The 55,611-nt window shown below is 67.7% G+C and carries 58 protein-coding genes and 1 other annotated feature (2 of these 59 cut by a window edge); of the genes, 26 read left to right on the top strand and 32 right to left on the bottom strand.

The window, feature by feature from the left end:
* The 4 genes from V4U86_RS05890 to V4U86_RS05875 all read right to left on the bottom strand — a co-directional run.
* Positions 1–15: the start of an MCE family protein gene (locus V4U86_RS05890; protein WP_395310352.1), read on the bottom strand. It extends 1,452 nt beyond the left edge of the window; only the first 15 of its 1,467 coding nucleotides appear in the window; the start codon lies at positions 13–15; its stop codon lies off the left edge, out of view.
* Position 16: 1 nt separating this feature from the next.
* Positions 17–847 carry an ABC transporter permease gene (locus V4U86_RS05885; RefSeq protein WP_395311923.1) on the bottom strand — a complete coding sequence of 277 codons (831 nt, stop codon included), beginning with the start codon at positions 845–847 and terminating at the stop codon, positions 17–19.
* Positions 848–855: 8 nt separating this feature from the next.
* Complete coding sequence (locus V4U86_RS05880; RefSeq protein WP_395310351.1) at positions 856–1,635, bottom strand: MlaE family ABC transporter permease; 780 nt, start codon at positions 1,633–1,635, stop codon at positions 856–858.
* A gap of 166 nt (positions 1,636–1,801) precedes the next feature.
* Positions 1,802–2,452 (bottom strand): TetR/AcrR family transcriptional regulator, encoded by a 651-nt coding sequence (locus V4U86_RS05875; protein ID WP_395310350.1) that lies wholly within the window; start codon positions 2,450–2,452, stop codon positions 1,802–1,804.
* A 152-nt stretch (positions 2,453–2,604) separates the two neighbouring features.
* Here V4U86_RS05875 and V4U86_RS05870 point away from each other — a divergent pair, with 152 nt between their 5' ends.
* Entirely contained in the window at positions 2,605–3,405 is an 801-nt protein-coding gene (locus V4U86_RS05870; protein ID WP_395311922.1) for an alpha/beta fold hydrolase, read from the top strand.
* Complete coding sequence (locus V4U86_RS05865) at positions 3,402–6,260, top strand: aminotransferase (RefSeq protein WP_395310349.1); 2,859 nt, start codon at positions 3,402–3,404, stop codon at positions 6,258–6,260. The genes V4U86_RS05870 and V4U86_RS05865 overlap by 4 nt, the downstream gene beginning before the upstream one ends.
* A 70-nt stretch (positions 6,261–6,330) precedes the next feature.
* On the opposite strand, the gene V4U86_RS05860 is transcribed toward V4U86_RS05865, so the two are convergent.
* A complete protein-coding gene (locus V4U86_RS05860) occupies positions 6,331–6,492 on the bottom strand; it encodes a hypothetical protein (protein WP_395310348.1) in 162 nt (53 codons plus the stop codon).
* A 27-nt stretch (positions 6,493–6,519) separates the two neighbouring features.
* Between V4U86_RS05860 and V4U86_RS05855 the strand changes: the two genes are divergently transcribed.
* The 3 genes from V4U86_RS05855 to V4U86_RS05845 are packed head-to-tail and all read left to right on the top strand — an operon-like array spanning position 6,520 to position 8,657.
* A complete protein-coding gene (locus V4U86_RS05855) occupies positions 6,520–7,227 on the top strand; it encodes a guanylate cyclase (RefSeq protein ID WP_395310347.1) in 708 nt (235 codons plus the stop codon).
* Positions 7,228–7,254: 27 nt separating this feature from the next.
* Entirely contained in the window at positions 7,255–7,911 is a 657-nt protein-coding gene (locus V4U86_RS05850) for a UdgX family uracil-DNA binding protein (RefSeq protein ID WP_395310346.1), read from the top strand.
* Positions 7,911–8,657 carry a DUF72 domain-containing protein gene (locus V4U86_RS05845; RefSeq protein WP_395310345.1) on the top strand — a complete coding sequence of 249 codons (747 nt, stop codon included), beginning with the start codon at positions 7,911–7,913 and terminating at the stop codon, positions 8,655–8,657. The genes V4U86_RS05850 and V4U86_RS05845 overlap by 1 nt, the downstream gene beginning before the upstream one ends.
* Before the next feature lie 29 nt (positions 8,658–8,686).
* Here V4U86_RS05845 and V4U86_RS05840 read toward each other — a convergent pair whose 3' ends face one another.
* From V4U86_RS05840 to V4U86_RS05820, 5 genes are read right to left on the bottom strand one after another with little or no spacing between them, the layout of a single operon-like run.
* A complete protein-coding gene (locus V4U86_RS05840; RefSeq protein WP_395310344.1) occupies positions 8,687–9,028 on the bottom strand; it encodes a DUF1801 domain-containing protein in 342 nt (113 codons plus the stop codon).
* A 35-nt stretch (positions 9,029–9,063) separates the two neighbouring features.
* On the bottom strand, positions 9,064–9,618 hold the full coding sequence (locus V4U86_RS05835) for a GNAT family N-acetyltransferase (protein WP_395310343.1): 555 nt from the start codon (positions 9,616–9,618) through the stop codon (positions 9,064–9,066).
* Positions 9,619–9,642: 24 nt separating this feature from the next.
* Positions 9,643–10,167 carry a putative immunity protein gene (locus V4U86_RS05830; protein WP_395310342.1) on the bottom strand — a complete coding sequence of 175 codons (525 nt, stop codon included), beginning with the start codon at positions 10,165–10,167 and terminating at the stop codon, positions 9,643–9,645.
* Positions 10,168–10,174: 7 nt separating this feature from the next.
* On the bottom strand, positions 10,175–10,738 hold the full coding sequence (locus tag V4U86_RS05825) for a dihydrofolate reductase family protein (RefSeq protein ID WP_395310341.1): 564 nt from the start codon (positions 10,736–10,738) through the stop codon (positions 10,175–10,177).
* Between the two features lie 54 nt (positions 10,739–10,792).
* Positions 10,793–11,593 carry a tryptophan-rich sensory protein gene (locus V4U86_RS05820; protein ID WP_395310340.1) on the bottom strand — a complete coding sequence of 267 codons (801 nt, stop codon included), beginning with the start codon at positions 11,591–11,593 and terminating at the stop codon, positions 10,793–10,795.
* Positions 11,594–11,713: 120 nt separating this feature from the next.
* On the opposite strand from V4U86_RS05820, the gene V4U86_RS05815 reads away from it, so the two are divergent.
* From V4U86_RS05815 to arr, 3 genes are read left to right on the top strand one after another with little or no spacing between them, the layout of a single operon-like run.
* On the top strand, positions 11,714–12,340 hold the full coding sequence (locus tag V4U86_RS05815; protein ID WP_395310339.1) for a LysE family translocator: 627 nt from the start codon (positions 11,714–11,716) through the stop codon (positions 12,338–12,340).
* Between the two features lie 2 nt (positions 12,341–12,342).
* Positions 12,343–12,726 (top strand): VOC family protein, encoded by a 384-nt coding sequence (locus V4U86_RS05810; RefSeq protein WP_395310338.1) that lies wholly within the window; start codon positions 12,343–12,345, stop codon positions 12,724–12,726.
* 39 nt (positions 12,727–12,765) lie between these two features.
* Entirely contained in the window at positions 12,766–13,176 is a 411-nt protein-coding gene (arr, locus tag V4U86_RS05805; RefSeq protein WP_395310337.1) for an NAD(+)--rifampin ADP-ribosyltransferase, read from the top strand.
* Here the strand turns inward: arr and V4U86_RS05800 are convergent.
* From V4U86_RS05800 to ychF, 6 genes are all read right to left on the bottom strand, one after another.
* On the bottom strand, positions 13,060–13,704 hold the full coding sequence (locus tag V4U86_RS05800) for an AAA family ATPase (RefSeq protein ID WP_395310336.1): 645 nt from the start codon (positions 13,702–13,704) through the stop codon (positions 13,060–13,062). The two genes, arr and V4U86_RS05800, sit on opposite strands and share 117 nt — an antisense overlap.
* A gap of 89 nt (positions 13,705–13,793) precedes the next feature.
* Positions 13,794–14,660 carry an AraC family transcriptional regulator gene (locus V4U86_RS05795; protein ID WP_395310335.1) on the bottom strand — a complete coding sequence of 289 codons (867 nt, stop codon included), beginning with the start codon at positions 14,658–14,660 and terminating at the stop codon, positions 13,794–13,796.
* A gap of 394 nt (positions 14,661–15,054) precedes the next feature.
* Positions 15,055–15,468, bottom strand: coding sequence for a nuclear transport factor 2 family protein (locus tag V4U86_RS05790; protein WP_395310334.1), 414 nt, complete (start codon positions 15,466–15,468; stop codon positions 15,055–15,057).
* An 84-nt stretch (positions 15,469–15,552) separates the two neighbouring features.
* Positions 15,553–16,008, bottom strand: coding sequence for a DUF2834 domain-containing protein (locus V4U86_RS05785; RefSeq protein WP_395310333.1), 456 nt, complete (start codon positions 16,006–16,008; stop codon positions 15,553–15,555).
* A 138-nt stretch (positions 16,009–16,146) separates the two neighbouring features.
* The gene (locus V4U86_RS05780; RefSeq protein ID WP_395310332.1) at positions 16,147–16,575 is read right to left on the bottom strand and encodes a hypothetical protein; all 429 of its coding nucleotides are present in this window, start codon (positions 16,573–16,575) and stop codon (positions 16,147–16,149) included.
* An 86-nt stretch (positions 16,576–16,661) separates the two neighbouring features.
* Positions 16,662–17,735: a redox-regulated ATPase YchF gene (gene ychF / locus V4U86_RS05775; protein WP_395310331.1), complete on the bottom strand. Its 1,074-nt coding sequence runs from the start codon at positions 17,733–17,735 to the stop codon at positions 16,662–16,664.
* Positions 17,736–17,851: 116 nt separating this feature from the next.
* On the opposite strand from ychF, the gene V4U86_RS05770 reads away from it, so the two are divergent.
* The gene (locus V4U86_RS05770; protein ID WP_395310330.1) at positions 17,852–18,991 is read left to right on the top strand and encodes a DUF6542 domain-containing protein; all 1,140 of its coding nucleotides are present in this window, start codon (positions 17,852–17,854) and stop codon (positions 18,989–18,991) included.
* Positions 18,992–19,000: 9 nt separating this feature from the next.
* Here V4U86_RS05770 and V4U86_RS05765 read toward each other — a convergent pair whose 3' ends face one another.
* Both V4U86_RS05765 and V4U86_RS05760 read right to left on the bottom strand, forming a co-directional pair.
* Entirely contained in the window at positions 19,001–20,761 is a 1,761-nt protein-coding gene (locus tag V4U86_RS05765; protein ID WP_395310329.1) for a penicillin-binding transpeptidase domain-containing protein, read from the bottom strand.
* An 18-nt stretch (positions 20,762–20,779) separates the two neighbouring features.
* The gene (locus V4U86_RS05760; RefSeq protein WP_395310328.1) at positions 20,780–21,781 is read right to left on the bottom strand and encodes a 4-hydroxy-3-methylbut-2-enyl diphosphate reductase; all 1,002 of its coding nucleotides are present in this window, start codon (positions 21,779–21,781) and stop codon (positions 20,780–20,782) included.
* A gap of 52 nt (positions 21,782–21,833) precedes the next feature.
* Between V4U86_RS05760 and V4U86_RS05755 the strand changes: the two genes are divergently transcribed.
* The 5 genes from V4U86_RS05755 (at position 21,834) to V4U86_RS05735 (ending at position 25,774) form a co-directional block, all read left to right on the top strand.
* Positions 21,834–22,430: a lipid droplet-associated protein gene (locus tag V4U86_RS05755; protein ID WP_395310327.1), complete on the top strand. Its 597-nt coding sequence runs from the start codon at positions 21,834–21,836 to the stop codon at positions 22,428–22,430.
* Positions 22,427–23,674 carry an exodeoxyribonuclease VII large subunit gene (gene xseA / locus V4U86_RS05750; RefSeq protein WP_395310326.1) on the top strand — a complete coding sequence of 416 codons (1,248 nt, stop codon included), beginning with the start codon at positions 22,427–22,429 and terminating at the stop codon, positions 23,672–23,674. The genes V4U86_RS05755 and xseA overlap by 4 nt, the downstream gene beginning before the upstream one ends.
* The gene (locus V4U86_RS05745) at positions 23,661–23,873 is read left to right on the top strand and encodes an exodeoxyribonuclease VII small subunit (RefSeq protein ID WP_395310325.1); all 213 of its coding nucleotides are present in this window, start codon (positions 23,661–23,663) and stop codon (positions 23,871–23,873) included. The genes xseA and V4U86_RS05745 overlap by 14 nt, the downstream gene beginning before the upstream one ends.
* A gap of 70 nt (positions 23,874–23,943) precedes the next feature.
* Complete coding sequence (locus tag V4U86_RS05740; RefSeq protein ID WP_395310324.1) at positions 23,944–25,041, top strand: 3-beta-hydroxysteroid dehydrogenase; 1,098 nt, start codon at positions 23,944–23,946, stop codon at positions 25,039–25,041.
* A 10-nt stretch (positions 25,042–25,051) separates the two neighbouring features.
* The gene (locus V4U86_RS05735; protein WP_395310323.1) at positions 25,052–25,774 is read left to right on the top strand and encodes an alpha/beta fold hydrolase; all 723 of its coding nucleotides are present in this window, start codon (positions 25,052–25,054) and stop codon (positions 25,772–25,774) included.
* On the opposite strand, the gene V4U86_RS05730 is transcribed toward V4U86_RS05735, so the two are convergent.
* The 3 genes from V4U86_RS05730 to V4U86_RS05720 form a co-directional block, all read right to left on the bottom strand.
* Entirely contained in the window at positions 25,771–28,092 is a 2,322-nt protein-coding gene (locus V4U86_RS05730; RefSeq protein WP_395310322.1) for an arylsulfatase, read from the bottom strand. The genes V4U86_RS05735 and V4U86_RS05730 overlap by 4 nt on opposite strands.
* Positions 28,093–28,365: 273 nt before the next feature.
* Entirely contained in the window at positions 28,366–28,818 is a 453-nt protein-coding gene (locus tag V4U86_RS05725) for a DUF5994 family protein (protein ID WP_395310321.1), read from the bottom strand.
* A gap of 143 nt (positions 28,819–28,961) precedes the next feature.
* A complete protein-coding gene (locus tag V4U86_RS05720; protein ID WP_395310320.1) occupies positions 28,962–30,647 on the bottom strand; it encodes a SulP family inorganic anion transporter in 1,686 nt (561 codons plus the stop codon).
* Positions 30,648–30,833: 186 nt separating this feature from the next.
* Between V4U86_RS05720 and V4U86_RS05715 the strand changes: the two genes are divergently transcribed.
* From V4U86_RS05715 to V4U86_RS05705, 3 genes are read left to right on the top strand one after another with little or no spacing between them, the layout of a single operon-like run.
* Positions 30,834–32,384 (top strand): arylsulfatase, encoded by a 1,551-nt coding sequence (locus V4U86_RS05715; protein ID WP_395310319.1) that lies wholly within the window; start codon positions 30,834–30,836, stop codon positions 32,382–32,384.
* Positions 32,384–33,277, top strand: a complete 894-nt coding sequence (locus V4U86_RS05710; protein WP_395310318.1) for an HAD family hydrolase — start codon at positions 32,384–32,386, stop codon at positions 33,275–33,277. Before V4U86_RS05715 ends, V4U86_RS05710 begins: the two co-directional genes overlap by 1 nt.
* Positions 33,264–34,148 (top strand): formylglycine-generating enzyme family protein, encoded by an 885-nt coding sequence (locus tag V4U86_RS05705; RefSeq protein ID WP_395310317.1) that lies wholly within the window; start codon positions 33,264–33,266, stop codon positions 34,146–34,148. Before V4U86_RS05710 ends, V4U86_RS05705 begins: the two co-directional genes overlap by 14 nt.
* On the opposite strand, the gene V4U86_RS05700 is transcribed toward V4U86_RS05705, so the two are convergent.
* Positions 34,145–35,542: a PE-PPE domain-containing protein gene (locus V4U86_RS05700; RefSeq protein ID WP_395310316.1), complete on the bottom strand. Its 1,398-nt coding sequence runs from the start codon at positions 35,540–35,542 to the stop codon at positions 34,145–34,147. The two genes, V4U86_RS05705 and V4U86_RS05700, sit on opposite strands and share 4 nt — an antisense overlap.
* Positions 34,220–34,273 (top strand) — a sequence feature (sul1 is cis-regulatory element that is thought to sense ions involved in sulfur or methionine metabolism; They are found in Alphaproteobacteria). Its footprint overlaps the gene before it by 54 nt.
* A 287-nt stretch (positions 35,543–35,829) precedes the next feature.
* Here V4U86_RS05700 and V4U86_RS05695 point away from each other — a divergent pair.
* The 3 genes from V4U86_RS05695 to V4U86_RS05685 are packed head-to-tail and all read left to right on the top strand — an operon-like array spanning position 35,830 to position 38,896.
* Positions 35,830–36,900, top strand: coding sequence for an NAD-dependent epimerase/dehydratase family protein (locus tag V4U86_RS05695; RefSeq protein WP_395310315.1), 1,071 nt, complete (start codon positions 35,830–35,832; stop codon positions 36,898–36,900).
* Positions 36,897–37,646: an SDR family NAD(P)-dependent oxidoreductase gene (locus tag V4U86_RS05690; RefSeq protein ID WP_395310314.1), complete on the top strand. Its 750-nt coding sequence runs from the start codon at positions 36,897–36,899 to the stop codon at positions 37,644–37,646. Before V4U86_RS05695 ends, V4U86_RS05690 begins: the two co-directional genes overlap by 4 nt.
* A 38-nt stretch (positions 37,647–37,684) precedes the next feature.
* On the top strand, positions 37,685–38,896 hold the full coding sequence (locus V4U86_RS05685; RefSeq protein ID WP_395310313.1) for an AI-2E family transporter: 1,212 nt from the start codon (positions 37,685–37,687) through the stop codon (positions 38,894–38,896).
* Here the strand turns inward: V4U86_RS05685 and V4U86_RS05680 are convergent.
* Positions 38,867–40,540, bottom strand: coding sequence for an alpha/beta hydrolase (locus V4U86_RS05680; RefSeq protein ID WP_395310312.1), 1,674 nt, complete (start codon positions 40,538–40,540; stop codon positions 38,867–38,869). The two genes, V4U86_RS05685 and V4U86_RS05680, sit on opposite strands and share 30 nt — an antisense overlap.
* 132 nt (positions 40,541–40,672) lie before the next feature.
* Here V4U86_RS05680 and V4U86_RS05675 point away from each other — a divergent pair, with 132 nt between their 5' ends.
* Entirely contained in the window at positions 40,673–41,332 is a 660-nt protein-coding gene (locus V4U86_RS05675; RefSeq protein ID WP_395310311.1) for a TetR/AcrR family transcriptional regulator, read from the top strand.
* On the opposite strand, the gene V4U86_RS05670 is transcribed toward V4U86_RS05675, so the two are convergent.
* Positions 41,329–41,973 carry a DUF4245 domain-containing protein gene (locus tag V4U86_RS05670; RefSeq protein WP_395310310.1) on the bottom strand — a complete coding sequence of 215 codons (645 nt, stop codon included), beginning with the start codon at positions 41,971–41,973 and terminating at the stop codon, positions 41,329–41,331. The genes V4U86_RS05675 and V4U86_RS05670 overlap by 4 nt on opposite strands.
* A gap of 56 nt (positions 41,974–42,029) precedes the next feature.
* On the opposite strand from V4U86_RS05670, the gene glpX reads away from it, so the two are divergent.
* From glpX to V4U86_RS05650, 4 genes are all read left to right on the top strand, one after another.
* Positions 42,030–43,058, top strand: a complete 1,029-nt coding sequence (gene glpX / locus V4U86_RS05665; RefSeq protein ID WP_395310309.1) for a class II fructose-bisphosphatase — start codon at positions 42,030–42,032, stop codon at positions 43,056–43,058.
* A gap of 31 nt (positions 43,059–43,089) precedes the next feature.
* A complete protein-coding gene (locus tag V4U86_RS05660) occupies positions 43,090–44,496 on the top strand; it encodes a class II fumarate hydratase (RefSeq protein ID WP_395310308.1) in 1,407 nt (468 codons plus the stop codon).
* Between the two features lie 83 nt (positions 44,497–44,579).
* Positions 44,580–45,863: an MFS transporter gene (locus V4U86_RS05655; RefSeq protein ID WP_395310307.1), complete on the top strand. Its 1,284-nt coding sequence runs from the start codon at positions 44,580–44,582 to the stop codon at positions 45,861–45,863.
* On the top strand, positions 45,860–46,288 hold the full coding sequence (locus V4U86_RS05650) for a nuclear transport factor 2 family protein (RefSeq protein WP_395310306.1): 429 nt from the start codon (positions 45,860–45,862) through the stop codon (positions 46,286–46,288). Before V4U86_RS05655 ends, V4U86_RS05650 begins: the two co-directional genes overlap by 4 nt.
* Here the strand turns inward: V4U86_RS05650 and V4U86_RS05645 are convergent.
* From V4U86_RS05645 to V4U86_RS05625, 5 genes are all read right to left on the bottom strand, one after another.
* Positions 46,275–46,736: a PRC-barrel domain-containing protein gene (locus tag V4U86_RS05645; RefSeq protein WP_395310305.1), complete on the bottom strand. Its 462-nt coding sequence runs from the start codon at positions 46,734–46,736 to the stop codon at positions 46,275–46,277. The genes V4U86_RS05650 and V4U86_RS05645 overlap by 14 nt on opposite strands.
* A 124-nt stretch (positions 46,737–46,860) precedes the next feature.
* Positions 46,861–48,174: a PhoH family protein gene (locus V4U86_RS05640; protein WP_395310304.1), complete on the bottom strand. Its 1,314-nt coding sequence runs from the start codon at positions 48,172–48,174 to the stop codon at positions 46,861–46,863.
* 199 nt (positions 48,175–48,373) lie between these two features.
* The gene (locus tag V4U86_RS05635; RefSeq protein WP_395310303.1) at positions 48,374–49,201 is read right to left on the bottom strand and encodes an acyl-ACP desaturase; all 828 of its coding nucleotides are present in this window, start codon (positions 49,199–49,201) and stop codon (positions 48,374–48,376) included.
* Between the two features lie 66 nt (positions 49,202–49,267).
* Positions 49,268–50,734, bottom strand: coding sequence for a glycine hydroxymethyltransferase (locus V4U86_RS05630; protein WP_395310302.1), 1,467 nt, complete (start codon positions 50,732–50,734; stop codon positions 49,268–49,270).
* Positions 50,735–50,767: 33 nt separating this feature from the next.
* Positions 50,768–51,976, bottom strand: a complete 1,209-nt coding sequence (locus tag V4U86_RS05625; protein ID WP_395310301.1) for a DUF885 domain-containing protein — start codon at positions 51,974–51,976, stop codon at positions 50,768–50,770.
* 30 nt (positions 51,977–52,006) lie between these two features.
* Here V4U86_RS05625 and coaA point away from each other — a divergent pair, with 30 nt between their 5' ends.
* Positions 52,007–52,939 (top strand): type I pantothenate kinase, encoded by a 933-nt coding sequence (gene coaA, locus V4U86_RS05620; protein ID WP_395310300.1) that lies wholly within the window; start codon positions 52,007–52,009, stop codon positions 52,937–52,939.
* Here the strand turns inward: coaA and V4U86_RS05615 are convergent.
* The 3 genes from V4U86_RS05615 to V4U86_RS05605 all read right to left on the bottom strand — a co-directional run.
* Positions 52,911–54,386 carry an NAD(P)-binding protein gene (locus V4U86_RS05615; protein WP_395310299.1) on the bottom strand — a complete coding sequence of 492 codons (1,476 nt, stop codon included), beginning with the start codon at positions 54,384–54,386 and terminating at the stop codon, positions 52,911–52,913. The genes coaA and V4U86_RS05615 overlap by 29 nt on opposite strands.
* A 79-nt stretch (positions 54,387–54,465) precedes the next feature.
* On the bottom strand, positions 54,466–54,876 hold the full coding sequence (locus V4U86_RS05610; protein ID WP_395310298.1) for a hypothetical protein: 411 nt from the start codon (positions 54,874–54,876) through the stop codon (positions 54,466–54,468).
* A gap of 105 nt (positions 54,877–54,981) precedes the next feature.
* Positions 54,982–55,611 carry the end of a hypothetical protein gene (locus V4U86_RS05605; RefSeq protein WP_395310297.1) on the bottom strand. 729 nt of this gene lie beyond the right edge of the window, so 630 of the gene's 1,359 nt are visible here — the last part of the coding sequence; its start codon lies beyond the right edge, outside the window — the gene reads right to left on this strand; its stop codon occupies positions 54,982–54,984.

The raw sequence follows: 55,611 nt of genomic DNA, 5'->3' as shown, positions 1-55,611 counted from the left end.
CGCAGTCGTCGTCATATCAGCCGGCCAGGTTGAAGTTGCCGGATTGCCCGTACACGGCGAGCGAGATCATCACCACGACGAACGCGGAGATGATCAGCGAGGTGCGCACCGCGCGCCCCACCGCCTCACCGACACCCGCCGGGCCGCCGCTGGCGGTGAACCCGTAGTAGGTGTGCACCAGCATGATGACGATCGCCATCGCGATCGACTGTACGAACGACCAGATCAGGTCGGTGGGGTTGAGGAACGTGTCGAAGTAGTGGTTGTAGACACCGGTGGACTGCCCGTAGATGGCGGTGGTCCCGAACTTGGCCGCCCAGAAGGACGCCAGCACACCGACGCAGTACAGCGGGATCACGACGATGACGCCGGCGATCACCCGCGAGGACGCCAGATAGGCGATGCTGCGGATGCCGATCACTTCGAGCGCGTCGATCTCCTCGTTGATCCGCATCGCACCGAGCTGGGCGGTGGCACCGGCACCGATGGTGGCCGACAACGCGATCGCGGTCGTCGCGGGCGCGATGAGCCGGACGTTGAAGAATGCCGAGGCGAAACCGGTCAGCGCCTCGACGCCGATCTCGGAGAACTGGTTGAAGCCCTGCACAGCGACGAGTGCGCCGGTGCTGACGGTCAGGAAGCCGACGATGGCGACGGTGCCGCCGATGATGGCCAAAGCGCCCGCACCGAGGCCCATCTGGGCGATCAGCCGGATGAGTTCCTTCGGGTAGCGGATGAAGACGTCCCCGATGGAGATCAGGGTGCGCCCGAAGAACTGGGTCTGCTCCCCCACCTGGTTCCAGCTCGTGACGACACTGCCGACGCCGCGTCTCAACCGGACGCCCATCACGCTCGTCACGTGCCCGCCTTCACGCCGACGGCGGTGGCGACCACGTTGATGGCGAACAGCGCCATGAAGGTGAACACCACGGTCTCGTTCACCGCGTTACCGACACCGGCCGGCCCGCCGCCCACCGAAATGCCCTTGTAGCAGGCGATCAGGCCGGCGGTCAGACCGAACAGGGCAGCCTTGATGAGGGCGATGAACACGTCGGTGGGGCCGGTGATCAGGGTCAGGCCGGCCACGAAAGCGCCCGGCGAGACGTGCTGGACGTAGACGCAGAACAGGTAGGCACCGGTGAGGCCGACGAGCACCACGGTGGCCGACAACGCCAGCGAGACCGTGGTCGCCGCGAACACCCGCGGAATCACCAAGGCCTGAATCGGATTCACGCCCATCACGCGCAGCGCGTCGAGCTCTTCGCGGATCGTTCGGGCGCCGAGGTCGGCACACATCGCGGTGGCGCCGGCACCGGCGATCACCAACACCGTGACGATCGGCCCGATCTGGGTGACAGTGCCCAGCGCGGCACCGGTGCCGGAGAAGTCGGCGGCGCCGAACTCGGTGAGCAGGATGTTGAAGGTGAAGGTCAGCAGCACGGTGTAGGGCACCGTCAGCATCAGCGTCGGCAGCAGCGAAACCCGTGCCACGAACCAGGACTGCAGGATGTACTCGCGCCAGGCGAACGGCGGCCGGAACATCAACGTGAACACGTCGAGCGTCATCGAGAAGAACCCGCCGAATGCGCGCACCGGCTTGGCGACCACATCCGGGACGGCGCTTTGGGCCGCCATCAGGTGACCGGCCTAGACCTGCGCGGTGCACGCATAGCCATGCATTCCTTCCGAGAGCTCACTGTTCGAACCACCATATGACCAGAGTCACCGCCATGGATGCGGAAGAACGTACATAACGATTTTCCCGTCAGCAACATCGACCACCCGGTTGGGCGGGCCGCAGTTACTGTGCAGTAGTGTCGCTGTTCACTGTGTTGGCCGCCACTACGCCCAGCGCACGCAATGCGAAGCGCTCCACGCGGTCGCGCGCCACCGGGACCTGGGCAGGATCGTAGATCCGTGCCGAGGTCAGCTCCCGGCTCACCAATGCCGCGATGGCGATCGCGTCCGACTCCGGCTCGGTCAACGGGAACGACCCGTCCGCAAGACCCATCGCCAGGATCGCGACCAGCGAGGATTCCCGGCGCACTCGCGACTGTTCCCGCGCCTCCCGATAGCCCTTCGCCGATCGCATCTCGTCGCAGTCGACGACGGCCAGGTAGCGATGCAGCTCGGTGCTGCTGGCCAGCGTGAACATCCGGTCCAGCCAGGCCCGCAGCCGGCTCAGCGGATCCGGGTCACCGGGAGCGTCCGGTGCGGCGATCTCGTCGAGCGCGACGGCGAGAAGCTCGGTGACCTGCCCGAGCATCGCCAGGAACAGATCGTCCTTGGACTCGAAATGCCGGTAGAACGCCCGGCTGGACACCTCGGCCCGGGCCAGGATCGCCGAGACGTGCACCGGACCCTGGTGCGGCTCGAACAGACAGTCAAAGGTCGATTCGACGATTCGGTCGCGTTCGTCACCGCTGGGTTGCCCGGATGGCACAGACTGCACGGCCACCGATTCTAGTTACCCCCGGAACCGCGGCCCGACACCAAATCGCGACGCCCGGTCAGTAACGTGAGCCGCAGGCCGGCGAGAGGATGTTCGTGAGCAAGGCGAAGAGCGCACCGCAGACCGTGACGTTTCGCGGCGTCGACGACCTGATGTTGGTCGCCGACGAATGGAATCGGGACACCGAGGTCACCGGCCCGACCGTCCTGATGCTGCACGGCGGCGGCCAGAACCGGCACTCCTGGAAGAACACCGGCCAGATCCTCGCCGATCGCGGCATGCATGTGATCGCGCTGGACAGCCGCGGCCACGGCGACAGCGACCGCTCCCCGACCGCCAGCTATGACGTGGAGTCGCTGAGCGCCGATGTGCTGCAGGTGCTTTACCAGATCGGCAGGCCGGTCGCGCTGGTCGGCGCCAGCATGGGCGGCCTCACCGGCATCCAGGCTGCCCATGAGGCCGGCCCGGAGTTGGTGACCAAGCTGATCCTCGTCGATGTGGTGCCGCGCTTCGAAAAGGGTGGCAGCGCCCGGATCCGGGACTTCATGTTCAGCAACATCGACGGATTCGATTCCCTGGAGCAGGCCGCCGACGCGGTGGCCGCCTACCTGCCGCACCGGCCGAAACCGCGCAGCACAGAGGGATTGAAGAAGAACCTCCGACTGCGTGACGGCCGGTGGTACTGGCACTGGGATCCGGCGTTCCTGACCAAGCCGAGCGATGATCCGTTCGCGCGGTCGGACAAGTTGGAGGCCGCTGCGACGAATCTGACGGTGCCCATCCTGCTGATCCGCGGCAAGCTCTCCGACGTGGTCTCCGAGGAAGGCGTGCGTGACTTCCTGCAGAAGGTGCGCCAAGCCGAGTTCGTCGAACTCTCCGAGGCGGGTCACACCGCCGCCGGCGACGACAACGATGCGTTCACCGAGGTCGTCGTGAGGTTCGTCGACAGGTGAGCGAGAAGTCCTCGGGCTGCTCCGGTTTTAATTTCCTGGAGCAGCCCGCGCTACCGGCACCTCAGCTCACCGAAGCGCAGGCCGCCGAGTTACTGGCCCGCTGGTACGGCTCCCGGGGCGAGGTCGCCTCGCTCGGCAGTCAGCAGGACTGCAACTTCCTGGTGTCCGAGGGTGGTGAACCCGTCGCGGTGTTGAAGATCGCCAACCCGGCGTTCTCCGAGGCCGAACTGGCCGCCCAGGACGCCGCGGCGGAGTTGATCGCCCGCGCATGCCCCGAATTGCGGGTGGCCACACCGCTGCCGGCGCACGACACCGAGCCCGCCCCGAATGTGCGCCTACTGCCGTTCTTGGCCGGCGGCACCCTCAACGACCGCGGTTACCTGCCGCCTTCGGTCGTGGCAGCGATGGGTGCGCTCACCGGCCGGGTGAGCGTGGCGCTGGCCGGCTTCAGCCATCCCGGGCTGGACCGGATCCTGCAGTGGGACCTGCGGTACGGCAACGAGGTCGTCACCGAACTCGTCGCACATGTCCCGCAGCACCGCGAGCAGATCCTGGCGGCGGCACGCGAAGCCTGGGCCGAGATCGCCCCGGTTGCCGACGAGTTGCCGCGCCAGGCGGTGCATCTGGATCTGACGGACGCGAATACGGTGGCCGGCGCGGACGGGCTCCCCGATGGGGTCATCGATTTCGGCGACCTGTCCGATACCTGGGCGGTGTCCGAATTGGCCATCACGCTGTCCTCCGTGCTCGGACATCGCGGCAACGATCCGGCCTCGATCCTGCCGGGCGTCAAGGCCTTTCACGCGGTGCGACCGCTGCGGCGATCCGAGGCGCACGCCCTGTGGCCGCTGTTGGTGCTGCGCACCGCGGTGCTCATTGTCAGCGGCGCCCAGCAGGGCGCACTGGACCCCGACAACGCGTACATCACCGAGCAGTCCGACGACGAGTGGCGGATGTTCACCCAGGCCACCTCGGTGCCGATGGCGGTGATGACCGCACTGATCCTCACCGAACTCGGGCTGTCGGATGTGCCGCAACAGCCCGAGGTGGAGAACCGGCTGATCGCCGGTCTCGAACCCGAAGCCGTGCTGACCCTGGACCTCTCGGACACGTTGGATGACGCCGACGTCGCGGCCGCCGCCGCGGTGCGCGACGGCGCCGAACTGGTGCTCACCCGGTTCGGGCAGCCACGCCTTGACCGCGCGCCGCTGCTCTCGCACACCAGCCCCGAGACCGTCGAGACCGGCATCGGACTGTGGCCCGCCACCACGACCCGGGTGCTGGCCCCCTGGGACGGACAGGTGATCGAACGGTCCGACGATCGGATCACGTTGCGCGGATTGGATTTCGAGATGACCTTGACCGGGGCCGAGTCGAGCACCGCACCCGGGCATGTGCACGCCGGCGAGCATCTCGGGGTGATCGGGCAGGGCCGCTGGACCCGGTTGGCGGTACGGCCATCGGGTGCGCCGGTGGCGCCGGAGTACACCTCGGCAGAACTGGCACCCGGCTGGCTGGCGTTGTCCCGCGATCCCCGAACGGTTCTGGGACTCGACCCGATGCCCGAACCCTCGGGCCGTGACCTGCTCGAGCGCCGCGACGACAGCTTCGCCAAGGTGCAGGAACGCTACTACCGCAACCCGCCGCAGATCGAACGCGGATACCGGCACTACCTGATGTCGACGGCCGGCCGGGCCTACCTCGACATGGTCAACAACGTCACGGTGCTCGGCCATGCCCATCCGCGGGTCGCCGACGCCGCGGCCGCGCAGTTGCGCCGGCTCAACACCAATTCACGGTTCAACTATTCGGCCGTCGTCGAGTTCAGCGAGCGGATCGCCGCCACGCTGCCCGACCCGTTGGACACCGTGTTTCTGGTCAACTCCGGTTCGGAGGCAAGCGATCTCGCGATCCGGTTGGCGACCGCGGCAACCGGACGCCGCGATGTCGTCGCGGTGCGCGAGGCCTACCACGGGTGGACCTACGCCACCGACGCGGTGTCCACATCGACGGCCGACAATCCGAACGCGCTGGCCACCCGCCCCGACTGGGTGCACACGGTGGAGTCGCCGAACAGCTTCCGCGGCAAGTACCGCGGGGCCGATGCGCACCGCTACGCCACCGAGGCGGTGGCCCAGATCGAGCAGCTGGCCGCCGGCGGCCGGGCACCTGCGGCCTTCATCTGTGAACCGGTGTACGGCAACGCCGGTGGGATGGCCCTGCCCGACGGCTACCTGCAGCAGGTGTACGCCGCGGTGCGGGCGGCCGGTGGGCTGGCCATCGCCGACGAGGTGCAGGTCGGCTATGGCCGGCTCGGGCACTGGTTCTGGGGTTTCCCGCAGCAGCAGGTGGTGCCCGACATCGTGTCGGTGGCCAAGGCCACCGGCAACGGCTACCCGCTGGGCGCGGTGATCACCACCCGCGCCATTGCCGAGGCGTTCCGGTCTCAGGGGTATTTCTTCTCTTCCACCGGCGGCAGCCCGCTGTCCTGTGCGATCGGCCTGACGGTGCTCGATGTGCTCGCCGAGGAAGGCCTGCAGGACAACGCCCTGCGCGTCGGCGGGCATCTGAAGAACCGGCTACTGGGCCTGCGCGACAAGCACCCGCTGGTGGGCACCGTGCACGGGATGGGTCTGTATCTGGGGGTGGAACTGATTCGCGACCCGGTCACGCTGGAACCGGCCACCGAGGAGACGCAGGCGATCTGCGAGCGGATGCTCGAACTCGGTGTCATCATCCAGCCGACCGGTGATCACCAGAACATCCTGAAGACCAAGCCGCCGTTGTGTATCGACCTCGGCGGTGCGGACTTCTACGTGGACACCCTGGACCGGGTGCTCACCGAGGGCTTTTAACCTTCCCCGCGAGCGTGCGGGTCCGAGGCCGACACGCCGTAGTTCTGGGCGAGTATCCGCACGTTCGCGGCTACCCGGCGGATTCCGCCTCGGCGAGACGCTGATGCAGCCGGGCCCGGATGTCCTCGGGCGTGTACGACTTGCGGACCCGCTGATCCCGGGCGACCAACACCCCGCCGGCGACGACTCCGGCGACACCGGCCAGCCCGACCCACTTCCAGATGCCCTTCATGGACGAGATTCTGCCTAAGCTGCGGTCGTGAACGCGAACACGGTGTCCCTGTCCCGGGCGCTGGAGGAGACCCGCACCGGCGACATCTGGCTGTTCCGCGGCGGTTCCGGCCCCGACCGGGCGATCCAGACGCTGACGAACGCGCCGGTCAACCACGTCGGCATGACGGTGGCCGTCGACGACCTGCCGCCGCTGATCTGGCATGCCGAACTGGGCCAGAAGCTGCTCGATCTGTGGACCGGCACCCACCATCGCGGAGTGCAGCTCAACGACGCCCGCGAGGTCGCCGAACGTTGGGTGCACGAGTACGGGCAGAAGGCCTGGCTGCGCCAGCTCACCCCGGCGGTCACCCGCGAGCAGGAGGACCGGATGCTGCAGGTGGTGGCCCGGATGAACGGCACCGCCTTTCCCTCCACGGCACGCCTGACCGGACGCTGGCTGCGTGGACGGCTGCCGATCATCAGCGATTTCACCCGCGGCCTGCCGTTCGTGCACCGCAAGGTGCGCGAATCCGCGGAACGGGACAAGCAGCGGCGCCGCGCGGCCGGGTTGGAGACGGCGTACTGCGCCGAGACGGTGGCCATCACCTACGAAGAGATGGGCCTGCTCAGCACGGAGAAGCGGGAGAACTACTTCGACCCCGGCAAGTTCTGGAGCGGCGATCACCTGTCACTCGCGCCGGGCTACCGCCTCGGAGAGGAGATCGCGGTCCGGGTGGACCCGGTGCGCGTGTAACAGCCGGCCTGCGGGTACCCGCCCGTCATGGCCGCAGCACCGGGTGAGAGTGCCCAGGATTACCTGCCGGACGCACGGGACCTGGTCTCGCTGGCCGACGCCGCGGCCGGGTGCCGGGGGTGCGATCTGTACCGCGATGCCGAGCAGACGGTGTTCGGTACCGGCCCGGCGTCGGCGCGGATGCTGTTGGTCGGCGAGCAGCCGGGTGACCGGGAGGACCGCGCCGGGGAGCCGTTCGTCGGGCCGGCGGGCCGCCTGCTGGACAAGGCGCTGGCCGCCGCGGCCATCGACCGCGGACAGGTGTATCTGACCAACGCGGTCAAGCATTTCAAGTTCACCCGCGCATCCGGCAGCAAGCGCCGTATCCACAAGACCCCCAGCCGGACCGAGGTGGTGGCCTGCCGGCCGTGGCTGTTCGCCGAGCTGCAGGCGGTCGAGCCGGAGGTGGTGGTGCTGCTCGGCGCGACGGCGGCAAAGGCGTTGCTCGGTAACGACTTCCGGCTGACCGAGCACCGCGGCGAGGTACTGCACGCGCCGGAGACGGATTATGCCGTCGTGGCCACGCCGCACCCGTCGTCGGTACTTCGTGGACCGGCGGAGCGTCGCGCCGCCGGGTTCGACGATCTGGTCCACGATCTCGGCACCGCCGCGGGACTGCTCGACACGGCCGGGCAGCGACGCTGATGGCGGTGCGCATCGGCACCTCCGGCTGGTCGTACGACCACTGGAGAGAAGTGCTGTACCCGCCAGGCCTGCCAACGGCGCGGCGCCTCGATGTCTACGCCGCCGAGTTCGACACCGTCGAATTGAACGCCAGCTTCTACCGGTGGCCGAAACCATCGACCTTCGCCGGGTGGCGGGAGCGGCTGCCCGAAGGTTTCACCATGACGGTCAAGGCATCTCGGGGTCTGACACACGCCCGTCGGCTCAAGGAGCCGGAGCAGTGGATCGAGCGCATCGCCGCGGGATGGGCCGAGCTCGGCGACCGCCGCGCCGCGCTGCTGGTGCAATTGCATCCCGCCCAGGAACGCGACGACGAACGGCTGGATCACTTCCTGACCGCCGTGCCCGACGAGATTCCGGTGGCGATGGAACTGCGCCATCCCTCCTGGGATGCCTCGGCGGTGTACGACATCCTGCGCAGACACGACGCCGCCTACGTCGTGATGAGCGGGCCGGGGTTGCCGTGCATCGTCACGGCCACCGCGGGCCTGGCCTACCTGCGATTGCACGGGCCCGATGACGCCCCCATCTACGCGGGCGGCTACAGCGACGCCGAACTGCGCCGGTGGGCCGAGCAGATCCGGGTGTGGGACCGGGAGGGCCGAGATGTGCTGGTGTATTTCAACAATGACCTCGGCGGGCATGCGGTGCGCGATGCGCGGCAGTTGTCGGCGCTGGTGTCCGAGCGGGTGACCCGAATCGAGTAGCGCACTGCTCGGCCGACCGCTACCGACGGCTAACTGCGGTTGACCTGGACGGCCTCGCTGATCAGGGCCTTGAAGGCCCCCGGGTCCAGGCGGTCGTCCTCACGCAGATCGATGGCGCGCCGTACACCGGCGTCCAGGCTCGCGTTGAACAGTCCGTCCGGGTCGTGCATCGAGGCGCCCTTGGCGAAGGTCATCTTCACCTTGTCCTTGTAGGTCTCCACCGTGCAGATCAGGCCGTCCAGCGAAAACGTCGGTACGCCATCGGGATTCGACGGCTTGCGCCACTTCATCTCTTCGACCACGTCCGGTTCGGCCTGCTTGATCAATGCGCGGATCTCCTCGACCCGAGCGGTGCGCCAGTCCTGTGCCATGGCCACCAATGTACGACGGATGTCGCTGCGATCGGTCAATGCCCCGCCGGCCGCAGCATCGAATAGACCACCGGCCCGTGCTCGATCCGTGTGATGGCGGTGACGTCGAACCCGGCCCGCTCGTAGAGCCGCACGTTGCGCTCGCCGACGGTTTCCAGGGCCACCGCGGCGTTCCCGACCGCGGCGAGCCCCGCCTCGATCACGGCGCCGCCTAGCCCGGCACCTTGACTGTCCGGGTGCACACCGACGGTGGCCAGATTCCACGCGCCGTCCGACTGCGGCGGAACGTTGGCGGCGGCAAGGACATCCAGCCGATCACCGTGCAACCCGGCCACCGCCTGCTGTATATCGGGGGCAGGCTCCGGCGCATCGGGCGGGAGCAGCGAGATCACGGCGCGCAGGTCGTCGTCGACCAGCACGATGCCCTCGTCCAGTGCGTAGCCGAGATAGAGCCGTTGCAGCCGATGCAACCGGTCCGCGTAGCCGTCCTGCGGGATCGCCCATCGTGTCCAGGGGTAGGCGTCGAACGCAGCGGCCAGGGCGGCGGCAGCAGCGTCGAGGTCGGTCGCAGTCGCGGGTCGGATAGTCACGATGCTCGACGGTATACCTACGGGCTACCGGCGCAGCACCGCATCCAGGGCGGACATCAGCTGGGCAGCCCGGCTCCGGCCCGCCGGGGCCTTTGGGTACCGAGACAAAATGCCGACCAGTTCGGGCGTGGCCCGTTCGCGGGCCCGGGCGATCATCGCGTCACCGGTCCCGGGTTCGTCCCCGGCACGGAGTTCGGCGATCCGTGCGGCGTTGGCCGCCGCACGCAGGATGTGCCCGACCTGGTGTCCATCGGCGATGGGGTGCAGGTAGGCAGCCGAGGCGGCGTCGCCGGCGGCCTGTGCGGCCAGGCGGGCGGCTTCGGTGGGGGCGTCGCTCGCCGCGCGGTGCGCCTCCATCGAGGTGACCCGCTGAAGCTTGGATCGCGGTGCGCCCGCGATGAACGCCTCGGCAGCTCCGATGGCCGCACGGGGCCGCGGATCGTCGGGCCGCTCGTGTTCGAAAACCGGCAGCAGCTCCGCGGCGAAGGCGGTGACATAGCCGGCGACGCACCGTAGTTCGTCGGCGGTGAGCTCGAAGTCCCCCGGCATCTGCCCCTCAGTGCCGCAGGTAGCGCTGATAGGTGGTGCCGTCGGCGAAGGTTCGGTGCTCGGCCAGCCGGAGGTCCAGGTGCACGTCGTCGGGCAGGGCGCGCAGCCCGCCACCGATCATCTTGGGAACCACGAAGAACCGGAAATCCTCGACCATGCCCGCCCTGATCGCCGCGGCGGCGGTGGTGGGCCCGAAGATCTCGACGTGGTCCGGCACCGAGTCGACGATCTGCCGCAACTCGTCGAGCCCGAGTTCGGGGATCAGCCGGACCGGTTCCGGTCCGAGTTCGGCGGGTGTCAGCGTCGAGGACACCACGACTTTGTCGATGTCCTTCCAGCGGCTCGCGAACTCGCGTTCCCCCGGGATCGCCTCCGCACCGTCAGGGTAGGTCTCCCAGAACCGCATCAACTCGTAGGTCTTACGCCCCATCACTTCCGTAGACACCTCCGCCATCCGGGCGAGGTGCAGAGCGAACACGTCCGCATCCGGCGCGCCCCACTGGAAGTCGCCGGCGGCGTCGGCGATGTAACCGTCGATGGACACGGACGTGGTGTAACTCAGAATTCCCATGTGGCTCTGACCTCTGCGGGCGGGGAAACTCACCGGCGCAGCGCCGGAAAGATCTCAGACGGGTGCGACCACCCTACGTCGCCCCCGGACCAGGATGATTCCGGCCGCCAGCACGAAGACCAGCAGGCACGCCGCAACCGTGACGATGACCTGCGGGTAATCGCCGGCGAAGCCCTCGGCGGACCGGTGTTTGACGAGGATCGCGGTGAACGCCCATAGCAGCACCGCCCCATAGGCGAGGTCGCGGTTGCGCAGCATCGCCGCGGTCCCGATTGCGGCGGCCACCGCCACGATGATGACGGCCCAGGTGGATTCGGCCAGACCGAATCCGTCCCAGCCCACGCTGACCAGGAACACCGTGACGTTGGCGACGGTCGCCACGGTGATCCAGCCGAAGTAGACGCTGAACGGGACCGCGACCAACCACTTCTCCCGCGTGCTCAGGCTCGCAGCCCTGATGGTCTGCACGATGACCGCCAAGCTGCCCAGGATCACCAGCATCAGCAACACCGACAGGCCGATCAGGTCGAAGTGCCAGGCCAGGATCCAAGCCGCGTTGGCGAGCGAGGAGATCGCAAACAACCGGCCCACCTTGTCCAGCAGGGCGGTGTCACCGCGGTCGGTACGGAACAGACCGAACTGGTAGAGCACGTGCAGGAGCAGCAGCAAGTAGATCACGCCCCAGATGGAGAACGCGTAGCCGGCCGGCGCGAACAGGTTGGGGTAGGCGTCGGACACTTCCCCGGTTTGGATGCCGTTGATCGGCAGCGCGTTCGCCAGGCCGTTGATCGCGACCATCACCAGGTACGTTGCCGCCACCAGCAGGCTGATCGGCCGTACCGCCGTGTTCGTCATTGCAGAGTCCATCCGTTCCTCGCGGCAGGCCTCTGCTCCGGTCGCAGGGCCGAGCTTTGATACCCCCGATCGCCGGAGTTCATACCTGGGCGCGGTGACCCGATCCCCTACGATGATCGCGTGCTGGCCTCCCTCTTGGCGTTCACCGCGGCGGCGGTGATGATCGTCGTGCTGCCCGGGCCGGACACCCTTGTCGTGGTGCGCAGCATCGTGCGCGGCGGCCGCGCCGAGGGGATCCGCACCGGCCTGGGAGTGCTGTGCGGGCTGATGGTCTGGGTGCTCGCGGCGGTGCTGGGCGTGTCGGCGATGCTGCAGGCCAGCGAAGTCGGTTACGACGTCCTACGGATCCTCGGGGCGAGCTACCTGGTCTGGATGGGCGTGCAGACGATCCGGTCGCTGCGACGCGAGGCGCCCACCGAGTTCGCGGAGACGCCGAGGTCGTCGCGGCTGTTGAACTCGACCGGTTTCACGGCCGGGTTCCTGACCGATCTGCTGAACCCCAAGGTCGGCGTTCTCTTCATCAGCTTCCTGCCCGGATTCGTGCCCGAGGGCTACTCGGTGACCACGACGACGCTGGGCTTCGGCGCGCTCTACGTGGCGCTGACGGCGGTCTATTGTGCCGCGCTGGTCGCGGCCTCCGGAAAGATCCTGGCCGCGATGCGCACCCCGCGCATCCGCCGTCGGATCGACGGGGCGGCCGGGCTGACATTGATCGGGTTCGGCGTGCGGATCGCCACGGAGCGGTAACGATGGCCACCCGCTGGTCGGGCGTGACCATCGATTGTGTCGATCCCGTTCGGCTGGCGGCTTTCTGGTCGGCGCTGCTCGGCGTGCCGGTGTCGGGTGAGCATGGCGAGGACCCGAAGTGGGCGACGGTCGGCTCACGCTCCGGGTCGGTGCCCAGACTCACCTTCCAGCGAGTCCCCGAGTCCAAGGCCGGGAAGGTGCGCATCCATCTCGATGTCGAGGTCGACGACATCGACACCGGCCGCCGTCACGTCGAGGAACTCGGCGGGCACTTCTCGGGCACACGACATGACTACGACGAGGGCGTCGTGCTGAACATGTTCGACCCCGAGGGCCACGAGTTCTGTCTGGTGCAGTACTTCGACGGGCCCGGGCGGACCTGCTGACGCGCCCTCGGTCCGCCGGCAGGCACGTAGCCTGACGTCATGGGTAAGGGCCGGGACGAAGGTCCGTTCTTCCACGGAACCAAAGCCGAACTGAGGGCCGGAGAGCTGCTCACCGCGGGCTTTCCGTCCAACTATCGGCCCGAGATCCTGATGAACCACATCTATTTCACGGCCCTGCGCGACGGCGCGGGGTTGGCCGCCGAACTCGCCGCCGGCAACGGTCCGCCGCGGGTATATCTCATCGAGCCGACCGGTGACTTCGAGAACGATCCGAACGTCACCGACAAGAAGTTCCCCGGCAATCCGACCCGTTCCTACCGCAGCCGGGAACCGCTACGGGTCATCGCCGAAGTCGATGACTGGACACGGCCGTCCCCCGAGGTGCTTCGGGAGTGGCGGCACCGACTGGCCGTGCTGCGAGCGGATGAGCGCGGCGAGATCATCAACTGAGGAATCGACCCCGGCTACCGCACCCGCTATCTGCCGGGCGACCTCCTCCGGGGCGAGGTTTGTGGTGTCCACAACTTCGGCCTCGTCGTGCAGCCACGTGCGGGCCGCAGCCGCGTAAGCATCCAGATGGTCGATACGAAACGTCGAGTAGCCCATGACGCGGTCGTCCTCGATACGCGAACGAAGGGTGTCCTGATCAGCATGAAGTACGAAGTGCCGCAGCGGTATTCCGTACTGCTCCAGGCTCGTTCTGATCTCGCGCCAATACGGCTCGACCAGTACCGTCATCGGAACCACCAGGGTGCCACCGGTGTACTCGAGAAGTCTGCGGGCGGTCTCGACCACCAGTGGCCGCCAAGGCGGCCAGTGCTGGAAATTGTCCGTCTCCGGCAGCCCTGGCTCGATACGCATCAGCATCTCGCCGACCATCTCGGCGTCAAACACCCGCGAGCTCGGAATCAGTTGCTGTACGAGTGCACTCGTCGTTGTCTTGCCGACGCCGTGGGTGCCGTTCAGCCAGACGATCATGAACTGAACACTAGCGACACGCACCTGGTCGAGGGCTCGGTCATATCTTTGCGGAAGTCATGCCCGGCGATCCACCCTCGCGAACGCTGCTAGTTGCGTTCGATCGGCAACCACAGCTCGCAGGTCGCGGTGCTGAAATCGGGTGAGCGATCGAGGACCGCGACGATCGACGGACCGGGTCGCAGCCGCCAGGGGTTGGACGGAAACCACTCGGTTGCCGTCGCGGCCCAGGCCGCCTGCAGAGCGGCGGGATGCTCGCCGGAGGTGCGGAACACCGCCCAGGCGCCGGCCGGCACCTCGATGACATCGAGGTCGTCGGGCACCGCGGTGTCGGCGTCGACGGCCACACCGTGCAGGTAGGTCAGGTCAGTGCCCTCTGCGTAGTCAGGGTCGACATCCGCGCTCACCTGCAACAGGCCCGCCGGATCCGTGTCACCCAGCTCTTTGAGCCTGTCGTGCTCGGCGGCCGGCAGCGCCGAGATGTGCGCCTGGATATGCGGGTTGATGCCATGGTGGATCAGCGGCACGCGGGCAGCGTGGCCGATCAGACGAAAAGCTCGACGGTCAAGGATTCGGGCATCCATGGGGGTAGTCCCTTCGACGGTCAGGCGGAACCTGAGTTGCTGTTGACTGCGAAGGGGGCCGCCGTTACGACGTACCTCACCGTGACTCACCCCGTGCACGGCGCGGAATGCACGGCCGAACGCCTCGGTCGATCCATACCCGTACCGCACGGCGATGGTCAGCAGATCCTCGTCACCGATCACGTCGGACGCAGCCACGGTCATGCGGCGCCGACGCACGTACTCGGACACCGGCATCCCCGCCAGCGATGAGAACATCCGGCGGGCGTGATATCCGGTCGTCCCCATCCCGGCGGCGAGCTCGTCGAGGTCGAACTCACTGCCGAGGTTTCTCTCGATCTCGTCGACGAGCCGATTAAGAATGTCGATCATGGTCGCTCCCTTCATGATCCACTCTCGGCAGCGAACGGACCGCGCGCCCGACATCTGCGGTCCGATTCGATCGGACTGCGTGGCGTCGGGAGCCTAAGAGCCAGGAGGTCACGGGTCGCGACGCGATTCGGGCTCGGGACTCGAGATGACGGTGGATGTCGTCGACGGTCTCCGGAACGCTCAGATCCGAGGGGTGGTACCGCAGCGTTAGCTGCTCCAAAGCGCGCTGTTCGGGGTTTACGGCGCCCATATCGGCCCGGCCGTTGACGATCATGCGCCGGAAACGTCGCCGCGGATGTGAACGCTGTTCGACAGACTCTCCGCGAGCGCCTGGGCGACCGTCGACTTTCCCGCTGCCTGGATGCCGGTGACGACGATGATGGGACGTCCCCGCTCAATCAGTCTCGGACGCATCTGCGTTTTCGAGAGCGACCAGGAGGGCCTTCGTGTCGGGGAGAATGATCTCTTCGACGACCTTCCCCCAGACCACCCGCCCGAAGTAAACACCTCTATAGACCAAGCGTCCGTTTTGCTCGGTGTGGTAGCGCGTTGCCACGCGGGTCGACCACGGTCCACCTTCGACGAGCGTTTCGTCTACCACGAAGCGGAGGTTCGGCAGCCGCCGAAGCAACTGATCGCGCAGCCATTCGCGAACCGCGTCGGCACCGCGAATGTCAGCCGATAGCGGATGGTCTCCGAGGAATACGAAGTGCATGTCGTCGGCAAGCGGCGTCTCGTCAAAACGTTGCTCCGACAAACGCCGCCACCCCGCGGCCGCCTGCTTACGCACCATCCAGCGGTAGATCATCACAGGAGCGTATTCCGAAATGCTGCCCCGAAAGCGGGTTTGGTCACACGTTGAAGCGGATCTCCACCACGTTGCTGCTACCCATCACGCCATGCTGACCCAGACAATCTGGCCAGCGACAAGTAGGGCGACGAGCATGAGCAAGGCCACGTCGACTGTGCGGACACGTTCGCTGTCAACGGGATCCATCCTCATCTCCCGGGCAATGAGGAACAGGGGAAACGTGAAGCTGATGGCAACGATGAATCCACCAAAGATGTACAGCCAGACGAACTTCACGCCATGCTTTCGCGCTTCGAAAACCATCAAGACCACAGCGGCAAGCGCCAGTGCCACTAGGTCGCCTGTGTACGACCGGCTCGCCGGCGTGATTTTCAGATCGTTCATGAAGTTGTCCATGAACCCAGCGAGCGTATAGCTGAGATTCGGCACCCACGTAGCGAGGAGTCCCACGACCGAGATGACTGCGTAGAACGCACACCGCACGGTCCGCGAGGCGAATCCGCGCAACGGTGTCTCGGCGCCATCAGCTGAAGTCATGCGACAACGCTAGGCGGATTTGCGCATTCGAGTATCACAAACTAGCCAACCCGTGGGTCACCACCACCTACTTGGCAGCGGCTTTACCGCCAGACATTGCTTGAAATCGGAACTCCACCACGTCACCATCCACGTTGACTAGTTTTGCCCCTCCAATAGGTGGGCGTACGGGTCAGCCTCGCCACCAACAGATTCCGGCATCGGGTAATAGGTCTTGATGAGTAGGTTTCCGTCGTCATCCCAGGCAAAGGTCTCGATGCTGTGGGCAACGCCGACGTTCGGCTCGGTGCCGAAGTGGTTCTCGCACACCCATGCCATCTCGTTGCCGTTGACCTGAACGGTGATCATCTTGATCTGCAGAATTGGCTGAAACATGTCGAAGGCATCAGATGTGGCAGCGGCGAAACCGTGCTTCTCCTCGGTGCCGACCGGGTCGAACATCCGAACCTCACCAGGACAGAGGGTGCGCCACGATTCCACCCACTCGTCCTTCTTGCCCGCGTTCCACAGATCAGCGTGCTTAGACGCGTGCGCCAAGCGAGCCTTCCGGCTCGGTACCTTGCTCATCTCAGCCCGTCTCCGTTCCATCGAGGTGATGGTCACGATAGCTGGACACCTGTCCAGCCGGAAGGGCCTATTTCTTGGACTGCGATCTAGACGTTGAAGCGGAACTCCACGACGTCCCCGTCGGCCATCACGTAGTCCTTGCCCTCCATCCGGACCTTGCCGGCCGCCTTGGCCGCGGCCATTGACCCGGCCTCCACCAGGTCGTCGAAGGACACCACCTCGGCCTTGATGAAGCCCTTCTCGAAGTCGGTGTGGATGACACCGGCCGCCTTGGGCGCGGTGTCGCCGCGGTGAATCGTCCACGCGCGGGACTCTTTCGGTCCGGCGGTCAGATAGGTCTGCAGGTTGAGGGTGTGAAAACCGGCCCGTGCCAACGCATCCAGACCGGGTTCGGTCTGACCGATGGACTCCAGGAGCTCGGTCGCCGACTCGTCGTCGAGTTCGATCAGCTCGGACTCGATCTTGGCGTCCAGGAACACCGCATCCGCCGGCGCCACCAACTCCCGCAGCTCGGCCTTGCGGGCCTCGTCGGTGAGCACCGACTCGTCGGCGTTGAACACGTACAGGAACGGCTTGGTGGTCATCAGGTTCAGCTCCCGCAGCACCGTGGCGTCCGCACCCGCGGAAAACAGGGTCTTGCCCGAGTCCAGCACGGCCTGCGCGGCGACGGCCGCCTCCAGCAGCGGCTTGCGGTCCTTGTTGTTGCGCGCCTCTTTCTCCAGCCGCGGGATGGCCTTCTCCAGGGTCTGCATATCGGCCAGGATCAGCTCGGTTTCGATGACCTCGATATCCGAGCGCGGGTCCACCCGGCCGTCCACATGCACCACGTCGTCATCGGCGAAGGCCCGCACCACCTGACAGATGGCGTCACATTCGCGGATGTTGGCCAGGAACTTGTTGCCCAGCCCGGCCCCCTCGGAGGCGCCCTTGACGATGCCCGCGATGTCGACGAACGTCACCGGCGCCGGCACCGTCTTCTCCGAGCCGAAGATCTCGGCGAGCTTGTCCAGCCGCGGATCGGGCAGCGCGACCACGCCCTCGTTCGGTTCGATCGTCGCGAACGGATAGTTGGCGGCCAACACGTCATTGCGCGTCAGCGCGTTGAATAGCGTCGACTTCCCGACGTTCGGCAGACCGACGATTCCCAGGTTCAAGCTCACGGACTCCAGAGTCTAGAGGTTGTGACGGGGTCCTCCGCGCGTGCTGGCAACACGTCCCCAGGAACAGCCGGTACGGTCAACGTGTGCCAGGTCAGTCCGCGGAGCCGACGGAGTCGGTGACCCGCCGTTCCGCGCCGACTCCAGAGTCGGGCGCCCGCCGATCCGTGCTCACCGATGCGCAGACCCTGTTCGCCGGTCTGCCGGACCGGCTGCCGGTGAAGATCCCCTGGTGGGGCGCCACCCTGCTCGCGGTGACGTTGACGGCGGTGGGCTTCGCCTACGACGCGGGCGCCGGTAACGGTGAACTGGGCGCGGTCTTCTCCACCTTCTACGTGCTCGGCTGCCTGCTGGCGGTCGTGCTGGTGCAGCGGCCCGGGTTGTTCACCGCGATGATCCAGCCGCCCCTGATTCTGTTTGTGGCCGTACCTACCGCGTACTTCCTGTTCCACAGTTCTCAGATCGACGGGCTCAAGGACATCTTGATCAACTGCGGGTATCCGCTGATCGAGCGGTTCCCGTTGATGTTCTTCACCTCGGCCGTGGTGCTGCTGCTCGGCGCGGCGCGCTGGTATCTGCTGCGCGGCGTACCGGAGTCCACCGACGAAGGCGCAGCACCGACCGCCTCCCCGCGCCGGGCGGCCCGCCGTTTCGCCCGCACCGATGACCCCGCCGAGGAGTCCGAACGGCCGCGCGCCGCGCGCCGACCGCGCCGCGACACCGCCGAGCCGGCTGACCGGCCGCGCCGGTCCCCGCGCACCGGCACGCCGTCGCGTGCCCGGCACAACCGCCCGCCGGAATCCGATATCGCCGCGTCGGCCGCGGCGGCCGATCGCCGTGAGCGCGCCGCCGCGCGCGAGCGCTCGGGCCGTCCCCGTCGCCACCCGGAGTCCCCCGCCGACCCGACCCGGCATTCCCGCCGCCGCGATTCCCGGGATCAGCGCGACCCGCGGGAACCCCGGCGCCGCGGCTACGACAGCGCCTACGGCGCCCAGTTCGAGGCACCGGACTCCTACGAGCGACCCCGCCGCCGGCCGCGCCCGGACGGCTACGAGTCCCGCTTCGAAGAGTCCCGCTTCGAGCCGGGCCACTCCCCCCGCCCCGACGACCGCTACGCCGATCCGTACGCGGAGCGGCCCCGGCGCCCGGCGCCAGACCCCAGCCACCACCCGGTGTCCCGGGTGCGCTACCGCAGTTCCGGGGATGAGCCCCGCAACAGCCACCGGCGCGACGCGGACTTCTGGGACAGCGAGAACTGACCGGGCGCCTCACGCCACCGCGCGCAGGAATCCCCCGGCCGCGTCCACCGCGGGCCCGGAGGTCCCGGCGTCGCTGACGAACACCGCCACCGCGAGGTCGCCGCGGATCCCGACGAACCAACCGTGCGCGTGGGTGTCGTTGATGTATTCGGCGGTGCCGGTCTTGCCCAGCACGCCGTCGATGTCCTGCAGCTGGCGGGCGGTGCCGTCGGTGATGGTCTCGCGCATCATGGTCCGCACCTGTTCGTCCACCCCGCCGGGTAGCGGTTCCGGGCTGCGGTCGGCGACGCCCGGCGCCCCCTGCACGATGGTCGGGGCGGGCACCGACCCGTGCGCCAGCGTCGCAGCCACCAGCGCCATCCCGAACGGCGAGGCGGTGACCTTGCCCTGCCCGATGCCCGCCTCCACCCGCGCTGCCGGGGTGTCGGCGACCGGCACCGAGCCGGTGACGGTCGTCATGCCCGGCGCGACGTAGTCGATGCCGAGCCCGAGTTGCGCCGCCGCCCGGGTCAGCCCGTCGGGCGGCAGGTTGACCGCGAGCCGGCCCATGGTGGTGTTGCAGGACCGCGCGAACGCCGTGTGCAGCGGGACGTCGCCGAGTTCGAAGTTGTCGTCGTTGGGGATCTGGCGGCCTTCGATGTTCTCGGTGCCCGGACACCCGACGATGCTGTCGGGGGTGACCTGGCCGGCCTGCAGCGCCGCGGACACCGTGACGGTCTTGAACGTCGAGCCCGGCGGGTAGAGGCCGGTCAGGGCGATCGGGCCCTGGGCGTCGGCCGGCGCGTTCTGCGCGACGGCCACCAGGTTGCCGGTGGACGGCTCGATCGCCACCAGCGCGGCGCGGGTTGCCAACGGCGCGAGCGCCGCTTCGGCGGCCCGTTGCATGCCGGTGTCCAGGGTGCTGGAAATGTCGCCGACCGGCTCCGCGTCCCGCCCGCCCACCCGTTTCGGGCCGGAGGCGGTGTCGGCGGTCACCGCCCACCCGACGGCGGCGTCGGTGCGCTGCTGCCACAGCTCGGTGAGCCCGGACAGCACCGGGGAGGTCAGCGCCCGGTCGGTGGCCAGCAGCCGGGTCTGCGGGCGCAGGGTGACGTTCGGCAGCACCGCGAGTTGCTCGCGGATCGGAGCCAGGTCCTCCTCGCGCAGGGTGACGGCCGTGACGGGCCGGCCGGCGGCGAGCTCGGCGGCCAGCGACTCGGCGGTGATCGTCGGCGCGACCGGATTGACCAGGGCGGCAACGGTATTCACATCGACGCCGGGAGCGATGTCGACCAGGGTGACGATGTGCTGGGTGAGCAGGTCCGCGCCGGTGCGATCGAGCACCCGGGCGGCCGGTGCGGGGGCGAGGGTGCTGTAGGACAGTGGGCCCGCGTCCAGGCCGGGGGCGACGGTGGCCGGATTCCACCCGACCCGCCAGTCCTCGCCGTCGGCGGCGGCCGCACCCTCGGTCGTGTACGCCCACTCGGTCTGCTTCTCGGGCCCGAACTTCCACGCCGCCGCCAGCGTGAACGTCGCCGCGTCCTCTTCGCGCCGCACCTCGGACACCTCGAACCGGACGTCCTTGCCCAGGCTGGCGTACAGCTCGTCGAGCGTGCCGGTGGCCGCGTCCGGTTCGCCGGTCAGCGCCGCCGCGGCGGCCGCGTCACCGCGATTGAGGGCGTCCACGAACCCCTGCAACGCGGTGTTCAGCCGGTCTTCGGTGTCGCTGCACCCGGCAAGCACCAGGACGAGAGTGAGGAGGACAGCCGAGAATCCGCGTAGAGAGCCCACAGGGCTCGAACGTACCCGTCAGCTACGCGGCGGACGGATCTCGCGCGGCAGCGTGAACACCAGGGTCTCGTTGGCGGTGGTCACCGGTTGCACGGTGCCGTAGCCATATTCGGCGAGTCGGTCCAGCACACCGCGCACCAGGATCTCGGGCACCGAGGCGCCGGAGGTGACGCCGACGGTGGTGACCCCGGACAACCAGGCCGGGTCGATGCCGTCGGCGTAGTCCACCAGGTAGGCGTGCTGCGAGCCGGCGTTCAGCGCCACCTCGACCAGCCGCACCGAGTTCGACGAGTTCTTCGAACCCACCACGATGACGAGTTCGCATTCGGGAGCCATCGCCTTCACCGCGACCTGCCGGTTCTGGGTGGCGTAGCAGATGTCGTCGCTCGGCGGGTCCTGCAGCGTCGGGAACTTCTCCCGGAGCCGGCGCACGGTCTCCATGGTCTCGTCGACGCTCAGCGTGGTCTGCGACAGCCAGATGACCTTGTTGGGATCGCGCACCGTGACCTTGTCGACGGCGTCCGGGTTGTCGACGACCTGGACGTGGTCTGGAGCCTCACCGGCGGTCCCGACGACTTCCTCGTGACCCTCGTGGCCGACGAGCAGGATGTCGTAGTCGTCGCGGGCGAACCGCTTGGCCTCGTTGTGCACCTTGGTGACCAGCGGGCAGGTGGCGTCGATGGTCTGCAGATTGCGTTCGGCCGCCTCTTCGTGCACCCAGGGCGCCACACCGTGCGCGGAGAACACCACGATGGCGCCCTCGGGCACCTCGTCGGTCTGTTCGACGAACACCGCACCGGCCTTGGCCAGCGTGTCGACGACGTAGCGGTTGTGCACGATCTCGTGCCGCACGTAGATCGGTGCGCCGTGCTTTTCCAGGGCGCGTTCGACGGTCTCGACGGCCCGGTCCACCCCGGCGCAGTAGCCGCGCGGTTCGGCGAGCAGGACGCGCTTGCCGGCAACGGGCGACGCCACCGAGCTCGTCGCGCCCGGGATTCCCATGTTGACGGTTGGTGGCATGCATCAAGGGTACTTACCCGCGCCGCGACCGGGCCAGCCGTAGGCTGCACACATGTCAACTGCACCGTACGGAGTCCGACTGTTGGTGGGTGCTGCGGTAACCGCACTGGACGAGACGCGCAAGCTGCCCCAGACCATCCTGACCTACCCGATGACGGTGGCCAGCCAGCTGGCCCATCTGGTGATGAAAGTGCAGCAGGACGTCGCCGACCTGGTCAATCGGGGCGACGAGACCCTGGAGGAGCTCTTCCCGCCCAAGGATGAGCAGCCGGAGTGGGCCACCTTCGACGAGGACCTACCGGCCGATCCGTTCGCCAATCTCTCCGACGATGACGATCCGGCCGGCGACGACGGCGGGACCGCCACGGTGACGCGTCTCACCGAGGGCCGTTTCGCGCTGTTCAGCGAGGGCGAGGCGCAGCCGGAGAGCGTGGCGTCGACGGACACCGCGGCGAGCAACGGCTCGGCCCCGGCCATCGTCGAGGACCTCGGCTACGAGTCGCTGACGCTGGCGCAGCTGCGGGCCCGGCTGACCTCGCTGAAGATCGCCGACCTGGAGGCCCTGCTGGCCTACGAGGAGGCCAACAAGGCCCGCGCGCCGTTCCAGACCCTGCTCTCCAACAGGATCACCCGCGCGTCGGCGAAGTGACCGAGCCCGGCCAGTCCCCGGAGAACCCGTGGCCGGTGCGGGCGGTGGCCACCCGGGTGGCCAAGTGGATCGACCGGCTCGGCACCGTCTGGGTGGAGGGCCAGATCGCCCAGCTCAATGTGCGCCCCGGATCCTCGACCGCCTTCCTGGTGCTGCGCGACCCGGCCGCGGACATGTCACTGTCGCTGACCTGTCCGCGTGACCTGGTGCTCAACGCGCCGGTGAAACTCACCGAGGGCGTGCAGGTGATCGTCCACGGCAAGCCGCAGTTCTACACCGGGCGTGGCAGTTTCTCGCTGCGGGTCAGCGATATTCGCGCGGTGGGCATCGGGGAGCTGCTGGCCCGCATCGAACGGTTACGCCGGCTGCTCGAGGCCGAGGGGTTGTTCGACCGGCGACTCAAACGCCCGATCCCGTTCCTGCCCAACAGGATCGGGCTCATCACCGGACGCGCGTCGGCGGCCGAGCACGACGTCATGTCGATCGTGTCAGGCCGGTGGCCCGCGGCGAGCTTCGCGGTCCGCAACACCGCCGTGCAGGGCCCCAATGCGGTCGCCCAGATCGTCGAGGCGCTGGCGGCGCTGGACGCCGACGACGGGGTCGACGTCATCATCATGGCCCGCGGCGGCGGCAGCGTGGAGGACCTGCTGCCGTTCTCCGACGAGACGCTGTGCCGGGCCGTCGCCGCCTGCCGCACACCGGTGATCAGCGCGATCGGTCACGAACCGGACAACCCGATCTGCGATCTGGTGGCCGATCTGCGGGCGGCCACCCCGACCGATGCGGCCAAGCGGGTGGTGCCCGATGCCGCTGCCGAACAGGCCGGGGTCGACGATCTGCGGCGGCGCAGCGCGCAGGCCCTGCGCAACTGGGTCCGTCGCGAGCAGCACATCGTGGATCAGTTGCGGTCCCGGCCGGTCTTGGCTCGGCCGTTGCAGGCGCTGGAAGCCCGCGCCGAGGAAGTACACCGGGCCCGGCGGACCGCCCGCCGGGACATCAGCCGGCTCATCGCCGCCGAGAGCGACCGGCTCGAACATCTGTCCGCCCGGCTCGCCACGCTCGGCCCGGCGGCCACCCTGGCCCGCGGATACGCGGTGGTCCAGGTGGTCCGGCCCCAGCAGACGGGCGAAGACCGCCCGATCCTGCGGTCGGTCGAGGACGCCCCGGCGGGAACCCGGTTGCGGGTGCGGGTCTCCGACGGTGCCATCACAACAGTCAGCGAGGGTCCAGATGAAGCCCATTAGTCAAATGGGGTACGAAGAGGCGCGCGATGAACTGATCGAGGTGGTGCAGCAGCTCGAGCACGGCGGGCTGGACCTCGACGCCTCGCTCAAGCTCTGGGAAAGGGGGGAAGAACTGGCCAAACGGTGCGAACAGCACCTGGCCGGCGCTCGCCAGAAGGTGGCCGACACGCTCGCCGCGGGCGAGGCCGAAGAAAGCTGACAGCGCGGCTACATCGAGCTTTTGCCACGAGGCCTTCAAAACTGGAACACGTTTCAGTTACTCTCGTCAGATGGCTGACCCAACACTGCGCACCGATCTGGGCCGCGTCCTGGTGACCGGCGGTTCCGGCTTCGTCGGCGCCAACCTGGTGACCACTCTGCTGGAACGCGGCCTGGCCGTCCGTTCCTTCGACCGGGTGCCCTCGCCGCTGCCCTCCCATCCCGAGCTGCAGACCGTCGTCGGCGACATCACCGACGCAGCCGATGTGGCGGGGGCGGTCGAGGGGGTGGACACCATCATCCACACCGCGGCGATCATCGACCTGATGGGTGGCGCCTCGGTCACCGCGGAGTACCGCAAGCGCAGCTTCGACGTGAACGTCGAGGGCACCAAGAACCTGGTGCACGCCGGGCAGGCCGCCGGGGTGCGGCGGTTCGTCTACACCGCGTCCAACAGTGTCGTGATGGGCGGCCAGGACATCCGCAACGGTGACGAAAACCTGCCCTACACCAATCGGTTCAACGATCTGTACACCGAGACCAAGGTGGTCGCCGAACAGTTCGTGCTCGATCAGAACGGTGTGGCGGGCATGCTCACCTGCTCCATCCGGCCCAGCGGCATCTGGGGACGCGGCGATCAGACGATGTTCCGCAAGGTGTTCGAAAATGTGCTTGCCGGGCACGTCAAGGTGCTGGTCGGCAACAAGAACATCAAGCTGGACAACTCCTACGTGCACAACCTGATCCACGGCTTCATCCTGGCCGCCGAGCATCTCGTGCCCGGCGGTACGGCCCCCGGCCAGGCGTACTTCATCAACGACGGCGAGCCGCTCAACATGTTCGAATTCGCCCGCCCGGTCGTCGCGGCCTGCGGGCGGACGCTACCGCGGTTCCGGGTGTCCGGAAAGCTGGTGCACAAGGCGATGATGGGCTGGCAGTGGCTGCACTTCAAGTACGGCATCCGTGAACCTCTGGTCGAACCGCTTGCGGTGGAACGGCTTTACCTGAACAACTACTTCTCCATCGACAAGGCTCGGCGCGACCTCGGATACCAGCCGCTGTTCACCACCGAGCAAGCCCTGGACGAGTGCCTGCCCTACTACACCGAACTCTTCCGGTCGATGGAGTCGCAGGACGCCGAGGCGGTGACCGTCGCGTCCCGGAGCTGAACGCAGCCCCATGTCGATGTTCCGGACCATCGCCAACGGTGACGCCACCATCCGCTATCTGGACTCCGGCGGCGACGACGCGGGCGCGCCGATCGTTTTCGTGCCCGGATTCACCTGTGTGGCCGATGATTACACCGAGATGCCGGCGGTGCTCGGCCGGCGGACAGTCATCGTCGAACTCCGTGGACACGGCGGCAGCACGGCCCCCAGCGGTCCGTTCGACTCCGCGGCGATCGCCGGTGATGTCGGCGCGGTGGTCGACGCCGTCACCGCAGGCCCGGTACACGTGATGACCTTCTCCCGCGGGACCACCTACGCGCTGACATGGGCTCTCGCGCACCCGGATCGGGTGCGCTCGATCTCGATTGGCGACTACACCCCCGCAGAGATCAAGCTCACCGAGGACGTGATGCTCGGTTTGCTCGCCGGCAGATGGCGCGGCACCCCGGTCGGTGAACGGGTCGACCGCGCGGCGGCACTGGCCACCGTGCAGTCGGCCCGGACACGGTCGCTCTGGGAACCGTTGGCGCACTTGCAGCCACCGCTGTTGGCGGTCCGCAGCCCCAACGCACCGGTGGTCGACGACGCAGCGTGGAACCGTTACCGGCAGCTGTTCCCGGACGCTGCGCTGCACGAGTTCACCGACTCCCCTCACGACATCTTCCGGCCCGACCGGGCGCGCTACCCGCAACTGGTCCGCGAATTGGCCGACGTCGCAGACGCGGCACGTTAGTCACGCGCGAACGCGCCGGCAGCCTCCCGCTCAAGATCCAGATAGGTATCGTCGCCGACATCGACGGTCACCCCGAGAATCGTTCCCCCGGTGAAAGTTCCGGGGTTCTGGTACTGCGCCGAGACGTTGTCGCCACTGTCGTAGCCGACGCACAGACCGTCACCGGATAGCGTGAACTTCCCGATCTGGGCGCGCATCGGGCTCTTGGCGACCACCTTGTCATCGACGTAGAGGCTGGTGGTGCCCAGCGACTCGCCGTGCTCACCGGCACTCTCCCGGACGAACTCCATACCCAGCGCGTGCCGGCCGGGCGCGAGTTCCTCGGACACGAACTCCTGCTCCGGTTTGATGCCGAGGAAGTTGTAGACATAGTGCAGCCTGCGGTCTTTGACGAACAGTGCGTGACCGCCGAAACGCGAACCGTGCGCGAAGATGACCCCGGCGGGGTCCGCACCCAGGTCGACAAGGGCGATGATCTTGTACGACCGACCCCGCACGTTCACCGCGACGCCCTCCGGCACCGGCGCCGTCCCGGGATAGTAGACATAGCGGCTGCGCGCAGGTTCGGACTGCGGCCGTTCGATGGTGAGAAGATCCGTGGCGGAGCGGTCATCCAGCGGGAGGACGAAGTTCCGGTCCGCCTCCTCGAACCAGGTTGCGATCAGCGCGTTCAGTTTGTCGGGTTCCTCCGCGGCGAGATCCTTCGATTCCGATCGATCCTCGTCGACGTGGTAGAGCTCCCAGCGGTCCTGGTCGAAATGCCCGGTACTGCTCAACGGCGCGTGGACGGCAGCGGCCTTCCAGCCGCCCTCCCAGATGCCCCTGGTCCCCAGCATCGCGTAGTACTGCCGTTTCTTGGCCGTCGGGGCGTCGGCGTCATCGAAGCTGTACCGCATCGACACCCCGTCGAGCGGATGCTGCGGCACCCCGCGGTAGGTGGACGGCATCTGCACCCCGGCCGCATCGAGGATCGTCGCGACGACATCGGTGGCGTGGTGATACTGCTGGCGCACTTCACCTTTGGATTTGATACCGGCCGGCCAGTGGATCACCATGGGATCGCACGTCCCGCCCGAGTACTGCGAGTACCGTTTGAACATCTGGAACGGCGTGGAGAACGCGACGGCCCACCCCGTCGGATAGTGGTTGTAGGTGTCCGGGCTGCCCAGCGCGTCGAGGTACTGCAGGTTCTCCGATAGTTCGTCGGGGTAACCGTTGAAGAACTTGTTCTCGTTGACCGAACCGTTGCGCGAGCCCTCACCGGATGCCCCGTTGTCCGCGCAATAGAAGATCAAGGTGTTGTCCAGTTGCCCGGTCTGCTCGAGATGGTCGATCACCCTGCCGACCTGAGCGTCGGTGTACTCGGAGAAGCCCGCGAACACCTCCGCCATCCGCGCAAACAACCGCTTCTCGTCATCGCTGAGTGACGCCCACGGTCGCACCGAGTCGGCTTCGGCGGCAACATCTTCGGGCAACGGGTTGATCGGCGTCAATTGGGTGCCTTCGGGAAGGATGCCTTTTGCGATCATGCGTTCCAGCACCCACTCGCGGTAGGCCTCATAGCCGTCGTCGAACTTCCCCCGGTACTTTTCGGCGTAGTCGACCGGACTGTGGTGTGGCGCATGGTTGGCGCCCGGGCAGAACCACATGTACCAGGGCTTGGAGGGGTTGGTGGCTTGCTGGTCACGCAGCATCCGGAGGGCCTGGTCGGCGAGGTCCTTCGACAGGTGGTAGCCGTCCTCGGGTCCGTACGGCTGATCGATGAACCGGTTGTCCTCAACGAGGTCGGGGTACCAGTTGTTCGTCTCGCCACCGATGAAGCCGTAGAACCGGTCGAAGCCCTTCTGCAGTGGCCATTCGGATCTGCTACCGCCGCTGGCCACGTCCTCCTCGGGCACATTGTGGTTCTTCCCTACCCAGAACGTGCTGTAGCCGTTTTCCTGCAGCACCTGCCCGACGGTTGCGCATTCGGCGGGCAGGCGGGCCGCCGCGCCCGGAAAACCGTTGGAGGCCTCGGTGATCGATGCGAACCGATTCACGTGGTGGTTGCGTCCGGTGAGGAAACAGGACCGGGTGGGCGAACACAGCGCCGTGGTATGCCACTGCGAATAGATCAATCCGTTGTCGGCCAGGCGCTGCATGACGGGCATCTCGATGCGCCCACCGAACGGTGACCAGGAGGCCATTCCGGTGTCGTCGTAGAGCACCACCAGGATGTTCGGCGCGCCGTCGGGGGCCTGTCTGAGCGTGTATGGCGACCAGTCCGGCTTCGAGTCACGGACGTCGAGCTCGATCTTGCCGTGGAAATCCTGGTTCATGGAAACCCCTCGTCAGCGGGTGATCATGCCGGTGGTCCAATCCTTGCACAGGTTCGTAGAGCGCACAGAACCTTCCCCAAAACGCAACGGCGTCAACGCTTTCGAAAAATATAGAGAGAACACGAATGCTACGAGAAGGCCGCACGAACAGTCCCGAGAAGTGGTCAAGGCCGGCGGCGCTGTAGCGCCCCGGCCTCTGGCTTCCCGCGCGGCGTCTACAGAACCGGGGAAGCTTGACCGAAATGCTACTGCATGCGCGGGGAAGAACCAAACTCAACCCATCTCTCGCACCGGACTCAACCGTCCCGCCGCCATCGCTCGTAACATGCGCACGCTGACCGGCCGCGCCGCGTCGGCGACCTTTTCGAGCAGGTCACCGGCCCGGTCGGCGGCGGTGTCCGGTGGGACCACGTACAGCAGCGCGTTGCGCGCGTGCGTTCCCATGAGGTAGATGGTGTCGCGCGATACCAGGGAGTACTGGTCGACCGAGATGGCGGTGTTTCCCCGGATGATGCGCGATGGCGCCAACGGGAACAGGCTGGGGTCGTACAGCACGCGGCGCACCGAACCCAATGGCAGGCCCATCACCGAGACCAGATCCACCAGAGCGGTGCGCAGGAGGTAGTCGGGGGGCCACCAGGCTCCGTCGACGGTGCCACGTTGGTCGGAGTGGTCGCACAGGGCGAGCCGGGTGGCTGATGGACAGTCGGTTGCGGCATCCGCCATGGGCGATGCTCCCGTCGCTATCAGAGCAATCGCGGACGGCGGCCGAAGAATCGGACACGCGAGGAACCCACGATGATTCGAGAGTAGCCCTCGACGGCCGGGGACCGACGGCGGCCTTCCCATTTTCGCCGGTACCGCCACGATCATCCCTCCGCGGAAGGGCTGTCCCGTCGGCTACTGATCCACTCCTCGCCGATACGCACGGCGGCCGCCACGGAACCGAACACCGTGTCGGTCGCAGGTATCAGTCCGTCGGCACCCAAAGAATCCAGCAGGCCCCCTCTCTGCAGAACCTTCGCCGTGTCCGGGCTGACCCCGGCGATGATGAGCCGGCCGCCGTTGGCATCCAGGTCATCGGCCCATCGGCGTACCGCACCGATCACCCGGGTCGACGGCACATCGGGCAGCGTCCTCAGTCCCAGGACCACGACTGCATTGCGGGAACCGCCGACCTGCGGCCATTCCTCGTCGATTCGCGGCACCTCCGCGAACAGTCCGACGCCGGCGTAGTTCAACACCGTCACCTGGTCACTTGCCACCGCGGTCGGGACCGGGACAAGCCGCCACCCTCCGTCGGACGCCCGAGTCATGGCCTGCAGTTGTGCGGTTTGCGACGCTTTGACGCAATACAGGACCAGTGAGGTGATCGAGCCGATGAGGACAGCGGTGTGCAGCGGGAGTTGGGTGGTGGCCACGAACGTCACCACCATGGCGAGCGCCGACAACGGTGCCGTGCGCGTCACCAGCCGGATGTCCGCCCACCGCCCGGTGATCAATTCGGCTCCGATGACCAGGATGAGGCCGCCGATGACCGGCATCGGGATCAGCTCCGCGGCCGAACCGGCGACCAAAACCAGCACGGCCAGCCAGATTCCGGCGAAGACACCGGCCCACCGCGTCTGCGCACCGGCCGACACCGACACACCCGTACGCGACAGCGACCCGCCTGTCGGCAGGGCTCCGAAGAATCCTCCCGCGATATTCGCCGCGCCCTGGGACACGAAATCCCCGGATGTGCTCGGCCGGCTTCGATCCGGATTGGGGACCGCCGCCGAGATCCCCGCGGCCTGCGCGAGTCCGACGAGCGCGACGGCCAAACCACCCACCAGCAGATCGGGTATGGCCCCGAAGTGCGGAACGACGAACGGCGGCAGAGCATTCGGGATGGAGGCGATATCGCCGACGACTTCCACGTCGGTAGCCGCCACGGTGACGACCACGGTCACGACCAGCAGAGCGATGAGCGTCGCGAAGGCCTCGAGCGGTCGGATGAGTTTGAAGACCGCCCACACACCGACGGTGGCAGCCGCCACCGAGCACGGCGCAGGGTCCCACTCGCCGATATGCCCGAAGGCGTTCACGAACTTGCCGACGGTGTTGTGGCTGTCCGGTGTGTAGCCGGTCGCATCGCCGATCACCCCGGCGATGATCTGCAGCGCGATACCGGTGGTGAAACCGGTCATCACCGCGTTGGAGACGAAATTCATGATCGACCCGAAATTCAGCAGCCCGAAAATCAGCATCACCATCCCGACGACAACCACCAGGGCCGCGACGTCGGCCGGATCGCCGGGATCGAGGCCGGCATCGGTCAGCACGCTGCGCGACGACAGCGCCAAGGCGCTCGTCAGGGTGGTCACCATCAACACGGTGCGGGCGAGAACGGATCCCACGATGGTCGACACGATCCCGGAATACAGACCGGCCACAGGATTGAATCCACCGATACTCGCGTACGCCATTCCCTCGGGTATCGAGAACAACCCCGTCACCAGGCCGCCGACGACATCCCGGAATCGGGGTTTGCCCAATGCCGGCCTGGTTTTCACGGTACCAACGATGCCAGGCCGAGAACCGCGGTGTCGTGCTTCGACAAGACCGACCGTGCCGGCCGAGCGCTACTGGGTGAATGCGCAGAACACCGGGCGCGAATTATCAGCCGAACCTGTAGCGCCCGCGGCCCCTGCCCTTTACCGTGAACCGGGTACGCCTCTTCTGCGATGACGGAGCATGCCATGCCGAACGGAAAGCCCAATATCCTGGTCATCTGGGGTGACGACATCGGTATCACGAATCTGAGTTGCTACAGCGACGGTTTGATGGGCTACCGGACGCCGAATATCGACCGGATCGCCGCCGAGGGGATGCGGTTCACCGACTCCTACGGTGAGCAAAGCTGCACCGCCGGACGGGCCGCGTTCATCAGTGGGCAGAGCGTGTACCGCACCGGAATGAGCAAAGTCGGCGTGCCCGGCGCCGATATCGGTTGGGCCGCCGAGGATCCCACCATCGCCGAGTTGCTCAAACCACTCGGCTACGCCACCGGCCAGTTCGGCAAGAACCACTTCGGCGATCTCAACAAGTACCTGCCCACGGTGCACGGCTTCGACGAGTTCTTCGGCAATCTCTATCACCTCAACGCAGAGGAGGAGCCGGAGAACCCGGACTACCCGCCGAAGGAGCAGTTCCCGCGGATGTACGAGGCCGCCCGCCCCCGGGGTGTGCTGCGCTGCTGGGCCACCGACGAGGTCTCCACCGAACCCGACGACCCGCGCTGGGGCCCGGTCGGCAAGCAGCGCATCGAGGACACCGGTCCGCTGACCAGACAGCGGATGCAGACCATCGACGACGAGACCACCGAGGCCTGCATCGACTTCATGCGACGCCAGGTCGACGCCGACACACCGTTCTTCGTCTGGATGAACATGACGCACATGCACGTGTTCACCCATACGAAGCCGGAGAGCATCGGCCAGGCCGGGCGGTGGCAGTCGCCCTACCACGACACGATGATCGACCACGACCGCAACGTCGGGCAGCTGCTGGACGCCGTCGACGAACTCGGCATCGCCGAGGACACCATCGTCGTCTACTCCACCGACAACGGTCCGCACGCCAATACCTGGCCCGACGGTGCCACCACCCCGTTCCGCAGTGAGAAGAACACCAACTGGGAGGGCGCGTTCCGGGTACCGGAGTTGATCCGCTGGCCCGGGCGGATTGCCGCCGGATCGGTCTCGAACGAGATTGTGCAGCACCATGACTGGCTACCGACGTTTCTTGCCGCTGCCGGGGACCCCGATATCTGCGACAAGCTGAAGAAGGGGCACCGGGCCGGGGCGGACGGGAACACCGAGTTCAAGGTCTTCATCGACGGTTACAACATCCTTCCGTACCTGACCGGCGAGGCCGAGGAGAGCCCGCGCCAGGGGTTCGTCTACTTCTCCGATGACTGCGATGTGCTGGGGCTGCGGTATGACAACTGGAAGGTCGTTTTCCAGGAGCAGCGTTGCCAGGGCACGTTGCAGGTGTGGGCCGAGCCCTTCACGCCGCTGCGCGTTCCCAAGTTGTTCAACTTGCGCACCGACCCGTTCGAGCGCGCCGACATCACGTCGAACACCTATTACGACTGGATGATCCGACGGGCCTTCCTCGTCTTCTACGCGAGTGTGATCGTCACCCAGTTCCTGGAATCGTTCAAGGAGTTCCCGCCCCGGCACCCACCCGCCAGCTTCACCATCGATCAGGCGCTGGACAAGCTGCACGAATTCCTGGCCAAGGACTGATGCTCGATCGGTGGCGGGACGGACCCGCGAAGTCCGCGATCGTCGACTTCGTGGACCGTGCCACCCGGGAGGTGCCCCCGGCCGAACGGGTCGCGGTGTTCGACAACGACGGCACCCTGTGGTGTGAGAAGCCGGCCTACATCCAGCTGGACTTCCTGGTGCGCCGGTTGGCGCAGCAGGCTGCCCACGACCCGTCGTTACAGGACGACCCGCCCTACCGGGCCGCCGCCGCCGGCGACCTGGCGTGGTTCGGTGACGCCGTCACCAAGCACTACCGCGGTGATGACTCGGACCTGAAAGTCCTTGCCGGAGCCATTCTCTCGGCGTATGCCGGGCTGTCCGTCGAGGAGCACGCCGCGCGGGTGAGGGCCTTCTTCGCCGAGGCCACCCACCCCACGCTGCGCAGACCGTACACCGCCTGCAGTTATGCGCCGATGGTGGAACTGCTCGGGTATCTGACCGCCCACGGGTTCACCAACTACATAGCCTCCGGCGGCGGCCGCGACTTCATGCGCCCCGTCACCGAAGCCATGTACGGCATCCCACCGGAGCGGGTGATCGGCAGTTCCGTCGGACTGGATTTCGTCGACGGGAACCTGCGCACCACTGCGACACCGGAATTCCTCGACGACGGTCCGGTCAAACCGGTGCGCATCTGGGGCCGCACCGGGAGGCGGCCCATCTTCGCGGCCGGGAACTCCAACGGCGATATCGAGATGCTGCAGTTCGTCGATGCGGGACCACTGCCGTCACTGTCGCTGCTGGTGCGCCACGACGATGCCGAGCGGGAGTTCGCCTACACCGCGGGCGCCGAACGCGCACTGGCACTGGCAGATTCGCAGGGCTGGACCATCGCCGGCATGCAGCGGGACTGGGCGCGTGTCTTCGACTGACGATCTGGTCTGGATCCCACCGCGGACGACCACGCTGGGCTCGGATGCGCATTATCCCGAGGAGGGCCCGGCGCGAGCCGCCACCGTCGACGGATTCTGGATCCAGCGGCACACGGTGACCAACGCCCAGTTCGGCGAGTTCGTCGACGCGACCGGGTATCTGACCGTCGCGGAACGCCCGCCGGACCCGGCGCATTATCCGGGTGCCCCGCAGCAGAACCTCGTTCCCGGCTCCATGGTGTTCCGGCGCACCGCGGGTCCGGTGGATCTGCGGCATCTCAGCCAGTGGTGGGTATGGACGCCCGGGGCGTGCTGGAACCATCCGCGCGGGCCGCGATCATCGCTGCGCAACCGGGACGATCACCCGGTCGTGCACATCGCCTTCGAGGACGCCCGGGCCTACGCGGACTGGGCCGGACTATCGCTGCCCAGCGAGGCGCAGTGGGAGGTCGCGGCCCGCGGCGGGCTCGACGGCGCGGTCTACACCTGGGGTGACGCACCCGAGCAACCCGGTGAACACCTCGCGAACTACTGGCACGGCGAGTTCCCCTATCTCCCCGACACCGGGTATGGCAGCACCGCGCCGGTGGGCAGCTTCGCGCCCAACGGGTATGGCCTGTGCGATATGGCCGGCAACGTCTGGGAGTGGACGTCGGACTGGTACGGGCCGGACCGCGCGACCGGAACATGCTGCGCCGCCGACAGCTTCGACCCCGACCAGCCGCAGTTCGCCATCCCGCGCAAGGTCATCAAGGGCGGCTCCTTTCTGTGCGCGGACAGTTACTGCCTGCGCTACCGGCCCGCCGCCCGTCGCCCGCAGATGATCGATACGGGCATGAGCCACATCGGGTTCCGCTGCGTGAGTGGCTAGGCCGCCGCCGGCGCGTCCACGGGGGCCTCGGCGTCGGCCGGCTCGGGTCCGCTCCCGGAGTCTTCGGTATCCACGGAGCCGGAAGGGTCGGCGGGCTCGTCCGGCCGGTTATCCGCCGGGTCACCCGCAAGGGGCTCCGGCGCTGCGAGTTGCTGCAGCTGCTCCTCCCGGGACGGCTCGTCCTCATCGGCCCCGGTGAGATCGACGTCGTCCGCCTCGACGAGTTCGGCCTCGGCTTCGAGGCCGGCCTCCGGTTGCACGGGTTCGGCCACCTCGGCGGCCAAGTCCTCGGCCGGCTGCGGCTCCGGATCGAATGACTCTGCGGCGCCTTCCGATTCGGCGTCCGTCGCGGGGCCATCCCCGGACATCGGCGCCGCAGCGTCATGGTCGGCCGCGGCGAACGCGGGCGCTGGGGCCGGGGCGGGCGCCTTCGCGGGCGCCTTCCACACCAGCCGGCCCTTCGACACGTGCAAGCCCAGCTGCGGTGTCATGCTCGAGTAACCCGCCGCGATCAGCGGCATCAGCAGGGTGTTGAGCTTGTCCACGATCCAGCCGGGAACGCCGAGCTGGCGCAGCGGACGGGTGATGGGCAGGTTGGACTCCGGGATCATGTACGTCAACGTCCGGCCGCCGAGCGAGTTGGTGCGATCCGACACCAGCACCGCGTCCTCGATGCTCTTCTTGCCCGCCGAGGAATGATCGTTGGTGCCGTTGACCGTGTACACCGCGCCCATCACGGCGTTGACCACGGCGAGCACATTCCACGGACGGTCCGGCGGAGCCGCCCAGCCGTCCCACTGCCCATAGACGACCACCGTGTTGTACCGGGTCTCCGGAACCGGTTTGAAGGTGATGCCCAGCAGCGGGATTCGCACGTTGGGCGCATAGGTTTCGCCGAAGCCGCGGGTCTCGCCACCGAAGACGTAGAAGGTGATCCGGTCGGTGGGCAGCGCCTCCGACTCCGGAAGGCTGTGCAGATAGAGGAGTTCCCGGTCGATCACCATGGTGCCCAGGCTGAGACCGACCACCGAGACGGTGTTGCCCTTGGCCAGTTCGGCCAGGATCGTGGCGTGCAGCGCCTGCTGCCCGGCGGCCAGCGACTTGTCACCGCTCAGCGCGCCGATCCCCCACAGCGGGCCGAGCTGTGCCGGGTAGTCCAGGGGGATGGGCGTCATACCCGGCAACCAGTTGGCTCCGACCCGGTTGGCGTACCCGAGCCATCCGTCTTTCGTGAACCCGACGCCGCCGAGGACCCCGGCGATGCCGGGCAGCTCGCTGGGCCGCGCACCGTTGATGCCGATCCGGGTCTCACCGGCGTATGCGTTGGGTGCCGCGATCACGAGCACCGCGGCGCTCAGAACTGCGGCCAGCGCGCGCCATCGGGGCCGCGACATCCCGAAACCACCCCGGAATAGTTTTTTTCGCAACAATTGACACCCCTTGGCGCGCGCTCGAAAACGTCAACACCGAGGGGTTTGACGTGCGTATTGATAAATGACGTTGACGTCAACCTACAGCATCAGCAAACGTCACGCGAGGTGAAATTGTAAGTTTCGTCAATTATGGGTTGTGTCCGGAGCGCGCCCGACCGCCGCGACGGCATCCACCGATGACCTGAGCGGAGACCCGCGGGTTCGCTAAGGTTTGGAACACGTTCCAATTCGTCCCTGGAGGGTGGTCCATGACCGATACCGTGCTGGTGACCGGAGCCTTCGGGCTGGTCGGTTCGGCAACCGTGCACCGCCTGGCGGCTGACGGTCGACGGGTGGTGGCCACCGACCTGGACGCCCCCGCCAACCGGAAGGCGGCCGAAGCCCTGCCGGTGGGCGTCACGGTGCGCTGGGCCGACCTGACCGACCCCACCGCGGTCGGCGCGCTGGTCGACGAGGTGGCACCGAACGCGATCATCCATCTGGCAGCGGTCATCCCGCCGTTCATCTACCAGCGCCGCGGCCTGGCCGAGCGCGTCAATGTCGAGGCCACCGCCAGCCTGGTGCGCGCGGCCGAAAAACTGGCGGCTCCACCGCGATTCGTGCTCGCCTCCAGCATCGCCGTCTACGGCTCACGCAACCCGCACACGGTCACCGGCCCACTCACCGCGGACACCCCGGTCAATCCGGCCGACGTCTACGGCGACCACAAGGTCAAGGCCGAGAAAATCGTCCGGACCTCGGCGCTGGACTGGGTGATCCTGCGCCTGGGCGGGGTACTGACCGTCACCCCCGGCTCCTACATGAAGCTGGACAACTTCTACTTCGAAGGCATGCTGCCGACGGACGGCCGGCTGCAGACCGTCGATGTACGCGATGTGGCAACCGCTTTCGCCGCTGCCACCACTGCCGATGCGATCGGTGAGACGCTGCTGATCGGCGGCGACGACGCCACCCACCGGCTGCTGCAAGGCGACGTCGCACCGGCGATGGCCGCGGCGCTCGGGCTGGTCGGCGGACTACCCGCCGGGCTCAAGGGCGACCCGAACAACGACGCGAGCTGGTTCAACACCGACTGGATGGACACCACCCGCGCTCAGCAACTTCTTGGCTTCCAACAGCATTCATGGCCGGACATGCTGATCGAGACCGCGGCCAACGCGGGCATCAAGCGTCCCCTGCTGCGGCTGGTGGCACCGCTGGCCAAGCAGATCCTCAAGCGGCAGACCGCCTACCACGGCACCGGAGCGCGCTTCGCCGATCCATGGAAGGCGATCGAGAACAAGTGGGGCAACCCCCGGCCGGACGGAGCTACGGCATGAAGACCGCGATCGTGGTGGGCGGCGCATCCGGCATCGGCTGGGCCTCCGCGCAGGCCCTGGCCGCCGACGGGTACCGCGTCGTCATCGCCGACCGCAACGCCGACGGTGCCGAGTCCCGCGCCACCGAACTCGGTGATCCGCACACCGCGGTCGGCGTCGATGTCACCGACGAAGCCTCGGTGGCAACACTTTTCGAACAGGCGGGCGACGTCGACGTGGTGGTGAGCTGCGCCGGCTTCTCCAACATCGGCCTCATCGTCGATCTCGCGGTCGAGGACTTCCGCGCCGTCGTGGACGTGTGCCTCAACGGCGCCTTCATCGTCGCCAAGTACGCCGGACGCCATCTGCGCGACGGCGGCTCACTGATCTCCATCTCATCGCTCAACGCCCGCCAGCCCGCCGTCGGGATGAGCGCCTACTGCGCGGCCAAGGCTGGACTGTCGATGCTCACCCAGGTCGCCGCGCTCGAGTTGGCGCCGCGCGGCATCCGGGTCAACGCGGTGGCCCCGGGTTTCGTGCACACCCCGCTGACCGAAGGCGCGGCCCTGATCCCCGGCGTGGTCGAGGAGTACGTGGAGAACACGCCGCTGGGGCGGGCCGGCACTCCGGAGGACATCGCCGAGGCGGTCGTCTTCCTCACCAAGTCGTCCTGGCTGACCGGTGAGGTGCTCGACCTCAACGGCGGCGCCCACATGAAGCGCTACCCCGACGTGATCGGACACGTCATGAAGCTCGCCCAAGCCTGAGGCTCGCGCAACCCTGTCCAACACTGTCAAATAGACAGGTGAATACCGAGTTCACCGCCAGCCAGCGCCGAGCCCTGGCGATCGCGACCGTCGTCGCCCTCGTCTTCGGCGCGTACTTCCTGCGCGGGTTCTTCATCCTCATCGTGGTCGCGGCCGTGGTGGCCTACCTGTTCGACCCGATCTACCAGCGGCTGCGTAAGCGGTTCAGCACCGGCCTGTCGGCCACCATCACCCTGTTCGCGGCGGTGGCCACCGTCATCGTGCCGATCACCGCAACCGTGGCGATCGGTGTCGTGCAGATCTCGAACATGGTGCGCAGCGTCGCCGACTGGGTGGGCCAGACCGATCTGAGCACGCTCGGTGACCGGTCGTTGCGGGTGGTGAACGAACTGCTCGAGCGGGTGCCGTTCATGCAGAACACCAACATCACCGCCGAGCAGGTGCAGGAATGGGTGGTGAAGTTCGCTCAGCGCGCCGGTGAGTGGGGCCTGTCCTTCCTGCAGGGCGCCGTCGGCGGACTGGCGGGCGCCGTGACCGCCGCGATCATTTTCGTATATGTGTTCATCTCGATGCTGACCAATGCCGAGCAGCTCCGGCGGCTCATTCGTCTTCTCAATCCGCTGGGTGAGAAGGCCACCGACCTGTATCTGGCCAAGATGGCGGCCATGGTGCGCGGTACCGTCCGCGGCCAGTTCGTCATAGCCCTGGTCCAGGGTTTCGCCGGCGCGATCTCGATCTACCTCGCCGGCTTCCACGACGGGTTCTTCATCTTCGCGATCCTGCTGTCCGCGCTCTCGGTGATCCCGCTGGGCGGGGGCATCGTCACCATCCCGTTCGGCATCGGTCTGATGCTGTTCGGCAACATCATCGGCGGCATCTTCGTGATCGTCTTCCACCTCGCGGTGGTCACCAACATAGACAACGTGTTGCGTCCGATCCTGGTGCCCAAGGAGGCCAAACTCGACCCCGCGCTGATGCTGCTGTCGGTCTTCGCCGGCATCACCATGTTCGGTTTCCTGGGCATCGTGATCGGACCGGTCATCATGATCGTCATCGTCACCACCATCAGCGCGTACCTGTGGGTCTACAAGGGTGTCCCGATGGAACTCGGTGCCGAAGACGACGAACCCGCCAAACCCGGCCTGCTCAAACGCCTGATCGCCCGGGTCCGCGGGGCCGCGAGCCGCAAGGCTCCGCCGCCGGTCGGGTCGGCGGCCGATTCACCACCGATGATCACCCGCGGCGACTGACTGCGCGACAAGGGTATTCGGCGGCTCGTAGACCGCCACCCTGACGATGGCGTCCAGGATCACGGCCAGCACACCGTCCCAGGGAGTTACCCGCACCGGCGTGGTGGACCGGATCGGCAGGGCCACCGCCACTGCGGCGTTACCGCTGGTCGGAATCTGCGCCGGCGCGCCAGGCGCGGGATAGATCCCGGCCGCGGTGCCGGCGAACATATCGTTGATCCAGCCCGATGCCAGGGTCCGCACCGCCTCGACGTTGCGCTGCTGCGAGAAGCCCGCGAACAGGTATTCTGCGAACTGCAGCAACGGATTTCCGCCCTGCAGTCCGTCGATATGCCGGCCGCCTTCGAGCATCACACCGTTGAACTGCCCCGGCCTGGCCGTCTGCAGTTGATCACTCAACAGACCGTAGCGGTTCCACTGATAGCGCTCGGATGAGATGTTGCGCACCGCGACACCGGTGAGCTTGTCCAGCGCGGCCGGCGCGGTGTCGTTGACGTCGACGCCGTCGAGCAACACCACCCCGACGAGGTCCTCGATGGCGCCGTTGTCGGCCATCCTGCCTGCCGCGCCCAGCACCAGGGTGGCGCCCAGGGAGTGCCCGACCAGCGCGAAGCGCGTCGGCAGATTCACCGCGTGTCCCGCTGCGGCACTGGCACTTTCGGTGAGCGCAGTGCGCTCCCCGGCGAACAGTTGCGCGACGGCATCCTGCATGGGGGTGCCGCCCAGCCACACGGCGCGGGCATCGAGGAAGTTCGAGGTCAGCGTCGGTGCGACGACGACGCTGTTGGTCCGTTCGGCCAGCGCGGCGGCGCTGTAGCTGTACATCGATGAGACGGCGCCGAACCCGTGCTGCAGGTAGATGAGCCGGGTCGCGGGTTCGTCTCCGTCCGGAAAATACCAGTCCGCCTGCACGGTGCGGCCCGCGCCGACCGGGATGACCAGGCTCGATGTCCGGACCGTGACGGTGCTCCGGGGCGGCAGTACCGGCGGCCCGGCGAAGAACTGGATGAGGCCCATCAACGCGTTCAGCAGCGTCGATCCAACGGCGTTGACGAATTTGTGCACCGGGGCGATCAGAGTGGCGGATCTGCGGACGGTCGTGGCGGGGGCGACCGCAACCAGCTTCGAAGCCGTCGCCGGTGCGGCGACGGGTTCAGCGGTCGGCTCGGCGGCTCCCTCGGCGTCGGGTTGCAGTTCTGCCGCCGCGGCGGCGCGGTGGGCGATGGCAGCACCGCCTTCGACGGTCTCGATCTGTATCCGTTGCGGGGCGGCCGGTGCCGCCGCGGACCGGGTCCGGGCGCGACCGGCGGTCACCGCCGACCGAACCCTGCGCGGCGCCAGGGTCTGTTCGGCCGGGTGGACATCGGCGACCTCGGCCTCCGGTTCCGGCGCCCCGGCCCCGTCATCGTCGACGTCAACGCCGTCAGTCTCGGCGGTACCTGCGCTGCCGGTATCGGCCGGTCCGTCCGGCGCCGGGGAATCCCCGCGGGCGTCGTCGGCCTGTGCGGTGCTCGCCCCGGCCGCCTCGGACGCACTGCCACCGCCGGGATCCGCGGTCGCGGTGGCCGCTCCGGACAGCAACGCAGCCGAGATCGCCGCCAGCGTGGTCGCCGCGCCGAGCGGCATTGCGAATCGATTTCTCATCAGGCCTCCGTCGTCGCCCACACGCTAGGGTTGCGACCCCTCGCACCGCAGGAAATTGAGCAAAGTGCCCAGAATGTCTTTTTCTGGCGCGAGTAGCGTCGATCCGTCACCACCCGGAAAGGGATGCCGAGCTTGCCTGCTGAACCAACCCGCCGAGGCCGTGGACGCCCCGCCGGTGGCGGAGTTTCGGCAGAGGAACTGAAGACCGCCTTCCTCGACGCGGCCGAGCGACTGTTCATCGACCGCGGCTACCGGACGTCGACCATCGAGGACATCGCCCGGGAAGCGGGCTACTCGCGCGGCAGCATCTACCGGCACTTCCCCACCCGGGACGCACTGGTGGACGCGCTGGTGCAGCGCACCACGCAACGCCACATGACGCGCATCCTGGAACGGCTGCCCGCCGATGCCGGCCTGGTCGGCATCATCACCGAAGCCATGGTGATCGTCAGCACGGAACTGATCCGGGACCCGCTGCTCAAGACCATCGCCGACAGCACCGACGAGAACACCATCGCGCACATGTTGGCTCACAACGACGCGCTGCTGCGGCTGGTCGAGGAGGCCATGGCGGCCACCGTGGACGCCGCCGGCCCCGGGGTGTTCCGGGCGGGTCTGCGGCCGCGGGACCTCGCCCGCTACCTCGTCGGCGCCAACATCGCCATGCTGCTGGGCCTGGTGCCCGGGGCCGAGGACCCCGACATCGCGCGACGCTACATCGAGGTGTTCGTGCTGCCGGCGATCACCGCGAACCCGGGCCCGGCCCGGGCGGTGTTCCCCGACGAAGATTAAGCAGGCAACGGTGCCTGTGTCTGCACGGCCCGCGCCAGCGCCCGGAAATCATCGGGCTTACCGGCGCCGGTGATCGCGAGCTGGGCCGTTCCGTCCAGGCGGGTGGTCCAGATCGGCTCCCCCTCACCCGGCTCGTAGACCACCCAGGTGACGCCGTCGACGTCCTGGGCGCCGGTCGGCACCGCCTCCGGATCGATGGACCCGACCAGCCGGGCCTCGTCGGCGTTGCTCTGCGTGAGACTCAGGTACATCTTGCTGGGCGCGATGTAGCCGACCCGCGATGTCAGCGCCCGTACCGGCTGTCCGGTCGCCGGATCGGTGCGGCCACCGTCGATACCGCCGCGCGCACCAGAGTTGGCTTGCCACCCCTGCGGCAGCTCCGGCAGCCTGACCGGGAAATTCAGCACCTCGGCGTCGGCGCCCAGAGCTGCCGGCGCATCAAACGTCGGCACCGCACCCTCGCCGGGGCCACTGGGAGCGAACGAGCACATGCCCAGCACGCCGGCCAGCAGGATGCAGATCGCCACCAGCGGCGCCATCGACCAGAACATGTCGCGGCCGTCCTGCAACAGCCGGTCCTTGGCGGGGGGCGGAACCGGCACGACGACCGGTGCGTCGGGGTCCGGTTCGGAGCTACTCATGACAGCCAGTATCCCAGTTCCCAAAGTTGGACCCGCTAATGGGACAATCTGCAGCCATGACGCCTTCGCGCCGGGAAGCCCCAGACCGCAACCTCGCCCTCGAACTCGTCCGAGTCACCGAAGCAGGAGCCATGGCCGCGGGCCGATGGGTCGGCCGCGGTGACAAGGAGGGCGGTGACGGAGCCGCCGTCGACGCCATGCGCGAGCTCGTCAATTCGGTCTCGATGCGCGGCGTCGTGGTCATCGGCGAGGGCGAGAAGGACAACGCCCCGATGCTCTACAACGGTGAAGAGGTCGGCAACGGGGACGGCCCGGACTGCGACTTCGCCGTCGACCCGGTGGACGGCACCACCCTGATGAGCAAGGGCATGCCCAACGCCATCTCGGTGCTGGCGGTCGCCGAGCGCGGCGCCATGTTCGACCCGTCCGCGGTGTTCTACATGAACAAGATCGCCGGTGGCCCCGACGTCGCCGACTTCATCGACATCACCTCCCCGATCGCGGCGAACATCCAGCGCATCGCCAAGGTCCGCAAGGCCTCGGTGTCCGACGTGACCGTGTGCATCCTGGACCGGCCGCGGCACGCCAAGCTGATGGACGAGGTCCGCTCGGCCGGTGCCCGCATCCGGCTGATCTCCGACGGCGACGTCGCCGGCGCCATCTCGGCCTGCCGGCCCGAGTCCGGTACCGATCTGCTCGTGGGCATCGGCGGCACGCCTGAGGGCATCATCGCCGCGGCGGCCATCCGCTGCATGGGCGGCGAGATCCAGGCCACCCTGGCCCCCACCGACGACGACGAACGCCAGAAGGCGATCGACCGCGGCTACGACCTGGACCGCGTGCTCACCACCAAGGATCTGGTCTCGGGTGAGAACGTCTTCTTCTGCGCCACCGGCGTCACAGACGGCGACCTGCTCAAGGGTGTGCGCTACTTCGGCGGCGGCTGCACCACGCAGTCGATCGTGATGCGCTCCAAGTCCGGCACCGTCCGGATGATCGAGGCCTACCACCGGCTGTCCAAGCTCAACGAGTACTCCGCGGTCAATTTCACCGGCGACAGCTCGGCCGCGTACCCACTGCCGTAACCAACCGCACACCAACACGAACAGGAAGCCAATGTCCGACGACGCTGTCGAATATCGCATCGAACACGACACCATGGGCGAGGTCCGGGTGCCCAAGGACGCGCTGTGGCGCGCCCAGACCCAACGTGCCGTAGAGAACTTCCCGATCTCGTTCCGCGGTCTGGAGCGCACGCAGATCCGCGCCATGGGCCTGCTCAAGGGTGCCTGCGCGCAGGTGAACAAGGATCTGGGCCTGCTCTCGGCCGAGAAGGCCGACGCCATCATCGCCGCTGCCGCCGAGATCGCCGCCGGCAAGCACGACGACCAGTTCCCCATCGACGTCTTCCAGACCGGCTCCGGCACCAGCTCTAACATGAACGCCAACGAGGTCATCGCCTCCATCGCGGCGGCCAACGGTGTCACGGTGCACCCGAACGACGACGTCAACATGTCGCAGAGCTCCAACGACACCTTCCCCACCGCCACCCACATCGCGGCGACGGAAGCGGCTGTGCGCCACCTGATTCCGGCCCTTGAGGTGCTGCACGAGTCGCTGGCGGTCAAGGCCAGGCAGTGGCGCACCACCGTCAAGTCCGGTCGCACCCACCTGATGGACGCGGTCCCGGTCACCCTGGGCCAGGAGTTCGGCGGGTACGCCCGCCAGATCGAGGCCGGCATCGAACGCGTCAAGGCGACGCTGCCCCGGCTCGGCGAGCTGGCCATCGGCGGCACCGCGGTCGGCACCGGCCTCAACGCCCCCGACGGTTTCGGCGCCAAGGTGGTCGAGGTGCTGGTGGATCAGACCGGTGTGGCCGAACTGCGCACCGCCGCCGACTCTTTCGAGGCCCAGGCCGCCCGCGACGGGCTGGTCGAGGCGTCCGGCGCGCTGAAGACCATCGCGGTCTCGCTGACCAAGATCGCCAACGACATCCGCTGGATGGGTTCGGGCCCGTTGACCGGCCTCGGCGAGCTCCAGCTGCCCGACCTGCAGCCGGGTAGCTCGATCATGCCGGGCAAGGTCAACCCCGTGCTGCCCGAGGCGGTCACCCAGGTGGCCGCGCAGGTGATCGGCAACGACGCCGCCGTCGCGGTGGGCGGGCTGTCCGGCGCCTTCGAGCTCAACGTCTACATCCCGATGATGGCGCGCAACGTGCTGGAGTCGTTCACCCTGCTGTCGAACGTCTCGAAGTTGTTCGCCAGCAAGTGCATCGACGGCCTGGTGGCCAACGAGGGGCACCTGCGTGAGCTCGCCGAGTCATCGCCGTCCATCGTGACCCCGCTGAACTCGGCGATCGGCTACGAGGAGGCCGCCAAGGTCGCCAAGGAAGCCCTCAAGGAGCGCAAGACCATCCGGCAGACGGTCATCGACCGCGGCCTGATCGGCGACAAGCTCTCCGAGGAGGAGCTGGACCGCCGCCTCGACGTGCTGGCGATGGCGAAGGTCAGGCCGGGCGAGTAACCCCTCCCCCGCGAGAAGTCGTGAGCGGCCCCCAAAATTCCGATTTTGGGGGCCATTCACGTCTCTTCGGCAACAATAAGGGTGTGACAGTTACCGCGAGAACTGTAACGACCCCGCGCCGGGCCGCAGTCGCCAGTTTCATCGGCACCACCGTCGAGTTCTACGACTTCCTCATCTACGGCACCGCCGCCGCCCTGGTCTTCCCGAAGTTGTTCTTCCCCAGCGCTTCCCCGGCAGCCGGGGTACTGCTGTCCTTCGCCACCTTCGGTGTCGGGTTCGTCGCCCGGCCGTTGGGCGGAATCGTGTTCGGGCACTTCGGCGACCGGCTGGGCCGCAAACGGATGCTCGTCTATTCGCTTCTGCTGATGGGCGGTTCGACTGTCGCGATGGGCCTGCTGCCCACCTACGCCCAGTTGGGTGTCGCGGCACCGTTGTTGTTGACGCTGCTGCGTCTGTTGCAGGGTTTCGCCGTCGGCGGTGAGTGGGGCGGGGCGACGCTGATGGCCGTCGAACACGCGCCCCCGCAGCGCAAGGGCTTCTACGGCGCGTTCCCGCAGATGGGCGCGCCCGCCGGTACCGCGATCGCCACCTTGGCCTTCTACGCGGTGTCACAGTTGCCCGACGATCAGTTCCTGTCCTGGGGTTGGCGGATCCCGTTCCTGGCCAGCGCGATTCTCATCGCCATCGGACTGGTGATCCGGTTGTCACTGACCGAGAGCCCGGATTTCACCGTCGTGCAGGAGCGTTCGGCGGTGCTCCGACTGCCCATCGCCGAGGCCTTCGGCCGGCACTGGCGCCAGATCCTGCTGGTGGCCGGCGCCTATCTGTCCCAGGGCGTCTTCGCCTATATCTGCGTGGCCTATCTGGTGTCCTACGGCACCACCGTGGCCGGAATCGACCGCACCGATGCTCTTTTCGGCGTCTTCGTGGCCGCGGTGGTGGCGGTGCTGACCTACCCGCTGTTCGGGGCGCTGTCCGACCGGGTGGGCCGCAAGCCGGTGTTCGTCGGCGGGGTCGTCGCGATGGGTGCGGCAGTGCTGCCGACGTTCGCATTGATCAACACCGGCAAGTCCGGGCTCTTCCTGGTGGCGCTGGTGCTCATCTTCGGGCTGGCGATGGCCCCGGCCGCCGGTGTGACCGGCTCGCTGTTCAGCCTGGTGTTCGACGCCGATGTGCGCTACAGCGCGGTGTCCATCGGTTACACGCTGTCGCAGGTGGTGGGCTCGGCGTTCGCGCCGACCATCGCCGTTGCGTTGTACAGCGCGACCGGCACCAGCGATTCCATCGCCGGATATCTCATTGGCGTTTCGGTGATTTCGGTGATCGCGGCAGCACTGCTGCCGGGCAGGTGGGGGCGGCATCCATGACCGATGACGAACTGCGCATCCGGGTCGGTGTCAGCCACCTGATGACCAGCTACCAGTACCTGGCCGACACCGGCAAGGTCGAGGCGCTGGCCCGACTGTTCGCCCCCGACGGGGTGCTGGAGATCGGCGACGAGAAATGGGTGGGACCCGAGGCCATCCTGGCGATGTTCACCGACACTGCACGACGGTTCACCGACGCCGACTTCCTGCCCGCCCGCCATCATCTGAGTTCGATCTACGTCGAACCCCGCCCGGACGGCACCGCCAAGACCTACGCGTGCTTCCAGTTCATCGGCACCCGCGGGCTGGACCACTGGGGCACCTACCGCGACACCGCGGTGCCCGGACCGGACGGCTGGTTGTTCGCGCACCGGCGGGTGATCACCGAGGGATTCGCCGCCGGTTCGCGGCTCAATCCGGCTTGACCGCCGGATCCTCGCCGGGCTCCTCGTTTTCCGGCGCGTAGGCCGCCGTGTTGATCGCGGTGCCGCCGATACCGGCGGCCACCGAGGCGATGGTGAGGGTGGCCGAGTGCGGGGTCGGCGGTTCCGGCGCCTGCGGTTGAGGTTCGTCGAGACGATAGTGCCGCGACAGCCTGGCGGCGTCCTCGATCGTCACCCCCTCGCCGACCGCGACCGTCGGGGCCTCCTTGACCCCCTCCTTGGACACCGTGACGGTGACCGCACGGCCGGACTGGCGACAGCCGGTCAGCGGCACCAACGTCTGTGATGTCCCGAGGAATCCGGTGTTCACCTCGGCCCACTTGGGCGCCCGCGTGGGCCCGTCCACGAACAGCTTGCGGATCCTGCCGATCTTGTGTCCGTCCACGTCGTAGGCGACCGCACCGACGTACTGCTCTACCAACGTCGTCATGGAGCACCCCTATCCGATTGATCCGTCTTCGCTCGTTCGGATAGCCGTCCCCCGCGGGCGACAAACATTGCTGTTCGTGGCGCCTTGACCGGCATGGTGCCGGTCAAGGCTCCACAACTCGCGATCAGGGCAGGGCGTTGGGGCTGATCTCCTCCAGCATCTCGGTGACCAACGCCGCGATCGGGGACCGCTCACTGCGCATCAGGGTGATGTGCGCGAACAACGGATGGCCCTTGAGCTTCTCGATGACGGCGGCGACACCGTCGTGCCGGCCGACCCGCAGATTGTCGCGCTGGGCCACGTCGTGGGTGAGCACCACCCGCGACCCCGATCCCAGCCGGGACAGCACCGTGAGCAGCACGTTGCGCTCCAGTGACTGGGCTTCGTCGACGATGACGAACGAATCGTGCAGGGACCGGCCGCGAATGTGGGTGAGCGGCAGCACTTCCAGCATGCCGCGGGAAAGCACCTCCTCCAGCACCGCCGGGCTGGCCAACCCCTCCAGGGTGTCGAAGACGGCCTGCGCCCACGGGCCCATCTTCTCGCTCTCACTGCCGGGCAGGTAGCCCAGATCCTGGCCACCGACCGCGTACAGCGGCCGGAAGACCACGACCTTGCGCTGGGTGCGGCGCTCCAACACCGCCTCCAGGCCCGCGCACAGCGCCAGCGCCGACTTGCCGGTGCCCGCCTTGCCGCCGAGGGAGACGATGCCGACGGATTCGTCGAGCAGCAGATCGAGGGCGACGCGTTGTTCGGCTGACCTTCCCCGGAGGCCGAACACTTCACGATCACCACGAACCAGCTGCACCCGCTTGTCCGCATTCACCCGGCCCAGCGCCGAGGAGTTGCCGCCCAGCAGCCGAATACCGGTGTGGCAGGGCAGATCCCGCGCCGTAGCGAGGTCGAGTTCGCCCTCGCCGAAGATGGTGTCGACATCCTCGGCGGACACGTCCAGTTCGTCCATGCCGGTCCAGCCCGAGGTCACCACGTCCTGGGCGTGGTACTCGTCGGCGGCCAGGCCGACCGCGCCGGCCTTGACCCGCAACGGGATGTCCTTGCTCACCAGCGTGACCAGTTTGCCCTCGGCGGCCAGGTTGGCCGCGACGGTGAGGATGCGGGCGTCGTTGCTGTCATTGCGGAAACCCGCGGGCAGCACCGAGGGGTCACTGTGGTTGAGCTCGACCTGCAGTGTCCCGCCCTCGGTCCCGACCGGGATCGGCTGATCCAGCCGCCCGTATTCGAGGCGTAGGTCGTCGAGCAATCGCAGGGCCTGGCGGGCGAACCAGCCAAGCTCGTGATGGTGCCGTTTGGCCTCCAACTCGCTGATAACCACGAGAGGGACAACCACCTCATGCTCGGCGAACCGTGTGCATGCCCAGGGATCAGACAGCAGCACGGAGGTGTCGAGCACGTAGGTCCGGATCGGCGAATCGGTCACGAGGCGCTCCTAGACCTCCGCGGCCCCGCGGAAGCGTTTCGGCGGGCACCGCGGTACCGAGGACCGGGGCCGGTCCCGTTCTCGCGAAAAGATCGGTACCGCCCGGACAGCAAAGCAATTCGCTAGCCATCGGAATCGACGCTACTCCCGGTCAACCGGGTGTGCCGAGCAGGCGCGCCGGGCCAACCGGCACAACAGGTTACGCGCCGGTGAACTCTTGTAACTCCGGCTCCTGGCCGAGGTCCCAGGCCGCGATCTGGTCGGCGACCACGCGTCGTTTGGTGGTGTCGTCAAAGATGCCGGCGTCGGCGACCACGGCGCGCTTGTCGGCGTATGCGTCGATGTCACCGCCGACGACGTCGAACGCAGCGGCCCGCGACGCGATGGCCGCGATCGTCTCTTCCCGAGCGGTGCCCAGGCAGTGCGCGACCAGGTTGCCGAAGAACTCCGTGTGGCGTTCCTCGTCGGCGGCGATCCGGCCCAGCAGGCTCTTCAGGATGGGCTCGGGGGTCTGCGCCTCCAGGTTGCGGGTGAACACCGCATGCGCGCGCTCGAAGAACGCCATGAACACCAGCGTCTCGATCTGGGTCAGGCGGTCGGCACGGTACCCCTTCATCACGTGCTCGACGCGGACGTCCTCGTTGGCGGTCGGGTCGATCTCTCGGGTAACCACCAGGTAGTTGCGCAGCGCGACGGCGTGCAGGTGCTCCTCGGCGGTCCACCGGCCCAGCCAGCGCCCCCACTTGTCCTCGAGGATGAAGTGCTCGACCAGCTCGCGGTGATAGCCGGCCAGGTTGTCCTTGGTGATCAGCAGGATCTCGCAAGCATCGGTCACCGGCTTGGGCAGCGTCACGTCGGACGGATCCCAGTCCTTGCCGCCGAGGAAGGCGAAGTTCTCGCCCTGGTCGAACGGCACGTAGTCGTGCCCGTACCAGGGCTCCTCGGTGGCCAGATGCCGGGACAAGTTCTCCGCCACGACCGGCTCGAGTTCGAGGGTCAGCGCATTCGCAACGGGTTTCTCAGCCATGAAAGTAACTGTAACCCGCCGACACACGTGCCTCGAAATTGCGTGCCGCGTGTCACGCCGAGGAGGTCAGAGGGTCAGACCGGGGTACAGCGGGTTGGCCTCCAGGATCTCCGCAGACGCCGCGCGCACCCGGTCCGCCACCCCGTCGGCCAGCGTGTACTTGGCCTTCGACGGACCATTCGACGCGGCGGTCGGCTGGGTGTTCTTCAACACCTCGACCACCAGGTCGGCCACCCGGTCGAACTCCGCGGCGCCGAACCCGCGGGTGGTCAGCGCGGGCGTGCCGAAGCGGATGCCGCTGGTGTACCAGGCCCCGTTGGGGTCGGCCGGGATGGCGTTGCGGTTGGTGACGACGCCGGCGTCCAGCAGCGCGGACTCGGCCTGGCGCCCGGTCAGCCCGAACGAGGTCACGTCCAGCAGCACCAGATGGTTGTCGGTGCCACCGGTGACCAGGGTGGCGCCCCGCTTGAGGAACCCGTCGGCCAGCGCCTTGGCGTTGTCGGCCACGCGCTGCGCGTACTCCCGGAAGGCGGGCTGGCGGGCCTCGGCCAGCGCGACGGCCTTGGCCGCCATCACGTGCGACAGCGGTCCGCCCAGCACCATCGGGCAGCCCTTGTCCACGGCCGGCGCGTACTCCTCGGTGGCCAGCACCAGACCGCCGCGCGGGCCGCGCAGCGATTTGTGCGTGGTGGTGGTGGTGACGTGGGCGTGCGGCACCGGGTCCTCGTCACCGGTGAACACCTTGCCCGCCACCAGGCCGGCGAAGTGTGCCATGTCGACCATCAGGGTGGCGCCCACCTCGTCGGCGATCTCGCGCATCTTGGCGAAGTTCACCCGGCGCGGGTAGGCGGAGTAGCCGGCGACCAGGATCAGCGGCTTGAACTCCCGGGCGGCCGCGGCGACGGCGTCGTAGTCGATGAGTCCGGTCGCCGCGTCGGTGCCGTAGCTGCGCTGGTGGAACATCTTGCCCGAGATGTTGGGCCGGAAGCCGTGCGTGAGGTGCCCGCCGGTGTCCAGCGACATGCCCAGCAGCCGCTGGTTGCCCAGCTTGTTGCGCAGCTTCTCCCAGTCCGCCTCGGACAGGTCGTTGACGTGCTTGGCGCCCAGTTCCGCCAGTCCGGGCGCCTCGATGCGGGTGGCCAGGATGGCCCAGAACGCCACCAGGTTGGCGTCGATGCCGGAGTGCGGCTGCGCGTAGGCGTACGGGGCGCCGAACAGTTCGCGGGCGTGCTCGGCCGCCAGCGATTCCACGGTGTCGACGTTCTGGCAGGCGGCGTAGAACCGGTGCCCGACGGTGCCCTCGGCGTACTTGTCGGAGAACCAGGTGCCCATGGTCAGCAGCACCGCCGGGGATGCGTAGTTCTCGCTGGCGATCAACTTGAGCGAGTCACGTTGGTCGGCAAGCTCTTTGCGGGTCGCGGCGGCGACGCGGGGTTCGACGGACTCGATCACCGACAGCGCGGCCCGGTAGGCCTCGCTGGCGGTGGCGGCGTACTCAACACCCGGGGCGGTCAACGACGAGTCGGCAGTCATGGGGTCAGCCTATCGCCCTGGTGATGACGGGTGTCAGCGCAGGCTGGACGGGATCAACGGCTCATCGAGCAGCCGGCCGAACCGCTCGGTCAGCGACACCTCGGCGGGCCGGTCGTCCAGCCAGGCCTTCAGCAGCCGGTACCCCTCGACGTAGGTGCTGGTGTAGGCCCGCCACAGCGGCGAGGACAGGAACCGCAGCATCTGCCGGGCCCGTTCGTCGCTGACCAGCAGCCAGCGGCTCAGATAGGCGGCGACGTGGTCGACGTCACGGTGCTCGTCGTGCAGCATCAACGCCGCGTCCTGGCGGACATCGGCCAGCGCGGCCGAGGCCTCGGAGATGGCCGCCGAGCGTTCGCCGTCGAACCGCAGCCCCAGATCGGCGTAGATCTCGGACGCCCAGGCGCCCCAGTCCGGTCCCTGCACCGCGTACAGCGCCAGATCCGCCAGACCCTCGGCCATCAGGCACTGCGGGGTGTTGACCAGGAAGATGGTCTGCTCGTCCTGGCCCTTGCCCTCCACCAGGCCGGCCTCCTTGCGGCAGTGCTCGGTGTGGTGGCCGGGATAGGACTCGTGCGCGACCAGCCGGGGCAGATTCGACATCTGCTGTTTGAGGTCGGCGTTGACCGCCACCGTCGACTGGTAGTTGCCCTTGTAGTAGTTGAAACCCGACCACGGTTTGTCGGTGACGACCTCGTAGGTGATGGTCTCCCCGTCGGGCAGCGGGTAGGTGGCCCGCACGGTGTCGCGCAGCGCCGAGGAGAACGCGTGGATGCTCTCCTCCAGGCGCTCCGCCGGGATCTCCTCGGCGCCGCGGTAGGCCTGCAGCCGCTGGGCCAGCGGGCCGCTGCCCCCCAGCGCCTCGTCGAGGCGGCGGTGCGCCTCGCGGTAACGGTCGGGATCCCCCTTGGCGATGTCGACGTCGAAGTACTCGCGGACCTCTTCGACGAACCCCACGTCCTCCCCGGCGAACTTGCGGCCCGCGCAGGCCAGCGCCTTGAGGTGGGCGGCCAGATAGCCCGAACGCTGGGCGTCCAGGCCGTCGGCGTGCGGCACCTCGGCCAGCAGGCGGCGGGACTGTCGGGCCAGGTCGGCCGGGTCGGGGGTGGGCTCGTCGGCGACCTGGCGACGCAGTGCCGCGTCCCCGGTGAACGAGTCCACGTAGCCCTCCTCGACCCGGTCGAAGCGCAGCCCGAGCAGCAAGTACTCGCGAATCAAGGTGCCGGAATCCATACCCGCGTTCATTCCGACAACGTTAGATGCAAGACTGACCACATGCCGCGGCCCAGCGAGCCGAGCCCATATGTGGAGTTCGACCGGACCCAATGGCGCTCGCTGCGTATGGCGACCCCGCTGAAACTCACCGAAGCCGAGCTGATCGGGCTGCGCGGTCTGGGCGAGTCCGTCGACCTGCTGGAGGTCGAAGAGGTCTACCTGCCGCTGGCCCGGTTGATCCATCTGCAGGTCGCCGCGCACCAACGGTTGTTCGCCGCCACCGCGGAGTTCCTCGGCGAGCAGACCTCAGACCGCCCGGTCCCCTTCGTCATCGGGGTGGCCGGCAGCGTGGCGGTCGGCAAGTCCACCACCGCGCGCGTGCTGAAGGCACTGCTGGCCCGCTGGGAGCATCACCCCCGCGTCGATCTGGTGACCACCGACGGCTTCCTCTACCCCAATGCCGAGTTGGGGCGGCGGAATCTGATGCATCGCAAAGGCTTTCCCGAGAGCTATGACCGCCGGGCGCTGATGCGGTTCGTCACCGCGGTGAAGTCCGGGGCCGACAAGGCCTGCGCCCCGGTGTATTCGCACCTGTTCTACGACATCGTGCCCGGCGAGAATCAGATGATCCGGCAGCCCGACATCCTCATCCTGGAGGGGCTGAACGTGCTGCAGACCGGTCCGGCGCTGATGGTCTCGGACCTGTTCGACTTCTCGCTGTACGTCGACGCACGGGTCGAGGACATCGAGCAGTGGTACATCTCGCGCTTCCTGTCGATGCGCGCCGGCGCGTTCGCCGATCCGGCTTCGCACTTCCATCACTACGCCACGTTGACCGACGAGCAGGCCGAGTTCGCCGCGCGCGACATCTGGCATTCGATCAACCGCCCCAATCTGATCGAGAACATCCTGCCCACCCGGCCGCGGGCCACCCTGGTGCTGCGCAAGGACGCCGATCACTCCATCAACCGGCTGCGACTGCGGAAGCTCTGAGCACCGAATCGATTGGGCCGCAGCGCACGTCGAAGCGTTCCCCGATGGTGTCCAGGGTCTGCCGCAACCGCGCGGATTCGGCGCGGTGGGTGCGCATGAACCGCAGTCCCGCGGCGGTCCGACGATGCCACGGATACCACCGGTCGAAGTCCAGGCCGCACTCGCTGAACACCTTGGCCGGCACCGCATCGGCGATCAGCCCGAGGTTGTACTGGACCAGGGTGAACATGGCGAAAGGCATCGCCTCCTTGGACTGCTTGCGCAACTCCTGCAGGTCCAATTCGTACAGGGGCAGTTCGCTCAGCTTGTCCAGGAACATCAGATGCGTCATGAAGTACCCGGCATAGGACATCAGATGCATGGTGGCCGAACGGATCTGGAGTGAGAGCACCGATCCGCCCGCCGATGTGTACGGCTCATAGGGTATTTCGGTCTTGCCGATGTACCCGGTGCAGTTCACCAGCCAGCTGCGCGGGTCGATGGCCTTGGTCGCACCGCTGCGCAACACCATCTCGGTGGTGCCGTCACGGTCCACGACGTCGACCAGGTGATCCATCGTGACTTCATGCAACCCCGCGGCGATGGTGCGGTTCTCCTGTTCCGACAGCACCCCGAGCAGGAAGTGGCCGGCCTGCGCCGTCGGGCCGGTGCCGTATGCGTCGCGATACCAGCGCGCGACCTCTGCTTCGTTGGTGCCGTCGAACGCCTGACTCAGCTTGGCGGCAAGGGCGCTCAGTTGCGTTCCGCCCCACCACCTTTGCGCACCGGCCGGGAAGAACCGGTCGCGGCTGGAGAAGAACGTGCCCGACCCGGCCAGCAGATTGACCTCACGGCCTGGGTTGCGGGTTATCAGGGCGTGCGCGGTGTCCATCGCGGTCTTGCCGCTGCCGATGATCCACACCGGCGCGGTGTCGGCGGCGATCTCACCGCTGCGGATGTCACACAAGTCCGGGGACACCGAGCGCACCCGGGTGCTGGAGACGGTGAGCGCGTCGTTGGTGGCGATGTCGAAACCGTAGGCCTTGATCAGCCGGCCGGCCTCGATCACATGGTCATCTCCGGACCCGGTCCGGCAGACGACGCGGACTCTTCCGTCGTGCTCGGTCTCGGATACGTAGGACCAGCCGAGCCACTCCTCCACCTGCACCCGCTGCCGGATCTGCGCCAGGCAGTGGGCGAAATGGTCGAGCACCTCGTCCTTGGTGGCCAGGTAACCCCGGTCCCGGTCGAGGGTCCAGGCGATGTTGCCCGCGGTGAACATCCCGTGCGGCTGGTGCAACCGCACATACGGGTAGACATCCACCCACATCCCGCCGACCCGGGGACGGCGGTCGAGCAGGATGATTTTCTGGTCTGCACGCAGGTACCGGCTCGCGGCGAACAGCGCGTTCAAACCGGCGAGACCGGCACCCACGATGCAGACGTCACAGGAATCGACAGTGGTCACGGAACCTCCTCGGGCGAGTCAGTCCACTGTGACCCGGCGGTCCCAGGCAGACCCGAGTAGCGGGCTACTCGAGTTCGGCTCAGGCGGCCAACCGGCGGACCCCGATGTACTGCAGTTCGGCCATCACCAGGGTGTACAGACCGGTGACGATGACGACCGCGGTCCCCACCCCGGTCAGCGGGAACGCGCCGGTGAGCAGGACCGCGGCGGCGATGGCAGTGCACGCCAGGTTGGCGATGACGACGGCAATCCCGGCGGGGCGCACGTGGTCGACGGCGGCCAGCGCCAGCACGACGACGCCGTAGACCACCGAGAAGACACCCACACCCAATTCGACGGCCCGGGGCAGACCGGTGAGGTCGGCGGCCCACCCGGCCGCGGCCAGCAGGACCACCCCGACGACGCCGACGATGATCGCGTCGACGCGCATGGCCAGTCGCAGCAGCCCGTCGCGGGCGGTGGATACGGCGGGAACGGAGATGGTGGACATGGTGTTCCTTTCGTTCGGTTCAGGACACCTCCGACCCTGCTCGCGCACCGCTGCCAGCTCGACGCCCAACGCTGCCAAAGACTGCCAACCGCAGGTCAGCGGCGGTCAGCGCACCTGCGCCAGCATCGTGCCGCGCAGATCGGCGGCGATCACCCGGGCCGCCGCGTTCTGCCAGTTGTGCAGCGACCGCTGCGGCACCTCGGTGACCAACCACTGCCAGGCCTGCCGGGCGACCGGGTCGAGCCCGGCCGCGGTGGCGTTCTGCGCGTACGCGCGCACCCCGACCACATAGGGGAAGTACAGCGAGTTGTAGTGCCGCCACTGCTCGGTGGTGCCGAAGTCGCCGCCATCGCGGGGTTTGAGCGCCGCGATGCGGTCGGCCAGCAGTGCCTTCAGTTCGTTGGCCCGCTCCAGCGGCCGGTCCGGCGCGCCCCGGGCGGCCAGCCGGGCGTCGATGACGGGCAGCGCGGTGAGCGGGCTGGCCACCAGTTTGGACAGGTCGCCATAGTGTCCCAATGCGCGCCGGGTGAGCCGGACGAAGGTGTCGTCGTCGAGATCCTCCAGCGGGTTGCCGGCACGCAACGGCAGCGCCGCCTCGGTGCCACGCAACGCGGCCCGTTCGGCGCGCAGGCCGGGTGACCCGGAGAACGCCAGCCGGTCCAGTATCCCCGCGAGCGGGTCGGCCAGCACATTGATGGCGATGGCGATGGCCAGGCTGGTGAACAGCAGCACGGT

Origin of the sequence: Mycobacterium sp. AMU20-3851, from assembly GCF_043974665.1 — a bacterium.
GTDB lineage: Bacteria > Actinomycetota > Actinomycetes > Mycobacteriales > Mycobacteriaceae > Mycobacterium.
The sequence above is the reverse complement of the archived record's forward strand: the minus strand, read 5'-3'. Positions and strand labels throughout refer to the sequence as shown.

Bases quoted from the DNA above. Each gene is read 5' to 3' on its own strand.
- V4U86_RS05845 (WP_395310345.1), top strand. From the start codon at position 7,911: ATGGCGGTGCGCATCGGCACCTCCGGCTGGTCGTACGACCACTGGAGA.
- V4U86_RS05850 (WP_395310346.1), top strand. From the start codon at position 7,255: ATGGCCGCAGCACCGGGTGAGAGTGCCCAGGATTACCTGCCGGACGCA.
- V4U86_RS05700 (WP_395310316.1), bottom strand. From the start codon at position 35,542: ATGTCGCGGCCCCGATGGCGCGCGCTGGCCGCAGTTCTGAGCGCCGCG.
- V4U86_RS05830 (WP_395310342.1), bottom strand. From the start codon at position 10,167: ATGCCGGGGGACTTCGAGCTCACCGCCGACGAACTACGGTGCGTCGCC.
- V4U86_RS05650 (WP_395310306.1), top strand. From the start codon at position 45,860: ATGACCGATGACGAACTGCGCATCCGGGTCGGTGTCAGCCACCTGATG.
- V4U86_RS05625 (WP_395310301.1), bottom strand. From the start codon at position 51,976: ATGAACGCGGGTATGGATTCCGGCACCTTGATTCGCGAGTACTTGCTG.
- coaA (WP_395310300.1), top strand. From the start codon at position 52,007: ATGCCGCGGCCCAGCGAGCCGAGCCCATATGTGGAGTTCGACCGGACC.
- V4U86_RS05680 (WP_395310312.1), bottom strand. From the start codon at position 40,540: ATGAGAAATCGATTCGCAATGCCGCTCGGCGCGGCGACCACGCTGGCG.
- V4U86_RS05785 (WP_395310333.1), bottom strand. From the start codon at position 16,008: ATGACTTCAGCTGATGGCGCCGAGACACCGTTGCGCGGATTCGCCTCG.
- V4U86_RS05695 (WP_395310315.1), top strand. From the start codon at position 35,830: ATGACCGATACCGTGCTGGTGACCGGAGCCTTCGGGCTGGTCGGTTCG.
- V4U86_RS05630 (WP_395310302.1), bottom strand. From the start codon at position 50,734: ATGACTGCCGACTCGTCGTTGACCGCCCCGGGTGTTGAGTACGCCGCC.
- arr (WP_395310337.1), top strand. From the start codon at position 12,766: ATGGGTAAGGGCCGGGACGAAGGTCCGTTCTTCCACGGAACCAAAGCC.
- V4U86_RS05745 (WP_395310325.1), top strand. From the start codon at position 23,661: ATGAAGCCCATTAGTCAAATGGGGTACGAAGAGGCGCGCGATGAACTG.
- V4U86_RS05885 (WP_395311923.1), bottom strand. From the start codon at position 847: ATGGGCGTCCGGTTGAGACGCGGCGTCGGCAGTGTCGTCACGAGCTGG.
- V4U86_RS05860 (WP_395310348.1), bottom strand. From the start codon at position 6,492: ATGAAGGGCATCTGGAAGTGGGTCGGGCTGGCCGGTGTCGCCGGAGTC.
- V4U86_RS05635 (WP_395310303.1), bottom strand. From the start codon at position 49,201: ATGGCTGAGAAACCCGTTGCGAATGCGCTGACCCTCGAACTCGAGCCG.
- V4U86_RS05790 (WP_395310334.1), bottom strand. From the start codon at position 15,468: ATGATCTACCGCTGGATGGTGCGTAAGCAGGCGGCCGCGGGGTGGCGG.
- V4U86_RS05825 (WP_395310341.1), bottom strand. From the start codon at position 10,738: ATGGGAATTCTGAGTTACACCACGTCCGTGTCCATCGACGGTTACATC.
- V4U86_RS05840 (WP_395310344.1), bottom strand. From the start codon at position 9,028: ATGGCACAGGACTGGCGCACCGCTCGGGTCGAGGAGATCCGCGCATTG.
- V4U86_RS05880 (WP_395310351.1), bottom strand. From the start codon at position 1,635: ATGGCGGCCCAAAGCGCCGTCCCGGATGTGGTCGCCAAGCCGGTGCGC.
- V4U86_RS05730 (WP_395310322.1), bottom strand. From the start codon at position 28,092: ATGAACCAGGATTTCCACGGCAAGATCGAGCTCGACGTCCGTGACTCG.
- V4U86_RS05715 (WP_395310319.1), top strand. From the start codon at position 30,834: ATGCCGAACGGAAAGCCCAATATCCTGGTCATCTGGGGTGACGACATC.
- V4U86_RS05760 (WP_395310328.1), bottom strand. From the start codon at position 21,781: ATGCCACCAACCGTCAACATGGGAATCCCGGGCGCGACGAGCTCGGTG.
- V4U86_RS05735 (WP_395310323.1), top strand. From the start codon at position 25,052: ATGTCGATGTTCCGGACCATCGCCAACGGTGACGCCACCATCCGCTAT.
- V4U86_RS05780 (WP_395310332.1), bottom strand. From the start codon at position 16,575: ATGAGCAAGGTACCGAGCCGGAAGGCTCGCTTGGCGCACGCGTCTAAG.
- glpX (WP_395310309.1), top strand. From the start codon at position 42,030: ATGACGCCTTCGCGCCGGGAAGCCCCAGACCGCAACCTCGCCCTCGAA.
- V4U86_RS05810 (WP_395310338.1), top strand. From the start codon at position 12,343: ATGGCCACCCGCTGGTCGGGCGTGACCATCGATTGTGTCGATCCCGTT.
- V4U86_RS05820 (WP_395310340.1), bottom strand. From the start codon at position 11,593: ATGACGAACACGGCGGTACGGCCGATCAGCCTGCTGGTGGCGGCAACG.
- V4U86_RS05660 (WP_395310308.1), top strand. From the start codon at position 43,090: ATGTCCGACGACGCTGTCGAATATCGCATCGAACACGACACCATGGGC.
- V4U86_RS05800 (WP_395310336.1), bottom strand. From the start codon at position 13,704: ATGATCGTCTGGCTGAACGGCACCCACGGCGTCGGCAAGACAACGACG.
- V4U86_RS05645 (WP_395310305.1), bottom strand. From the start codon at position 46,736: ATGACGACGTTGGTAGAGCAGTACGTCGGTGCGGTCGCCTACGACGTG.
- V4U86_RS05670 (WP_395310310.1), bottom strand. From the start codon at position 41,973: ATGAGTAGCTCCGAACCGGACCCCGACGCACCGGTCGTCGTGCCGGTT.
- V4U86_RS05690 (WP_395310314.1), top strand. From the start codon at position 36,897: ATGAAGACCGCGATCGTGGTGGGCGGCGCATCCGGCATCGGCTGGGCC.
- V4U86_RS05610 (WP_395310298.1), bottom strand. From the start codon at position 54,876: ATGTCCACCATCTCCGTTCCCGCCGTATCCACCGCCCGCGACGGGCTG.
- V4U86_RS05795 (WP_395310335.1), bottom strand. From the start codon at position 14,660: ATGATCGACATTCTTAATCGGCTCGTCGACGAGATCGAGAGAAACCTC.
- V4U86_RS05740 (WP_395310324.1), top strand. From the start codon at position 23,944: ATGGCTGACCCAACACTGCGCACCGATCTGGGCCGCGTCCTGGTGACC.
- V4U86_RS05710 (WP_395310318.1), top strand. From the start codon at position 32,384: ATGCTCGATCGGTGGCGGGACGGACCCGCGAAGTCCGCGATCGTCGAC.
- V4U86_RS05725 (WP_395310321.1), bottom strand. From the start codon at position 28,818: ATGGCGGATGCCGCAACCGACTGTCCATCAGCCACCCGGCTCGCCCTG.
- V4U86_RS05870 (WP_395311922.1), top strand. From the start codon at position 2,605: ATGTTGGTCGCCGACGAATGGAATCGGGACACCGAGGTCACCGGCCCG.
- V4U86_RS05755 (WP_395310327.1), top strand. From the start codon at position 21,834: ATGTCAACTGCACCGTACGGAGTCCGACTGTTGGTGGGTGCTGCGGTA.